This window comes from Pantoea sp. JKS000250, assembly GCF_003201065.1.
Lineage (GTDB): Bacteria > Pseudomonadota > Gammaproteobacteria > Enterobacterales > Enterobacteriaceae > Pantoea > Pantoea vagans.
The window spans coordinates 280338-338008 of the sequence record NZ_QICZ01000001.1; the positions used below are offsets into that span (position 1 = coordinate 280338).

Annotated in this window: 50 protein-coding genes (1 of these 50 only partly in view); 24 read left to right on the forward strand and 26 right to left on the reverse strand. The window is 54.6% G+C overall.

The genetic code is table 11. The features are described 5' to 3' along the window. The 4 genes from BY447_RS01495 to BY447_RS01510 all read right to left on the reverse strand — a co-directional run. A protein-coding gene (locus tag BY447_RS01495; protein ID WP_110330325.1) for a methyl-accepting chemotaxis protein crosses the window boundary here: on the reverse strand, positions 1 to 316 show its beginning. The gene continues 1349 nt to the left of window position 1, outside the view; the window shows 316 of its 1665 coding nt (coding positions 1-316); it begins with the start codon at positions 314 to 316; its stop codon lies off the left edge, out of view. A gap of 217 nt (positions 317 to 533) precedes the next feature. Continuing rightward, positions 534 to 2054: a carboxylesterase/lipase family protein gene (locus tag BY447_RS01500; RefSeq protein WP_110330326.1), complete on the reverse strand. Its 1521-nt coding sequence runs from the start codon at positions 2052 to 2054 to the stop codon at positions 534 to 536. A 429-nt stretch (positions 2055 to 2483) separates the two neighbouring features. After that, complete coding sequence (locus BY447_RS01505; protein ID WP_110330327.1) at positions 2484 to 3827, reverse strand: VOC family protein; 1344 nt, start codon at positions 3825 to 3827, stop codon at positions 2484 to 2486. A gap of 67 nt (positions 3828 to 3894) precedes the next feature. After that, a complete protein-coding gene (locus BY447_RS01510; protein WP_110330328.1) occupies positions 3895 to 5229 on the reverse strand; it encodes an MFS transporter in 1335 nt (444 codons plus the stop codon). A gap of 322 nt (positions 5230 to 5551) precedes the next feature. Between BY447_RS01510 and BY447_RS01515 the strand changes: the two genes are divergently transcribed. Beyond that, complete coding sequence (locus tag BY447_RS01515; protein WP_003853723.1) at positions 5552 to 6472, forward strand: LysR substrate-binding domain-containing protein; 921 nt, start codon at positions 5552 to 5554, stop codon at positions 6470 to 6472. Here BY447_RS01515 and smrA read toward each other — a convergent pair. Then, a complete protein-coding gene (smrA, locus tag BY447_RS01520; protein ID WP_013357945.1) occupies positions 6469 to 7035 on the reverse strand; it encodes a DNA endonuclease SmrA in 567 nt (188 codons plus the stop codon). The two genes, BY447_RS01515 and smrA, sit on opposite strands and share 4 nt — an antisense overlap. Positions 7036 to 7352: 317 nt before the next feature. On the opposite strand from smrA, the gene BY447_RS01525 reads away from it, so the two are divergent. Both BY447_RS01525 and uspE read left to right on the forward strand, forming a co-directional pair. Further along, positions 7353 to 8105 (forward strand): FNR family transcription factor, encoded by a 753-nt coding sequence (locus BY447_RS01525; RefSeq protein WP_010244686.1) that lies wholly within the window; start codon positions 7353 to 7355, stop codon positions 8103 to 8105. Between the two features lie 117 nt (positions 8106 to 8222). Further along, the gene (gene uspE / locus BY447_RS01530; RefSeq protein WP_013357947.1) at positions 8223 to 9179 is read left to right on the forward strand and encodes a universal stress protein UspE; all 957 of its coding nucleotides are present in this window, start codon (positions 8223 to 8225) and stop codon (positions 9177 to 9179) included. Between the two features lie 46 nt (positions 9180 to 9225). Here uspE and pntB read toward each other — a convergent pair whose 3' ends face one another. Then, positions 9226 to 10614: a Re/Si-specific NAD(P)(+) transhydrogenase subunit beta gene (gene pntB, locus BY447_RS01535; RefSeq protein WP_061062530.1), complete on the reverse strand. Its 1389-nt coding sequence runs from the start codon at positions 10612 to 10614 to the stop codon at positions 9226 to 9228. Positions 10615 to 10617: 3 nt separating this feature from the next. Then, positions 10618 to 12150, reverse strand: coding sequence for a Re/Si-specific NAD(P)(+) transhydrogenase subunit alpha (pntA, locus tag BY447_RS01540; protein WP_110330329.1), 1533 nt, complete (start codon positions 12148 to 12150; stop codon positions 10618 to 10620). Between the two features lie 539 nt (positions 12151 to 12689). Between pntA and ydgH the strand changes: the two genes are divergently transcribed. After that, positions 12690 to 13643 (forward strand): DUF1471 family protein YdgH, encoded by a 954-nt coding sequence (gene ydgH, locus BY447_RS01545; protein ID WP_110330330.1) that lies wholly within the window; start codon positions 12690 to 12692, stop codon positions 13641 to 13643. A gap of 205 nt (positions 13644 to 13848) precedes the next feature. Further along, positions 13849 to 15240, forward strand: coding sequence for a basic amino acid/polyamine antiporter (locus BY447_RS01550; RefSeq protein WP_110330331.1), 1392 nt, complete (start codon positions 13849 to 13851; stop codon positions 15238 to 15240). Positions 15241 to 15259: 19 nt separating this feature from the next. Here the strand turns inward: BY447_RS01550 and BY447_RS01555 are convergent, their stop codons facing one another. Further along, positions 15260 to 15673 (reverse strand): hypothetical protein, encoded by a 414-nt coding sequence (locus BY447_RS01555; RefSeq protein ID WP_110330332.1) that lies wholly within the window; start codon positions 15671 to 15673, stop codon positions 15260 to 15262. A gap of 178 nt (positions 15674 to 15851) precedes the next feature. Here BY447_RS01555 and rstA point away from each other — a divergent pair, with 178 nt between their 5' ends. The 5 genes from rstA to BY447_RS01580 all read left to right on the forward strand — a co-directional run bounded on the left by rstA (position 15852) and on the right by BY447_RS01580 (position 21170). Next, on the forward strand, positions 15852 to 16577 hold the full coding sequence (gene rstA / locus BY447_RS01560; RefSeq protein ID WP_013357953.1) for a two-component system response regulator RstA: 726 nt from the start codon (positions 15852 to 15854) through the stop codon (positions 16575 to 16577). After that, positions 16574 to 17875 carry a two-component system sensor histidine kinase RstB gene (gene rstB, locus BY447_RS01565; protein ID WP_107319770.1) on the forward strand — a complete coding sequence of 434 codons (1302 nt, stop codon included), beginning with the start codon at positions 16574 to 16576 and terminating at the stop codon, positions 17873 to 17875. Before rstA ends, rstB begins: the two co-directional genes overlap by 4 nt. Before the next feature lie 19 nt (positions 17876 to 17894). Next, a complete protein-coding gene (locus BY447_RS01570; protein WP_110330333.1) occupies positions 17895 to 19382 on the forward strand; it encodes a carboxypeptidase M32 in 1488 nt (495 codons plus the stop codon). Positions 19383 to 19541: 159 nt separating this feature from the next. Beyond that, positions 19542 to 20066, forward strand: a complete 525-nt coding sequence (gene asr, locus BY447_RS01575) for an acid resistance repetitive basic protein Asr (RefSeq protein ID WP_013357956.1) — start codon at positions 19542 to 19544, stop codon at positions 20064 to 20066. Between the two features lie 294 nt (positions 20067 to 20360). Then, the gene (locus BY447_RS01580; protein ID WP_008925243.1) at positions 20361 to 21170 is read left to right on the forward strand and encodes a trypsin-like serine peptidase; all 810 of its coding nucleotides are present in this window, start codon (positions 20361 to 20363) and stop codon (positions 21168 to 21170) included. 55 nt (positions 21171 to 21225) lie between these two features. Here the strand turns inward: BY447_RS01580 and hrpA are convergent, their stop codons facing one another. Continuing rightward, positions 21226 to 25128, reverse strand: a complete 3903-nt coding sequence (gene hrpA / locus BY447_RS01585; protein WP_110330334.1) for an ATP-dependent RNA helicase HrpA — start codon at positions 25126 to 25128, stop codon at positions 21226 to 21228. A 256-nt stretch (positions 25129 to 25384) separates the two neighbouring features. Here hrpA and BY447_RS01590 point away from each other — a divergent pair, with 256 nt between their 5' ends. Beyond that, entirely contained in the window at positions 25385 to 25984 is a 600-nt protein-coding gene (locus tag BY447_RS01590) for an FMN-dependent NADH-azoreductase (RefSeq protein WP_013357959.1), read from the forward strand. A gap of 60 nt (positions 25985 to 26044) precedes the next feature. Here the strand turns inward: BY447_RS01590 and BY447_RS01595 are convergent, their stop codons facing one another. From BY447_RS01595 to BY447_RS01605, 3 genes are read right to left on the reverse strand one after another with little or no spacing between them, the layout of a single operon-like run. Beyond that, positions 26045 to 26383, reverse strand: coding sequence for a YdbL family protein (locus tag BY447_RS01595; protein WP_110330335.1), 339 nt, complete (start codon positions 26381 to 26383; stop codon positions 26045 to 26047). A gap of 11 nt (positions 26384 to 26394) precedes the next feature. Then, the gene (locus BY447_RS01600) at positions 26395 to 26583 is read right to left on the reverse strand and encodes a YnbE family lipoprotein (RefSeq protein WP_013357961.1); all 189 of its coding nucleotides are present in this window, start codon (positions 26581 to 26583) and stop codon (positions 26395 to 26397) included. After that, positions 26580 to 29207, reverse strand: coding sequence for a YdbH family protein (locus BY447_RS01605; protein WP_110330336.1), 2628 nt, complete (start codon positions 29205 to 29207; stop codon positions 26580 to 26582). Before BY447_RS01605 ends, BY447_RS01600 begins: the two co-directional genes overlap by 4 nt. 145 nt (positions 29208 to 29352) lie before the next feature. Here BY447_RS01605 and BY447_RS01610 point away from each other — a divergent pair, with 145 nt between their 5' ends. After that, positions 29353 to 30345: a 2-hydroxyacid dehydrogenase gene (locus tag BY447_RS01610; protein ID WP_013357963.1), complete on the forward strand. Its 993-nt coding sequence runs from the start codon at positions 29353 to 29355 to the stop codon at positions 30343 to 30345. 46 nt (positions 30346 to 30391) lie between these two features. Here BY447_RS01610 and BY447_RS01615 read toward each other — a convergent pair whose 3' ends face one another. After that, positions 30392 to 30667, reverse strand: a complete 276-nt coding sequence (locus BY447_RS01615) for a DUF333 domain-containing protein (RefSeq protein ID WP_003853763.1) — start codon at positions 30665 to 30667, stop codon at positions 30392 to 30394. A 184-nt stretch (positions 30668 to 30851) separates the two neighbouring features. Between BY447_RS01615 and BY447_RS01620 the strand changes: the two genes are divergently transcribed. The 3 genes from BY447_RS01620 (at position 30852) to ttcA (ending at position 34057) form a co-directional block, all read left to right on the forward strand. Then, complete coding sequence (locus tag BY447_RS01620; RefSeq protein WP_013357964.1) at positions 30852 to 31508, forward strand: MgtC/SapB family protein; 657 nt, start codon at positions 30852 to 30854, stop codon at positions 31506 to 31508. 219 nt (positions 31509 to 31727) lie between these two features. Further along, a complete protein-coding gene (locus BY447_RS01625) occupies positions 31728 to 31994 on the forward strand; it encodes a hypothetical protein (protein WP_110330337.1) in 267 nt (88 codons plus the stop codon). Positions 31995 to 33121: 1127 nt separating this feature from the next. Further along, positions 33122 to 34057 carry a tRNA 2-thiocytidine(32) synthetase TtcA gene (gene ttcA, locus BY447_RS01635; RefSeq protein ID WP_110330339.1) on the forward strand — a complete coding sequence of 312 codons (936 nt, stop codon included), beginning with the start codon at positions 33122 to 33124 and terminating at the stop codon, positions 34055 to 34057. A gap of 491 nt (positions 34058 to 34548) precedes the next feature. Here ttcA and zntB read toward each other — a convergent pair whose 3' ends face one another. Then, complete coding sequence (zntB, locus tag BY447_RS01640) at positions 34549 to 35532, reverse strand: zinc transporter ZntB (RefSeq protein WP_033783199.1); 984 nt, start codon at positions 35530 to 35532, stop codon at positions 34549 to 34551. 118 nt (positions 35533 to 35650) lie between these two features. Then, positions 35651 to 37270, reverse strand: coding sequence for a peptide ABC transporter substrate-binding protein (locus BY447_RS01645; RefSeq protein ID WP_110330340.1), 1620 nt, complete (start codon positions 37268 to 37270; stop codon positions 35651 to 35653). Positions 37271 to 37422: 152 nt separating this feature from the next. Here BY447_RS01645 and mpaA point away from each other — a divergent pair, with 152 nt between their 5' ends. Then, complete coding sequence (gene mpaA / locus BY447_RS01650; RefSeq protein WP_033783201.1) at positions 37423 to 38130, forward strand: murein tripeptide amidase MpaA; 708 nt, start codon at positions 37423 to 37425, stop codon at positions 38128 to 38130. On the opposite strand, the gene ycjG is transcribed toward mpaA, so the two are convergent. Then, positions 38105 to 39088, reverse strand: a complete 984-nt coding sequence (gene ycjG / locus BY447_RS01655) for an L-Ala-D/L-Glu epimerase (protein WP_110330341.1) — start codon at positions 39086 to 39088, stop codon at positions 38105 to 38107. The two genes, mpaA and ycjG, sit on opposite strands and share 26 nt — an antisense overlap. Positions 39089 to 39233: 145 nt before the next feature. Between ycjG and tpx the strand changes: the two genes are divergently transcribed. Beyond that, positions 39234 to 39737 carry a thiol peroxidase gene (gene tpx, locus BY447_RS01660; protein WP_013357974.1) on the forward strand — a complete coding sequence of 168 codons (504 nt, stop codon included), beginning with the start codon at positions 39234 to 39236 and terminating at the stop codon, positions 39735 to 39737. A 49-nt stretch (positions 39738 to 39786) separates the two neighbouring features. Here tpx and tyrR read toward each other — a convergent pair whose 3' ends face one another. After that, on the reverse strand, positions 39787 to 41352 hold the full coding sequence (gene tyrR, locus BY447_RS01665; protein WP_013357975.1) for a transcriptional regulator TyrR: 1566 nt from the start codon (positions 41350 to 41352) through the stop codon (positions 39787 to 39789). A 229-nt stretch (positions 41353 to 41581) separates the two neighbouring features. Between tyrR and BY447_RS01670 the strand changes: the two genes are divergently transcribed. From BY447_RS01670 to BY447_RS01680, 3 genes are read left to right on the forward strand one after another with little or no spacing between them, the layout of a single operon-like run. Continuing rightward, positions 41582 to 41938, forward strand: coding sequence for a GtrA family protein (locus tag BY447_RS01670; RefSeq protein WP_110330342.1), 357 nt, complete (start codon positions 41582 to 41584; stop codon positions 41936 to 41938). Further along, entirely contained in the window at positions 41938 to 42888 is a 951-nt protein-coding gene (locus BY447_RS01675) for a glycosyltransferase family 2 protein (RefSeq protein WP_013357977.1), read from the forward strand. Before BY447_RS01670 ends, BY447_RS01675 begins: the two co-directional genes overlap by 1 nt. Positions 42889 to 42935: 47 nt before the next feature. Continuing rightward, positions 42936 to 44357, forward strand: coding sequence for a hypothetical protein (locus BY447_RS01680; RefSeq protein WP_323859477.1), 1422 nt, complete (start codon positions 42936 to 42938; stop codon positions 44355 to 44357). A 39-nt stretch (positions 44358 to 44396) separates the two neighbouring features. On the opposite strand, the gene BY447_RS01685 is transcribed toward BY447_RS01680, so the two are convergent. Genes BY447_RS01685 through pspA form a run of 6 tightly spaced genes read right to left on the reverse strand, consistent with a single transcriptional unit; the run spans position 44397 to position 48411 of the window. Further along, complete coding sequence (locus tag BY447_RS01685) at positions 44397 to 45458, reverse strand: YcjF family protein (protein WP_110330344.1); 1062 nt, start codon at positions 45456 to 45458, stop codon at positions 44397 to 44399. Beyond that, positions 45455 to 46852 (reverse strand): YcjX family protein, encoded by a 1398-nt coding sequence (locus tag BY447_RS01690; RefSeq protein ID WP_033783208.1) that lies wholly within the window; start codon positions 46850 to 46852, stop codon positions 45455 to 45457. Before BY447_RS01690 ends, BY447_RS01685 begins: the two co-directional genes overlap by 4 nt. Continuing rightward, a complete protein-coding gene (pspD, locus tag BY447_RS01695; protein WP_003853796.1) occupies positions 46833 to 47081 on the reverse strand; it encodes a phage shock protein PspD in 249 nt (82 codons plus the stop codon). Before pspD ends, BY447_RS01690 begins: the two co-directional genes overlap by 20 nt. 54 nt (positions 47082 to 47135) lie before the next feature. Further along, positions 47136 to 47486 (reverse strand): envelope stress response membrane protein PspC, encoded by a 351-nt coding sequence (gene pspC, locus BY447_RS01700; protein WP_013357981.1) that lies wholly within the window; start codon positions 47484 to 47486, stop codon positions 47136 to 47138. Beyond that, on the reverse strand, positions 47483 to 47710 hold the full coding sequence (gene pspB / locus BY447_RS01705) for an envelope stress response membrane protein PspB (RefSeq protein ID WP_013357982.1): 228 nt from the start codon (positions 47708 to 47710) through the stop codon (positions 47483 to 47485). The genes pspC and pspB overlap by 4 nt, the downstream gene beginning before the upstream one ends. A gap of 35 nt (positions 47711 to 47745) precedes the next feature. After that, positions 47746 to 48411: a phage shock protein PspA gene (pspA, locus tag BY447_RS01710; RefSeq protein ID WP_013357983.1), complete on the reverse strand. Its 666-nt coding sequence runs from the start codon at positions 48409 to 48411 to the stop codon at positions 47746 to 47748. 165 nt (positions 48412 to 48576) lie between these two features. On the opposite strand from pspA, the gene pspF reads away from it, so the two are divergent. Then, on the forward strand, positions 48577 to 49578 hold the full coding sequence (pspF, locus tag BY447_RS01715) for a phage shock protein operon transcriptional activator (protein WP_110330345.1): 1002 nt from the start codon (positions 48577 to 48579) through the stop codon (positions 49576 to 49578). A gap of 138 nt (positions 49579 to 49716) precedes the next feature. Here pspF and BY447_RS01720 read toward each other — a convergent pair whose 3' ends face one another. After that, positions 49717 to 50952 (reverse strand): MFS transporter, encoded by a 1236-nt coding sequence (locus tag BY447_RS01720; protein WP_110331897.1) that lies wholly within the window; start codon positions 50950 to 50952, stop codon positions 49717 to 49719. 162 nt (positions 50953 to 51114) lie between these two features. Here BY447_RS01720 and BY447_RS23325 point away from each other — a divergent pair, with 162 nt between their 5' ends. From BY447_RS23325 to sapB, 3 genes are all read left to right on the forward strand, one after another. Continuing rightward, complete coding sequence (locus BY447_RS23325) at positions 51115 to 51306, forward strand: hypothetical protein (RefSeq protein WP_199226914.1); 192 nt, start codon at positions 51115 to 51117, stop codon at positions 51304 to 51306. Positions 51307 to 51458: 152 nt separating this feature from the next. After that, the gene (gene sapA / locus BY447_RS01725; protein ID WP_110330346.1) at positions 51459 to 53081 is read left to right on the forward strand and encodes an ABC transporter substrate-binding protein SapA; all 1623 of its coding nucleotides are present in this window, start codon (positions 51459 to 51461) and stop codon (positions 53079 to 53081) included. Continuing rightward, positions 53082 to 54047: a putrescine export ABC transporter permease SapB gene (gene sapB, locus BY447_RS01730; protein WP_095707136.1), complete on the forward strand. Its 966-nt coding sequence runs from the start codon at positions 53082 to 53084 to the stop codon at positions 54045 to 54047. A 946-nt stretch (positions 54048 to 54993) separates the two neighbouring features. Here sapB and BY447_RS01735 read toward each other — a convergent pair. Both BY447_RS01735 and BY447_RS01740 read right to left on the reverse strand, forming a co-directional pair. Further along, positions 54994 to 56559, reverse strand: a complete 1566-nt coding sequence (locus tag BY447_RS01735; RefSeq protein WP_416376688.1) for a diguanylate cyclase domain-containing protein — start codon at positions 56557 to 56559, stop codon at positions 54994 to 54996. A gap of 616 nt (positions 56560 to 57175) precedes the next feature. Continuing rightward, positions 57176 to 57289: a KGG domain-containing protein gene (locus BY447_RS01740; RefSeq protein WP_110330348.1), complete on the reverse strand. Its 114-nt coding sequence runs from the start codon at positions 57287 to 57289 to the stop codon at positions 57176 to 57178. Positions 57290 to 57671: the final 382 nt, after the last annotated feature.

A 57671-nucleotide genomic window follows, 5' to 3' on the forward strand; every position in this document is an offset into this window, starting at 1 on the left:
GTTTAAAGCGCGCCAGTTGCTGAGTCATGCCATCCAGCGCCTGCTGCACCGGTGCATAGGCCTCATCGGTCAGCATTTTGCCGGCGGCTTTACCTTCCATCACGCGGGACAGGCGCGTAATGACACGAAAATATTGATCGTTGCCTTTACTCAGTACCGTCATTTGCTCAACCAGATGACGGTCAACGTCATTGCCTTCGCTGAGCGCGCCAAGCGAGTGGATGCTGTACAGCCCGACGCCGCTCCACAGTAAACAGAACAGGCCCAGAATCGTGAGCATCACTGCGCGAATGGTAAAATTTTTGAGCATTCCCATACCAAAATCCTATACACGTTGACCCGCAAGCGTCGGGCATAGGAGATTTATCGGCATGAGATAGTGAAAATGTAACTGTTTTGTTACCTGATATTTTACAGCGTCTTAATGCGTGCATTTATCGAAAATATCATAATTTCAATAGATTAGACTTTAAAAAGCAGAAAAATTCCATTCACGCAGTTTAATGGTTAGCAGATTAACTATCACCTCTGACCTATAGCCGGACCATACGCGTCATCAGCAGCCTGAAAAGCCGCATGCGGGCGCGCATAAAGTTTCGTTTCAGAACCAGTCCGTTCTTACGCTCATTTCCAAGTGACATTGTCACGTCATTGCCGGGATGCCAGGCTGGCCAGACAACCTCGCCTTCAAGCTGATGCTTATATTCCGTGGCGTCACGGGCGAAAGTAAACCAGTATTCGCTGACGCGCGCCGCAAAAGCGCGATCGGCTTCACTGAATGGCCGCGCTTCATTGGGATCCGGCATCTGACTCAGCGTGTTCAGGACATAAGGCACTTCATTGCCGTGCCAGGTGCCATGAGGATAAAGGTCACGAGCGTGCTCAGAAACATAATCGAACCAGTAGCGCCAGCCCGGCATACCGGCACTGTGCTGCGCCCGCATCACCAGCCACGGCACCAGGCTGAAGGCCATATCACGCGCCACGGCACGTCCCAGCAACTGATCGTCATGGATGTCATACATCCATTTCAGCGTCCGATAGGTGAGCCGGTTTTTATCGCGCAGCTGAAGCAATACCGCGGTGGCATCCACGCCAAAATATTCCAGCACGCTGGCTTCATCACTATTACTGCCCGCCATCAGCGGGAGACGGTGCTGTTTGCCAGCCATGAAGGTTTTCAGCATAGGCTCGGGCAGAACGGCATCACCAGCAATCGGCACCGGCGGGATCGCCAGTTGCCCCTCCAGCGGCCAGAAGGCATCGGCGGGCAGTGCGCGCAGGTCATCTGCGCTGGCATCGGGCGGCAGGCCGAAATGGCGCGCCACTGCCACGCCCTGCTGACGCGCTTTTTTCAGCGGCGTATCCGGCAGGTTATAGGCACTTTGCACGATCCCTTTGTGGAACAGCCCTTCTGCCAGCGGCGAACAGCAAAGCGAGAGCACGCTGCGCGCGCCAGAGGATTCACCGAAAAGTGTCACATTACGGCGGTCGCCGCCAAAGGCTGGAATGTTGCGCTGCACCCACTGCAGTGCGGCAATCTGATCGAGCAGGCCAAAATTGTTTACCGTACCCGCAGCAGGGTATTCCGCATCCAGCGCAGGATGGGAGAAGAAACCGAGGTGACCCAGCCGGTAGTTCAGCGTGACCACCACCGCACCACGTGAAGCCAGCGGCTTGCCGTTGTACGGAGCCAGCCCGCCAGCACCGATGGTGAAGCCTCCACCGTGCAGCCACACCATTACCGGCAGCGGCTTTGATGACGCAACATCGGGCGTCCAGACATTCAGGTAGAGGCAATCTTCACTAAACTCACCGGGATCGCCACCGCCCACCGCCTGACAGTATGTGCGATTTTGCCAGCCGGCAGCCCCAAATGCGGTGGCATCGCGCATCTGCTGCCAGGGTGTGACCGGCTGTGGCGGACGCCAGCGCAGTGCGCCAACCGGAGCCGCCGCATAAGGTATGCCTTTGAATACGAAAAGGTCATCATCCATGCATCCACGCAACTCCCCCTCGGCCGTCATGATCCTCAGACCTGTTTCGTTTTTCATTCCTGTTTCCCTGTTCAGACGTTCCTCCATTATTTGCAGGCCCGCCACCATTGTCCAGGTACGGAGGGGATTTGCAGAATATGCCGAAGCGTCAGAGATGGGCATGAACATGCTCGTCAACAGGTTCAGAGCACCAGTCTCAGCCAGGGTTAAGTATTGTTTATCTTTTTGCTCAGGATGAATACCGTGCCACTCCGCCTGTAAGCGGTGTCCGGCTTTGATTCTGCGCCGTTTTTTACACAGCTAAGCAGTCAGCTCGCTAACTGATTAAGATACTCACGCTGCGAAACCTGCGCTGACCGATAAAGCGTAATTTTTCTTCAGTAAGATCAGCCTGTTCCCCCTTATGCTCCGCGTCAGGACCAGGACTTTAAAAAACCAGCTTAGTGAAGGTGGTGCGGGCAACAGAGGCGTTGCCCGGCGAAAACATCAGGACGTCTGTATTCCGCACTGTGCCAGCGAGCGCTGCTGGCGCTCTTCGTACAATGCCATCTCATCCAGTACCGCAGAGCCCAGCGCCGCTTCAAACGCCTGCCGGCTCGCCTGTCCCGCCGAACGGACCTGCGCCCGATCGCCGAGGTTGGACTGAAAAATCCCTGCCGCGCTGACGGGCAGAAAATCCTCATAGACGATCGGGTCTGCCAGCACACGCCCCTGCCTGATCAGATCCTCCAGCGCTTCACCCTTATCCGGCGGTGTCGCGACGCCCTTTTCACTCAGGCGATAGTGGAACCAGGCCAGCCCCTGCTGGCGTAGTGTGGTCTCGTCGTCGGGGAAGTCACGGAAAATGGTCGCCAGATGCTGCTGATGCTGCTGATTGTCCTGACCGCTGCCCGCCTCGCTGAGCAGTCGATCATAGAGCGCACGCCCTGCAGGCGTCAGCGCCGCGCCGCGCTGCTCAATTTCACCGAAGCGTGCTGTGTGGGTGCCCTGATGCCCGTCCTTAAAGATGATCGGCTCCTCAAGCGCTTTGAAACTGGTCTGGCGCAGCAGAATCGGCACCTGACGACGCGGCGGCCCCTCGATCAGCGTTTTCGGATCGATGCCGCGCGACGGCATCAGTTGCTGGACGCGGTCGATATCGAGAGTACGCGGGGTGAGATGGTTGATGTGGCAGCCGGGAAAGCAGACGACATCTGCGATCAAGCGATGCTGCTGGTTCAGCGCCTGATAGGTCTGACTGTCCACGCTGCTGTGGGCGTGCCAGCGGAAGGTTTCCAGTGCTTCGGTCACAAATTCGGTAGCCTGAGCGTCAGTTAATCCGCCCTGCTGCTCATGTAACTGCAGCAGCGCCCGACAACGGGAAGTGAAAATGTCGCGTGCGGCCAGGATCTCTGCCGCCTTTTCGCGCAGCGCGGGATCGTCAATCAGTTCAGGACGTAACAGCGAGGTAAAGACCCGGAAAGGATTGCGCCGAAGCGCCGCATCGGTGACTGGCCGGAACGCCGTGGAGTGCACCGGCACACCCGCCTGAGAGAGATCGTAATAGCCTACCGGGGACATTCCCATCACCGCAAACAGCTGCCGCAGCGTAGCTAATTCGTCTGCCGTGCCAACGCGGATTGCGCCGTGACGTTCAAGGCTGAGCCGGCCAATTTCATCCGCGGCGGTGAGACGATCTTTGAGCGCGATATCGGCTTCCAGCGTGCGCTCGTTGACGGTGGCGACCAGCTGCATCAGCGTGCCATATTGCGGCACCTCCTGCTGATACATCGCTGACATCGCCTGAGAGAAACGGGTGCGGATGAGATCCGCACTGAGAAACTTGTCCATCTTATCAACCTGACACCATGAGCGTTGCTGCTAATGTAATGCAATGCGCTGGCCTCGGTGGAAAAAATCACGAATCTGTGATCGGCTTAAAGCCGTAGCGGTTTTTTAACAGCAGCATCAGGGTGGTGATCACAGCCGGTATCGCCAGCAGCAGAAAAATAACGCTGAAAGACCAGCCAAGTGACATCATCTCTGCACCCACAAAGGCGCTCAGAATTGCGCCGATGCGACCCACGCCATGCATCCAGCTGGAGCCCGTGGCGCGTGCGTGAGTAGGATAGTAGCTGGCAGATAAGGCATTCATGCCGGTATTGGCACCGTTAAAACAGAAGCCGCTGCAAAAGGCGATCGCGCTCATCATGCCTACTTCGGCGGGCGAAAAGCCAAGTGCCACAATAAACAGTCCGCCACAGCCGTAGATCGCGGCCAGCGCCAGGTTGGCGTTGAAGCGATCCATCATCCAGCCCGCAAAGAGTGAGCCCAGCGTTCCGCCTGCCTGATACATGGCAGTAATAATCGCCGCTTCGGTAACTGACATGCCCAGGGTATTCACCAGAGATGGCAGCCAGCTGCCAATCAGGTAGACCATGAACAGTCCCATGAAATAGCCGCCCCACAGCATTGTGCTGCCAAACAGATAACGGCGCGACAGCACCGTGCTAATCGCGCCGCCTGCGGGTAATGTCGCTTCAGGCGCGTGAAATGCACAATCGGGCGCGGTTTTGCCCGGCATCATCCGTTCGAGGATAGCGTGAATGCGGGCAGCGGGTGCGCCACGACTGATAAGAAAACGCACTGACTCCGGCAGGCCACGGATCAAAAAGGGCAACACCAGCAGCGGCAGAATGCCGCCCAGCAGCAACACCGAGTGCCAGTTATAGCGTGGTAACAGCCAGGACGCGGCAAATCCGCCGCTGGCGGCACCAAAGGTAAATCCGCAGAACACGACCGTGATAATGAAAGCCCGTCTCCGCTCAGGCGCATATTCCGCCACCAGCGTACCGACGTTGGGCATCGCCGCACCGAGTCCCAGACCGGTCAGGAAGCGAAACAGCATCATCTGTTCGATGTTCTGAGACAGCGCTGTTGCCAGTGTCCAGAGACCAAAAAAGAAAACGCTGAGGATAATCATCATGCGACGGCCATAGCGGTCAGCCAGCGGCCCTGCCACCATGGCACCCAGCGCCAGCCCGATTAATGCTGCGCTGATGACGCCCCCGAGCTGGTGATTGGTTACGCCCCATGCAGCTTTAAGCGTTGGCGCAATAAATCCCATGATCGCAATGTCCATGCCATCGAGTGCCACCACAATAAAACAGAGCGCAATGAGCCGTTTTTGCCAGTGGCTCAGGCTCTGCTGGTTGATAAGCTGGCGGACATCTACCGCCCCGATGCTGGTCAATGGACACTCCCTGGCAATAGCGCAATCTGGCATCAGATTAAGTAAAAAAAACGGCGCTTATGATAGCCCATCGTTAACCTTAAGCGGTCAGATTTTTATATGATAGTGAGAATTATTCAACTTTAGGCCGTTAAGCTCTTGATATCGCGTACTCTCAGGAACCACTGAGTTAGTAATAAACTGAGATGAGCGCTTTTTAATCAGAGAGTTAACGGATAAAGTTGCCATTCTGCCCTGTTTGTTAAAATAAATTTGCAGCAAAGTTAACAGAATTCATTTTTAACAGTTGCCTGAAGGCGGTCATTCTCATTAAGTTTAGGGTATGGAAAAAAATATCCTTTTCAATCAGCGCATTCGCTTGCGCCATCTACATACCTTTGTTGCGGTCGCGCAGCAAGGCACACTGGGCCGTGCGGCAGAGACGCTAAGCCTGAGTCAGCCTGCCCTGTCCAAAACCCTGAATGAGCTGGAAGAGCTGACGGGGGTGCGACTGTTTGAGCGTGGCCGCCTGGGCGCTCAGCTCACCACGATGGGAGAACAGTTTCTGACCCATGCTGTGCGGGTGCTTGACGCACTGAACCATGCCGGGCAGAGCTTTAATGAGCAGCCGGGTGATGCGCCGGTGATTATCCGGCTGGGTGCATTAACCACCGCCGCAATGGGTATGCTGCCCCGTATCCTTGATCGTTTTCATCAGCTGCAGCCTAACACCACCATTCAGGTGGCGACGCTGCATAACAATGTGTTACTGGCGGGATTACGCGGCGGCGAGTTCGACATCGGCATTGGCCGGATGGCAGACAGCGACATGATGACCGGGCTGACCTATGAACTGCTGTTTCTGGAGTCATTGAAGCTGGTAGTAAGACCTGAACACCCGCTTTTAAGTGACAATGTCACGCTGTCGCGGGCGATGCAGTGGCCGGTGGTGATTTCCCCCGAGGGCACCGCACCGCGCCGGATTGCGCAGCAGATGCTGGATGAACAAGGCTGTACGTTGCCACCCCACTGCATTGAAACGTCGTCGACTTCACTGGCGCGTCAGCTGGCACTCCGCTACGACTACATCTGGTTCGTGCCGTCTGGCGCGATTAAAGAGGATCTTAGCCATAACGCGGTCTGTGCGCTGCCGATTAACTCCTCCGGGCCAGGCGAGCCCGTGGGCATCATTACCCGCACCGGCGCAGAGCTGAGCCTGAGTGCCGAGGTGTTAATGTCCACCATCCGCAAGTTTCACAGCTAGCGGCTGCGTTTGGCATGCCGCTCGCGGTTCTCAAGGCGTGCCTTATCGCTTTTCCGCAATCCCACATAGAGCGCCCCGGCTCCGCCATGGCGGGTCTGGGCCACGCAAAAGGTCTGTACGTCATCAAACTGCTGTAACCAGCGCGCCAGATAGCTGCGCACAATATTGGCATGGGATTCATCATCACGGCCCTTACCATGAATAATGAGCAGATTTCGTAAGTCCTGCTTTTGTGCCTGCATCATGAAGCTGAACAGGGCCTGACGGCAGGTCTCCACCGGTTGCCGCAACAGGTTGAGACTGGCATCCAGTTTGTACTCACCCCGACGCAGTTTATCCAGAATACCCTGCTGTATGCCGTCGGCTTTATACTCCAGCGGTGTGTTAAGCGGGACAATCTCCAGATAACCCCGTGTCAGGAAATTCTCCTGCTCTGTCTCTCCTGGCGGTTTGCGTGGTGCTTTTGTCGAGGGCGACTTAAGCCATAAGGTTGTGGTGGTGTCTTTTAACGGCGTGACATCGCCCATGGCATCCCGAAAGAGATCGTTATCATCAAGGTTCATGGTTTTCTCACACCTGATTAAAATTGATGGAGCCGGTAAAACAGGCCTGAACAGTTAGCGTAGCAAAAGCTGTAATCACCGGACTACCCCGCGTTAACCCATGTTGCCGCCGATGAAAATAGGGGTGACAGATCACAAAAGCGGAAACTTTTCGTGACAGTCAACCGTAGCGGCATTCTGAGAAGCCCGTCACATCAGCGTTTGTCGATGTGTGCTTCATCCATAATGTTTGTGGGTGTAAAACTGCTCGGATGAGTTCCCTTCAGCACAAAAAATGTTAAAATTGACCCCAGTCAATAATCGTCGAGCAAACCATTATGATCCCTGAAAAACGCAGCATTCGTCGTATTCAGTCGGGCGGTTGTGCCATTCACTGCCAGGATTGCAGCATCAGTCAGCTCTGCATCCCCTTCACGTTAAATGAACATGAGCTGGATCAGCTCGACAATATCATTGAGCGTAAAAAACCGATCCAGAAAGGGCAAACCCTTTTTAAAGCAGGCGACGAACTGAAATCCCTGTATGCGATTCGTTCCGGCACGATCAAAAGTTACACTATTACCGAACAGGGTGATGAGCAAATCACCGGTTTTCATCTGGCGGGCGATTTAGTCGGCTTTGATGCCATCATGGGTTCCAGCCATCCCAGCTTTGCACAGGCGCTGGAAACGGCAATGGTCTGTGAAATTCCGTTTGAAACCCTGGATGACCTGTCAGGAAAAATGCCTGCCCTGCGTCAGCAGATGATGCGTCTGATGAGCGGTGAAATCAAAGGCGATCAGGATATGATCCTGCTGCTGTCGAAGAAAAATGCTGAAGAGCGCCTGGCGGCGTTTATCTGGAACCTGTCCCGTCGTTTCGGCCAGCGCGGTTTTTCACAGCGTGAATTTCGCCTCACCATGACGCGTGGTGACATTGGTAATTACCTGGGCCTGACGGTTGAAACGATCAGCCGCCTGCTGGGTCGTTTCCAGAAGTCCGGCATGCTGGCGGTGAAAGGCAAATACATCACTATTGAAAACCACGCCCTGCTGGAAGAGTTAGCCGGTCAGAGCCATCAGGCCGCCTGATCCGCAGCCGGATCAATAAATCTTATTTTGTTGATCCGGCAGTAACTTTTTCCCTTCTTCCGCTGTGCAACATAGGCTATCTTTATTCCAGTCGCTCTGGTTTAAGGAGAACGCCTCATGTCCCAGTACCAAAATATTCTGGTCGCCATTGATGCCCAGCAAGACGATCAGCCCGCGCTGCGACGTGCGGTCTATCTGAATCAACGCATTGGCGGAAGGATTAAAGCTTTCCTGCCTATCTATGATTTCTCATATGAGATGACCACCCTGCTTTCGCCAGATGAGCGCGCGTCAATGCGCCAGGGCGTCATCAGCCAGCGCACTGAGTGGATCCGTGAGCAGGCCCGCGCTTATCTGGATGCCGGTGTCGAAATTGACATCAAAGTGATCTGGCACAACCGTCCTTTTGAGGCCATCATCCAGGAAGTGCTTGCCCATCAGCACGATCTGGTGCTGAAGATGGCCCATCAGCATGACCGGCTTGAATCGGTCATCTTCACGCCGACCGACTGGCACCTGCTGCGTAAATGCCCGTGCCCGGTCTGGATGGTCAAAGATCAGCCGTGGCCGGAAGGCGGTAAAGCCATTGTCGCGGTCAATCTTGCCAGTGAAGAGCCACATCATGATGGCCTGAATCAGAAGCTGATTCGTGAAACGGTCAAACTGGCAGAAAAAGTGAATCAGACCGAAGTTCACCTGGTCGGTGCTTACCCGATTACCCCTATCAACATCGCTATCGAGCTGCCGGACTTTGATCCCAGCGTCTATAACGATGCGATTCGTGGTCAGCATCTGGTGGCGATGAAAGCGCTGCGGCAGAAGTTCTCGATTGGTGAAGAGTTCACCCATGTGGCTAAAGGCCTGCCGGAAGAAGTCATCCCGGATCTGGCGGCGCATCTCGGTGCTGGTGTAGTGGTATTAGGTACCATAGGACGCACCGGCCTGTCGGCAGCGTTCCTGGGTAATACGGCGGAACAAGTGATTGATCATCTGCGCTGCGATCTCCTGGCGCTTAAGCCTGACGATTTCAAATCGCCGATTGACCTGGATGATGAAGAGGATGAGGAGGATTGATTATCCTCTGACAGAAAAAGGGCGGCTGATTAGCCGCCCTTTTTTGTTACAGTGCTTTAAGAATGGCTTCTACGCTGGCTTTGGCATCGCCAAACAGCATCTGACTATTCTCTTTGAAGAACAGCGGGTTCTGCACCCCGGCATAGCCGGTATTCATTGAGCGTTTAAACACCACCACGTTGTGCGCTTTCCACACTTCCAGCACCGGCATGCCGGCAATCGGACTGCGGGGATCATCCTGCGCTGCCGGGTTAACCGTGTCGTTGGCACCAATGACCAGCACCGTGTCGGTGTCGCTGAAGTCATCGTTGATTTCGTCCATCTCCAGCACCACGTCGTAAGGCACTTTGGCCTCGGCCAGCAGCACGTTCATGTGACCGGGTAAGCGCCCTGCCACCGGATGAATGCCGAAGCGCACGTTGATGCCGAGCGCACGCAACCGGGCAGTCATTTCCGCGACCGGGTACTGCGCCTGCGCCACTGCCATACCGTAGCCTGGGGTGATGATCACCGAGCTGGATGCCTTGAGCATCTCTGCAGTTTCTTCAGGCGTGATCTCACGATGCTCGCCCGCTTCCTGACTTTCATCGCCGCTGCTGACTTCCGTGCCAAACCCGCCCGCAATCACGCTGATGAACGAACGGTTCATCGCTTTGCACATGATGTAGGAGAGAATTGCACCCGACGAACCCACCAGCGCACCGGTTACAATCAGCAGATCGTTGCTCAGCATGAAACCCGCTGCGGCCGCAGCCCAGCCTGAATAGGAGTTCAGCATCGAGACCACAACAGGCATATCCGCGCCGCCGATAGAGGCAACCAGATGCCAGCCAAACGCCAGCGCAATTACCGTCATCAGGAGCAGTGCAAACACCTGAGCACCGGTGCTGCTGGTGTTAACAAACCACAGCAGCAGCAGGAACGAGACGACCAGCGCCAGCAGATTCAGCTTGTGGCGATGCGGTAACGCCAGGGGTTTTGAAGAGATTTTGCCGCATAGCTTGCCAAACGCTACCAGCGAGCCGGTGAAGGTGACAGCACCGATAAAGATACCGATAAACACTTCGCTCAGATGGATATTCTCCATCACGGCTGGCAGGCCAGGCGCATGGTCGATGTAGCTGTTGATGCCGACCAGCACGGCGGCCAGGCCGACAAAGCTGTGCAGAATCGCGACCAGCTCCGGCATTTCTGTCATTTCGACTTTCTTTGCCAGACGAATCCCGATAGCACCGCCAATGACCATCGCCAGCAGGATCCAGACGACGTTTCCGCTGTCCGGACCAAAGATGGTGGCAACCAGCGCAATCGCCATGCCGCTGATGCCAAAAATATTCCCGCGCTTTGAGGTCTCGTGACGCGAGAGACCCGCAAGGCTACAGATGAACAGAATTGCAGCCACAATATAGGCTGCAGTGACTAATCCGCCAGACATGTGTTACCCCTTACGAAACATTTTCAGCATGCGCTGGGTGACGGTAAAGCCACCAAAGATATTGATGCTGGCAATCAGCACGGCAATAAAGGAGATAAAGGTGACCCAGCCACCGTGGCCCATCTGCAGTACCGCACCGATGACGATAATGCCGGAGATGGCGTTGGTGACGGACATCAGCGGCGTATGCAGCGCATGACTGACGTTCCAGACCACGTAGTAACCCACCACGCAGGCGAGCGCGAACACGGTAAAGTGTGAGAGGAACTCAGCTGGCGCTACGTTGGCCAGGCAGCCAAACAGAACGATAGCCAGTGCGATCAGCAGGGTGTTGCGCCACGGAGACACCGGCTTTGCTTCAGCCTTCTCTGCGGGTTTCTGTGCTGCCGGTTTAGCCTGTGGCGCAGCAGAGACCTGAATCGGCGGTGCCGGCCAGGTGACCTCGCCCTCACGCACGACAGTCACGCCCCGCACCACCACATCGTCGAAATCGACCTGGATTTCGCCATTTTTCTCTTTGCACAGCAGCTTGAGCAGATTGACCAGGTTGGTGCCGTAAAGCTGGGAAGATTGTGTCGCGAGACGGCTGGGAAGATCGGTGTAACCGATGATTTTCACGCCGTTAGCCGTCACGGTCACCTGATCAGCGACGGTCAGCGCACAGTTGCCACCGGTCTGCGCCGCCAGATCAACAATTACGCTGCCAGGCTTCATGCTGGCGATCATCTCTTCGGTGATCAGTTTCGGTGCCGGTTTACCTGGGATCAGCGCCGTGGTGACAATGATGTCGACTTCTCTGGCCTGACTGGCAAACAGCGCCATCTCTGCCTTGATAAAGGCCTCGGACATGACTTTGGCGTAACCATCGCCATTGCCCGCTTCCTCTTCGAAATCGAGTTCAAGGAATTCGGCGCCCATACTCTGCACCTGCTCTTTAACTTCAGGGCGGGTATCAAAGGCCCGGACAATCGCGCCCAGGCTGCCCGCTGCACCAATCGCGGCCAGTCCCGCCACTCCGGCCCCAATCACCATGACTTTGGCCGGTGGCACTTTACCGGCTGCAGTAATCTGACCGGTAAAGAAACGACCAAATTCATGGGCGGCTTCGACGATAGCGCGATAACCGGCAATGTTCGCCATGGAGCTCAGGGCATCCAGCGACTGCGCACGCGAAATACGCGGCACTGAGTCCATCGCCATAACCGTGACCTGACGCGCAGCCAGCTTTGAAAGCAGATCGGGATTCTGTGCAGGCCAGATAAAGCTGACCAGCGTGCTGCCGGCACGGGTGAGCGCAATCTCATCCTCATCCGGTGCATTCACCTTCAGAACGATATCGGACTGCCAGACCTGTTCCTGACTGCTGAGTGTGGCGCCTGCTGCTCTGTAGCTTTCATCATCAAAGCTGGCGCGCTGACCGGCGTCATGCTCAAGGGTGACGCTGAAACCCAGCTTAATGAGTTGTTCCACGGTCTTTGGCGTGGCAGCCACGCGCGACTCGTTTGGCAACCTTTCCTTGGGGATTCCAATTAACATAGTGTTTCCTTTCATCGGTTAAGGATGATGGCCCAAATCTGCACGACGACAGCGCAGCTGAAACAGCGTTTCAGCTACTTATAGTCGGAATGCATGTATTTCAAAGTGTTTATAACCTACTGAAAATGTGACGAGCGATCCAGAGCGGCTACGCAGAGTAGTGACATTCACATGATTATTCAGGGTTCTGCTAAAAAAGCTGCGTTATCCCACTGCGAAACAGTCCTGCAGGCAGATATTCTGCCAGAGAAAATTGTGCCCGGCCGAATTAACCATCAATAAAAACCTTTATTTAACAATGCATTAACTGTTTAAGCGCTAACAGTTACCGCTTTTAGTGGTAACCCGCACGAAAACGCGCCTTAACGGCGTTTGATGACAAACAAATGAAAAAATCATGGTTGAATAACGCGATCTGACACAAAAAATCGCTGCGACAGTCTGTTTATAACATGCAATAATCAGCGGCTAATCTGTTATACATCAAGAGTCCAGCACGTTTTCGTACTCATTTTTGCGTAAGGCGAAGGATTATTTTTATGAAGCTGAAGAACACTATTCTGGCGTCCACTCTGTTGTCTCTGCTGGCAGCCAATGCATTCGCTGCGCAGGAGCTAACGCCAGAAAAAGCGGCCGCGCTGAAGCCATTCGAACGTATTAATATCACTGGCCGTTTCAACGCAATTGGCGACGCAGCCGATGCGGTCTCTAAGCGTGCAGATCAGATGGGCGCTGCCTCTTATTACATCCAGGCGATCAACGACAGCAACGGCAACAGCGGTAACTGGCGCGTTACGGCTGACCTCTATAAAGCCGATGCCCCGGCAGCCACGCAGTCCACGACTTATCGTCGTTTCAACGGTGTCAACGAACTGCCAAAAGCACAAGCCTATAAGCTTGAACCGTTCGATACCGTTTCGGTCAGCGGCTTCTTTGCCAGCCAGCCAGATGTGAACGACGCGATTTCAAAAGCGGCTAAACAGAAAGGCGCGGCCTCCTTCTTTATCGTTCGCCAGATCGATGCCAACAGCGGCGGCAATCAGTATGTCACCGCCTATGTCTATAAAGCGGATGCTAAAGAACGCAAGGTACAGACACCGAATGCGATTCCTGCCGATTCAGAAGCAGGCAAAGCCGCGCTGGCAACCGGTGGTGCTGCAGCCGCTAACGTTGAGATTCCAGGCGTAGCCTCGTCTGAAACACCAAGCAATAAAGTGGGCCGTTTCTTCGAAACCCAAAGCTCAACCGGTAAGCGCTATACGGTGAATCTGCCAAACGGTAAATCCGTGCAGGAAGTGAACGCAATCACTGCCGCGCAGATGCAGCCGTTCGATACCGTTACCTTCACCGGACACTTCGGTACACCCACTGAGATTTCAGAAGAAGTGGCGAAGCGTGCAGCCGATAAAGGTGCGAAGTTCTACCACGTCACCCGCCAGTGGCAGAACCAGAGTGGTGGTAACCTGACCGTTACGGCTGACCTGTTTAAGTAATCCCTTCAGGGCGGCACCCGCCGCCCTGCTGTTTGCATAATTACTGCGCTGTTTTGCATAGTCACGCATTGCCATCCCCTGCCACTCTCCGTAAAATCCTCCGCCTGTTTTACCGGATATTGTCTCTGTATTTTGCCGCTGCGCTGCGATAACTCAGTGATGAAATCCGGTTTACCCAGCCATATATGCTAGCGGGAAGGTTGTTTTGGAGAAAAAATTAGGTCTCGGTGCGCTGACGGCGCTGGTGCTCAGCTCAATGCTGGGTGCAGGCGTGTTCAGTCTGCCGCAAAACATGGCCGCAGTGGCTGGCCCGGCGGCGCTGTTGCTGGGGTGGCTGATTACCGGTGTCGGCATTATCTTTCTGTCGCTGGCGATGCTACTGCTGACCCGCCTTAAGCCCGAGCTGGACGGCGGCATCTTTACCTACGCCCGCGCCGGGTTCGGCGAACTGATGGGGTTCTGTTCCGCCTGGGGCTACTGGCTATGCGCGGTGATCGCCAACGTCTCCTATCTGGTGATTGTCTTTTCTGCCCTGAGCTTCTTCACCGATACGCCTGACCGGACTATCTTTGGTGATGGCAACACCTGGCAGGCGATGCTGGGTGCATCTGTGCTGCTGTGGCTGGTTCACTGGCTGGTGCTGCGGGGCGTGCAGACCGCGGCCAGCATCAATCTGATGGCGACGCTGGGCAAACTGGTGCCGCTGCTGCTGTTTATTGTACTGGCGGTGATGGCGTTCAACTATGATCGTTTCCGCTTCGATTTTTCCGGCGTCACGCTGGGAAAACCGCTCTGGGAGCAGGTTAAGCAGACCATGCTGATCACCCTATGGGTCTTTATCGGGGTCGAAGGTGCGGTGGTCGTCTCTGCCCGTGCTCGCCAGAAAAAGGATGTGGGCCGTGCAACCTTATTTGCCGTGCTGGCTGCGCTGCTGGTCTATCTGCTGGTCACGCTGCTGTCGCTGGGCGTGGTGCCGCGTGCTGAACTGGCTGAGATGCGTAATCCTTCAATGGCCGGATTAATGACCCGACTGATGGGTAACTGGGGTGATGCGGTGATTGCGGTGGGTCTGATTGTCTCCGTGTGCGGGGCCTATCTGAGCTGGACAATTATGGCCGCGGAAGTGCCGCTGATTGCCGCGCAACAGGGTGCCTTTCCCCGTAGCATCGCCCGGCAGAACCGCCATAACGCGCCAGCCGCCTCGCTGTGGCTGACCAACGGCAGTATTCAGCTCTGCCTAATCCTGATTGCCCTGACCGGTGCTGACTACAACAACCTGCTGACCATCGCCTCGGAGATGATTCTGGTACCCTATCTGCTGGTGGGGTTATATCTGATCAAAGTGGTGCGCGGACAGCATAAGCCGCTGGCGATGGCGATCGGTGTGGGTGCCAGCGTGTATGGCATCTGGCTGTTGTACGCCTCGGGACCCATGCACCTGATGATGTCAGTGGTGCTCTACACGCCGGGCCTGCTGCTGTTCCTGTTTGCACGACGCGGCGGCCGCGCCGATATTGCGCTGACCTCGCTGGAGCGGATTGCGATGGGACTGCTGATTGCCGCGACATTGCCCGCCGTATGGGAGCTGACGACGTAAAGCCTGCCCGAAAGGGTTTTCAGTGTGACTGCACTGGAATGGATACGCACAGCAGGTCATCCTGCTGTGTGAGATTCAGCGGCTTCGCATATTCGTAGTGGATGGCGTCCAGCTGCTCCGCAGAAAGTGGATAAGGGAGCTGGATATCAAAGCGACTAATCTGCTGCTGTTCTGCGAGAGTAATCAGGCGCGCGATGTTAATTTCGTCGCTGACCTGAGTAGAAATGATTTGTAATGCTAATTCTTTTAAGGGGTCGTCACTGCCCTGTAAACGGTGTGCCGATTTACGTGTCACCATGCCAAATATCGGCATCACACCATAAATAGCATCGACGAAGCTCCAGCGCTTTTTGCAGGAAGCGGAAAGAAAGTCACTGTAATTGAAGCAGATGCGGTCGGGGTATATGGCTGATGCCAGCTCTTTATCAGACACACTAACGCTCCTCATGGTAATCATCAATATCCCAAACCTGGCGCAAAAAGGCCGCGCTAATGATTGCACATTTTGCCGGATATATACCAGCAAGCCCTGGATATTTCGTGCGATAGCGTAGAGCTCAGGACCAGGAAAAGATATGCTTTCATCCATCCCTGACTCTGCCCTGTGAACTATGAACAAAATTGTTTATGTAGAAGATGAACCCGAAGTGGGTTCACTGATTGCGGCCTATCTTGGCCGTCACGATATTGAAGTCATTGTTGAGACACGTGGCGACCGTGCTGAAGCGGTTATTGCCGAACAGCAACCCGACCTGGTGATGCTGGATATCATGTTGCCGGGCAAAGATGGCATGACCATCTGTCGCGACCTGCGGGCCAACTGGCAGGGACCGATCGTGTTGCTTACCTCACTGGACAGCGACATGAACCATATTCTGGCTCTGGAGATGGGTGCGCAGGATTACATCCTGAAAACCACACCACCCGCTGTGCTGCTGGCCCGCCTGCGCCTGCATCTGCGCCAGTCCCAGCATGGGCAGCCGGAAGATGCGCCTGCTGCGCCTGCCGCGAATCGTATGCTGCGTTTTGGCTCGCTGACCATTGATGCCCTGAACCGTCAGGTGACGCTGTTTGACGAGCAGATCGCCCTCTCCACTGCGGATTTCGATCTGCTGTGGGTTCTTGCCAGCCATGCGGGTCAGACGCTTAACCGGGATGCACTGCTGAAAACATTGCGCGGCGTCAGTTATGACGGCCTGGACCGCAGCATCGACGTGGCCATCTCCCGCCTGCGTAAAAAGCTCCACGACAGCGCTACCGAGCCGTTCCGCATTAAAACCATCCGCAATAAAGGCTATCTGTTCGCCCCCCAGGCCTGGGATACCCGCGAATTATGAGAAAGCTCTTTATTCAGTTCTATCTGCTGCTGTTTGTCTGCTTTCTGGTCATGGCGCTGCTGGTGGGTCTGGTCTATAAGTTCACCGCTGAGCGCGCGGGCCGGCAGTCAATGAATGACCTGATGGCCAGCTCGCTCTACCTGATCCGCAGCGAACTGCGTGAGATCCCGCCGCGTGACTGGAACAAAACCATCAAGAGTCTCGATCTCGGCCTGTCGTTTGACCTGCACATTGAGCCGATGAGCAAATATCAGCTTGATGAGAGTAATATGCGCCGGTTGCACGCCGGAGAGATTGTCGCGCTCGACGATCAATACACCTTTCTGCAGCATATTCCGCGCAGCCACTATGTCTTATCGGTGGGGCCGATTCCCTATCTCTTTTATCTGCACCAGATGCGACTGCTGGATATTGCTCTGCTGGTGTTTATTGGCATGTCGCTGGCGCTGCCGGTATTTATCTGGCTGCGTCCGCACTGGCAGGAGATGCAGCGCCTGGAAAAAGCGGCACAGCGCTTTGGCCGGGGCGAGCTGGATGTGCGCACCCATTTCGACAGCACCTCCAGCCTGTTCCGGCTGGGCATCGCCTTTAATCAGATGGCCGAGAACATCAACACGCTGGTCGCCAGTAAGAAGCAGCTGATTGACGGTATTGCCCATGAGCTGCGAACGCCACTGGTGCGCCTGCGCTACCGGCTGGAGATGAGCGATAACCTTACGGATGGTGAACGGGTGGCGCTGAACCGCGACATCGGCCAGCTTGAAAGCCTGATTGAGGAGCTGCTGACCTATGCACGTCTTGATCGGCCGCGCGTCGATCTGAATCTGAAATCGCTGGATCTGGCCAGCTGGCTGAGTGAGCGGCTGGACGATTTCCGCACCATCAATCCGGACATACGACTTGACCTTGACCTGCCGCAGCGTGAAAACATCGGTGTTTCTGACACCCGACTCATGGAGCGGGTGCTGGATAACCTGGTGAACAACGCGCTGCGCTATGCGCAGCAGCGGCTGCGCGTCAGTTTATGGTTCGACGGTCCGGTCGGGTGTCTGCAGGTGGAAGATGACGGTCCGGGCATTCCGCCCGACGAACGTGAACGGGTTTTCGAACCCTTTGTCCGGCTTGATCCCAGCCGCGATCGCGCCACAGGCGGCTGCGGACTGGGCCTGGCCATTGTTCACTCCATTGCCCAGGCGCTGAGCGGCAACGTAACCATTGAGTCCAGCCCGCTGGGCGGCGCCAGCGTTCGCTTTTGCTGGCCGGTTGATCTAACCTTGCGGGAAATTCCGCTGCGTTAAAATCCACAAGGAGTCTTACGTGACCTCAGCGTATCAACAACTGACCAAAACCTTCCAGCGCCTTTCCCGTTTCAGTCACGTCACGGCTATCGCTGGCTGTGACATGCAAACCACCATGCCGCCAGGCGGCAGTCAGGCGCGTGGTGAAGCACTGGCCGAGATGAGCGTGTTGCAGCACCAGATCCTGACCGCCCCGCAGGTCGGTGAGTGGCTAAAGGCTGCTGAGCAGCAGTCCCTGAACGATGTCGAGCGGGCCAATCTCAACGAGATGCAGCGCGCCTATCAGCAGGCCACCCTGCTTCCTGATGATTTTGTGGAAGCCAAATCGATCGCCGGTTCAGTATGTGAACATGCGTGGCGCACTCAGCGTCCCGCTAACGACTGGCAGGGCTTTGCCGCCAACCTCAAAGAAGTCGTACGGCTGAGCCGCGAAGAGGCACAGCGTCGCGCTGACGCCAGTGGCTGTTCGCGTTACGATGCGCTGCTGGATCTCTATGAGCCGGGTATGACACGCGCCCGACTGGATGAAACCTTTGGCGAGCTGAAAACCTGGCTGACCGCTTTGCTGCAGCAGGTTGTGGAAAAACAGGCACAGCAGTCATTTATCACCCCGCAGGGTCCATTCGCCGTTCCAGCGCAGCGTCAGCTTGGCCTGAGCATCATGGAGACGCTGGGTTTCGACTTCAACCATGGTCGGCTGGATATCAGTGCGCATCCCTTCTGTGGCGGCGTCCCGGAAGATGTGCGCATCACCACCCGTTACAACGAGAATGAGTTTCTCAGCGCCATGATGGGTGTGATTCACGAAACCGGTCATGCCCGCTATGAGCAGAATCTGCCGCAGCAGTGGCGCGGTCAGCCGGTGGCGCTGGCGCGCTCCACGGCTATTCATGAATCACAAAGCCTGTTTATGGAGATGCAGCTGGGTCGCAGCCGCGAATTCCTGCAGCGCATTCTGCCGCAGGTGATCGCGACCTTTGGCGATCAGCCGGCCCTGCAGGCGGATAATTTCGTGCGCCTGACTCAGCAGGTGAAACCAGGCCTGATCCGGGTTGACGCCGATGAGCTGAGCTACCCGGCGCATGTCATTCTGCGCTATGAAATTGAGCAGGCGCTGATTGAAGGCGAGATTGAGGTTGAGGACATCCCGGCGTTATGGGATGAGAAGATGATGCAGTCGCTGGGGCTGGATACCCGCGGTAACTACCGCGATGGCTGTATGCAGGATATCCACTGGACCGACGGTGCATTTGGTTACTTCCCGACCTATACGCTTGGCGCGATGTATGCCGCACAGCTGTTCCGGTCGGTACAGAACGCCATTCCTCAGCTCAGTGAGCTGATTCAGCACGGTGAACTGCAGCCGGTATTTGACTGGCTGCAACAGAACATCTGGCAGCACGGCAGCCGTTTCTCCACCGACCAGCTGCTGATCAATGCCACTGGCGAAGCCCTGAATCCGGCTTTCTTCCGCCAGCATCTTGAACAACGCTACCTGAATAGCTAAGCTTCCGGGCGGTCTGCTGATCGCCCTTTCCCGCCTTTGTACAATCGGTTACACGCCGATACCAAACACCCACGGACACCGTTCATTGATTTCCCTATAGTCTCTTCACCGGCCCCGCAGTGGGCTACACATGAAAAAATAGTCTCCGAGGGATTTGCAATGAAAAAATTATTTGCACTGGTTGTCGCCGCTGCTATGGGTATGTCTTCTGTTGCTTTCGCTGCTGACACCACAGCTGCTCCAGCTGCTGCGCCAGCCGCAACAACTACTACTACCGCTGCAGCACCGGCTAAAACCGTTCACAAAACTGCGCACAAGAAACACCATAAAGCAGCTCAGAAAGCCCAGGCTGCTAAGAAACACCACAAAAAAGCAGTGAAAAAAGATGCCGCGCAGAAAGCGCAGGCTGCTAAAAAAGTGCACCACAAGAAAGCGGTAAAACCTGCTGCACAGAAAGCGCAGGCCGCTAAAAAAGTTCACCACAAAAAAGCAACTAAACCAGCCGCTCAGAAAGCCCAGGCTGCTAAAAAAGTTCACCACAAAAAAGTAACTCAGCCAGCGGCTCAGAAAGCCCAGGCTGCTAAGAAAGTTCATCACAAAAAAGTGGTAAAACCTGCTCAGAAAGCGCAGGCCGCTAAAAAAGTTCACCACAAAAAAGTTGTGAAACCAGCAGCTAAAAACTAAGGTCGCCTTCAGCGCACGGCCACGAGTTGATAATTAAAAACACCCGGTTCTGCCGGGTGTTTCTTTACTGGAGTGGATGAAATGACGAGAGTGGATGAAATAGTGCGTCGCTATCGCTTCGAAATTATTCTGCTTGTTATGATCCTGTGTGGCATTGTTGCAGCCAGTTTTTTTATTTAGCCGCTGTAGCGTACTGATTAACCAATAAAACTCCCTTTTTCAACGCTCACCGACTATAGTTACCGTACTTACGTAATAACAATAACGTTAATTTTTCTCGCCATTGAGATTTCTATGCGCCTGGCTACCCTGTTAATGGTTGGACTCTTCAGCTTTGCCACCACGGTTCACGCCGATGATGACGATGACTCGCCTACTCCTGCTGAAATTAAGATGCTGTTCTTCGGCAAGGATCATCGCCAGGCAATCACCGATATTACCGCTGCCCCCTGGGATGCCATTGGTCAGCTGGAAACCGAAAGCGGCAACCTCTGTACTGCCACGCTCATCTCTCCGCATCTGGCGCTGACGGCCGGACACTGTCTGCTCTCCCCGCCGGGTAATTTCGATAAGCCGGTTGCGCTGCGATTTATGGCCAGTGATAAAGGCTGGCGCTACGAACTTCATGATATTGATGCGCGGGTTGAACCCTCGCTGGCATCAAAATTAAAAGCGGATGGTGAAGGCTGGATCGTGCCGAGCAGTGCTGCGCCCTATGATTATGGCATCGTAATTTTACGCAATCCGCCCTCCGCGATTACGCCCATTCCATTGTTCGATGGCTCACGCAGCGATCTTACTGCGGCACTGAAGCTGACCGGACGCAAAGTGACACAGGCAGGCTATCCGGCCGATCATCTGGATACGCTCTACTCTCACAGTGATTGCCTGATTACCGGCTGGGCGCAGCGCGCCGTGCTGTCGCATCAGTGTGATACCCTGCCGGGTGACAGCGGTTCACCGCTGCTGCTCAAAAGTGATAAAGGCTGGCAGTTAATCGCGGTACAAAGCTCTGCGCCGGCAGCCAAAGATCGCTATCTGGCTGATAACCGCGCGATTTCAGTCACCTCGTTTAAAGATAAGCTGGAATCTCTCGCGCAGTAATCTTCCTTAGCCTTCACCACAGGATGCGCGCCTGTTACGGCGCGCATCCTGGCTTTTACCCTGCTATCTGCTCCATTGTCTGCAGAATTCGCTTCTCTGAGATGGGATACGGCGTACCCAGTTGCTGAGCAAAGTAGCTGATACGCAGCTCCTCAATCATCCAGCGAATGTTCTTCACCTCTTCATCATCCTGACGCTGCGGCGGCAATTTGTTGCGCCACGCCTGATACGCCTGTTCCACTGCCTGCACTTTTAACATGCGCGCGCGATCGCTGTGTGGATCGGCAGGCAGTTTTTCCAGCCGCCGCTCAATGCCATGCAGGTAACGCAGCGTATCCGCCAGTCGCTGCCAGCCGTTGCCGGTGACAAAGCCGCGATAAACCAGACCACTTAATTGCGCCTTGATGTCGGACAACGCCAGCGCCATCGTCATATCGACCCGGCCTTTGAGACGCTTATTGATGTTGAAGACGGCCGTCAGGATCTGCTCAACCTGCTTCGCAATGGTCACGACGGTCTCATTGAGTTCGCCGCGAACTTTGTCACGCAACTGCTCAAACGAGGTCTGATCCCAGGCCGGACCGCCCGCTTCACCCATCAGTTTGTCGATGCCACAGGCGATGCAGTCATCAATCAGCTCCAGCACTTTGCCATAAGGGTTGAAGTAAAGTCCGAGCTTGGCTTTGTTCGGCAACTTCTCGTGCAGATATTTAACCGGTGACGGCACATTCAGTAGCAGCAGACGACGCTGACCGCGCCACATCATTTTCTGCTGCTCCTGCTCGCTGTCAAACAGGCGAATGGCGACGCTCTCTTTCTCATCGACCAGCGCAGGCCAGGCTTTGACCTGATAGCTACCGCGCTTCTGTTCGTAGCTGCGCGGCAGTTCACCAAAGCTCCAGATATGCAGACCGCTCTGCTCCAGCCCGTCATCTGCCACTTTTGACAGCGTCTCCTGCACCTTGCCTTTCAGCTGTGCCTTGAGCACGGTGAGATCTTTACCTTCCAGCAGTTTACGGTTGTGTTCATCCACCACCCGGAAGGTCATTTTCAGATGATCGGGCACCTGTTCCCACTGCCAGTTTTCCCGCTCCAGCGTGACGCCGGTCATGCGGCGAAACTCACGGGACAGCGCATCGAGAAGCGGCATCTCCATTGCCTTGACGCGTCCCAGGAACGCCTCGGCGTAGTTGGGTGCCGGCACCAGGTTGCGGCGCAGCGGCTTGGGCAGTGACTTAATCAGCGCGATGATCAGCTCACGGCGTACCCCGGGGATCTGCCATTCAAAACCGCTATCTTCAATCTGATTCAGCAGCGGCAGCGGAATATGTACCGTCACGCCATCCGCATCGGCACCCGGCTCAAACTGGTAACTCAGCTTCAGTCTAAGGTTGCCCTGATGCCAGAAGTTAGGGTAATCAAGCTGGCTGACCTTATCCGCGCCCTCTTTGATCAGCATTTGTTTGTCGAAGTTCAGCAGCTCCGCGTTTTCACGGCTGGCCTTTTTCCACCAGCTGTCGAAATGCTTCGCTGAGACAACCTCTTTGCCAATGCGCTGGTCATAAAAAGCAAACAGCGTTTCGTCATCCACCAGAATATCGCGACGGCGGGATTTGTGTTCCAGATCTTCGACTTCACTGCGCAGCTTCTGGTTAGCACGGAAGAAGGCGTGACGCGTCTGCCAGTCGCCCTCCACCAGCGCGTGACGGATAAACAGCTCACGACTCAGAGTGGGATCAATGCTGCCATAGTTCACCTTGCGGGCGGCCACAATCGGCAGGCCATAGAGCGTAACCTTCTCGGCAGCCATTACCGCGCCCTGCGATTTCTCCCAGTGCGGTTCGCTGTAGCTGCGCTTGATCAGGTGCTGCGCCAGCGGCTCAATCCACTCCGGCTCAATCCGTCCCGCCGTGCGGCCCCACAGGCGGCTGGTTTCAACCAGTTCTGCCACCATGGCCCACTTCGGCGGCTTCTTAAACAGCCCGGAACCCGGGAAAATCGAGAAGCGGGTATTGCGTGCGCCGGTGTACTCCTGCTTGTCGGTGTCCTTCTGACCGATATGCGACAGCAGACCGCTGAGCAGCGCGCAGTGAACGGGCTGCAGCTCAGCCGGTTCACTGTTAACCGGAATGCCCAGTTCACGCACCACCTGCCGCAGCTGGGTATAAATATCCTGCCATTCCCGTACGCGCAGATAGTTCAGGAAGTCGCTTTTGCACTGGCGGCGGAAAAGGTTGCCCGACAGCGCTTTCTGCTGCTCCGCCAGGTAGTTCCAGAGATTCACATAGGCGAGGAAGTCGGAGTCTTTGTCGGCAAAGCGCCGGTGCTTCTCATCGGACGCCTGCTTTTTCTCTGCCGGGCGCTCGCGCGGGTCCTGAATCGACAGACCGGCGGTGATGATCATCACTTCACGCACGCAACCAAATTTCTGCGCTTCCAGCACCATTCGCGCCAGACGCGGATCGACCGGCAACTGTGCCAGCTGACGACCGGAGCCGGTGAGTTTGTAGTGTCCGCTCTCCTCATTCAGGGTCAGCGCACCCAGCTCTTCCAGCAGGCGGACGCCATCCTGAATGTTGCGCTTATCGGGCGCTTCCACAAACGGGAAAGCAGCGATATCGCCGAGTCCCAGCGAGGTCATCTGCAGGATCACCGACGCCAGGTTGGTACGCAGGATTTCCGGATCGGTAAAGGCCGGACGGCTCAGGAAGTCATCTTCCGAGTAGAGACGAATACAGATACCGTCTGAAACACGGCCGCAACGCCCTTTACGCTGGTTGGCGGAGGCCTGCGATATCGGCTCAATCGGCAGGCGCTGCACCTTGGTGCGGAAACTGTAGCGGCTGATACGCGCCGTACCGGGATCGATGACATATTTGATCCCGGGCACCGTCAGCGAGGTTTCCGCCACGTTGGTCGCCAGCACGATGCGACGGCCACTGTGCGACTGAAATACCCGGTTCTGTTCGGCATTCGACAGTCGCGCATAGAGCGGCAGCACTTCGGTGTGCGGCAGGTCGCGCTTGTTCAGCGCATCGGCGGTGTCGCGGATTTCGCGCTCACCGCTCATGAAAATCAGAATATCGCCGCGACTCTCTCGTCCCAGCTCATCCACCGCATCAAATATCGCCTGCAGCTGATCGCGATCGCCATCATCCGCTTCTTCTACCACCGGCCGGTAGCGCACTTCGACCGGGTAAGTCCGGCCGGAAACTTCAATCACCGGCGCGTTGTTGAAGTGCCGCGAGAAGCGCTGCGGATCGATGGTCGCCGAGGTAATAATCACTTTCAGATCGGGGCGGCGCGGCAGCAGCTCACGCAGATAACCGAGCAGGAAATCGATATTCAGGCTGCGCTCGTGCGCCTCATCAATGATGATGGTGTCATATTGCATCAGCAGGCGATCCTGCTGGATCTCCGCCAGCAGGATACCGTCGGTCATCAGTTTAATCTGCGTCAGGTCGCTGACCTGGTCGTTAAACCGCACCTTATAGCCGACACAGCCGCCCAGTGAGGTACTGAGCTCATCAGCAATGCGATTCGCCACAGTGCGCGCAGCCAGACGACGCGGCTGGGTATGTCCAATCAGACCCGTGATTCCGCGTCCCAGCGCCAGACAGATTTTCGGCAGCTGCGTGGTTTTACCTGAACCGGTTTCACCCGCAACAATCACCACCTGATTGTCGCGAATCGCCGCCGCAATATCCTGCTGCTTCTGACTGACCGGCAGATTGTCCGGGAAGGTTATGGCTGGCGTTGCCGCGCGGCGCTGGGCCACGCGCTGTTCAGCAGCAATAAATTCCTGCTCCAGCTCGCGGGCAATGCCCTGCTGTGCCTCGGGATTTTTAGCTTTTCTGGCACCCTGCAAGCGGCGCTGCAGACGCTGGCGATCGCGCAGCATGACACCGTCGAGCCGTGGCCAGAGCGCTGCCAGTGGGGAAGTATCGGGAGATGACATAATAGTGACAACCTTACTCAGACGGTGTCGCTGCCTGAAGCAGCGCCCTGCAAGCCGGGATAACCAGCTGATTCAATAAAAATAATTGTGCGCATCATAGCACATTCTGAACCGTTCCGGCGGCTCGCCCCGGTTACGCTTATTCAATAAATTCGAACATGGGTCTCGAAATATTGCGCTTTCACCGCGCCATCGATAACCGTAGAGTGTAAACCATTGAGCGGAAAGTCTTCCGCGTAACAGACAGGAAACCACCATGAGCAAAGTTTTAGTTCTGAAATCAAGCATCCTTGCAGGCTACTCACAGTCAAGCCAGCTCGCTGACTTCTACATCGAACAGGCAAAGGCACAGGGTAAAGACGTCACTGTACGTGATCTGGCCGCTAACCCGATTCCGGTTCTGGATGGTGAGTTAGTCGGTGCAATGCGCCCATCTGAAACGCCGCTGTCACCCCGTCAGCAGGAAGCACTGGATCTGTCCGATGAACTGATTGCAGAACTGCAGGCTCATGATGAAGTGGTGATTGCCGCGCCAATGTACAACTTCAACATTCCAACCCAGCTGAAAAACTACTTCGACCTGATTGCCCGTGCTGGCGTGACGTTCCGCTACACCGAAGCAGGCCCGGAAGGTCTGGTTAAAGGCAAAAAGGCTGTGGTGATCTCCAGCCGTGGCGGCATTCACAAAGATACCCCAACTGACCTGCTGACCCCTTACGTTAAGCTGTTCCTGGGCTTCATCGGCATCACTGACGTTGAGTTCGTGTTTGCTGAAGGCATCGCGTACGGTCCGGAAGTGGCCAGCAAAGCGACCGCTGAAGCAAAAGACACAATTAAGCAGATCGTGACCGCATAAGTCTCAGTCATCTCAGGATGACACTGGAAACCGGGCCATGCGCCCGGTTTTTTTCGCCTGTCACTGGCCGCTGCCTGCTTCCTTTCTCAGCCACTGACCGTTAATGCCGCGCACATATTCCCCCGTGGCCGCTCGGCCCACCAGCTTCTGTCCGGCAATACTGGCGATATCAGCCGTGGAGAGATTATTCTGCTCTGCCAGTCGCTGATACTCCTGTTTACGTCCGGCGTTGATACGCTGCACCAGCGCCAGCGTTTCACTGTCCTGTGACCGTGCCGCCAGATAACCTGAGAGCGTTTCGCCTGCCAGACCCGCTTGCCGCGCTTCATTGAGCGTCAGTGCCCAGGCAGGCTGCGCCATCGCCAGAGCGAGTAACAGCGCCGCACTTATGCGTTTCATCGTTGCTCTCCTCAGAACAGACCGCTCTGGTTTTTCAGTAACGCTTCCACATCCTTGTCGACTTTGATGTGAATCTCATGCTCGATTCTTACGTTCATATTAATGGTGATGGGATCTTTGGGTGCCGTGACTTCGATGCGCGGCACGCAGCCAATGCTCAGCAGTCCGGCTGCCAGAACCAGTAATGGCCTCAGGCTCATGGTGAATTGTCCTTGTTCGATGGCAAAGTCGCATGTTGCTCTAACCAGGATTGCAAATTATCGCCGAAGCGCAGGCTGCGCCAGAGCTGAAACAGGTTTTCCTGATGATGATAGTTAAGATTGACCGTCTGCCGACGGTTACTGAACTGGCTGACGCCCTGCACCTGTGCTTCCATAGTAAGGTCGCCGAGGTTATCCAGATTGATCGTGGCCCAGCTGCGGGAGACCTCCATATAGCGTAACCAGTCCAGCGCCGCGCCGGTCGCTACGTTGTTGCGGGTAATGGCATCCGCCATATCTTTATCCAGCCGGAAAGTCAGCGGGCCGCTGTTGGCAATCCATCCCTTCTCCACCAGCCAGCGTGGATTATTGAGCCACAGCGGCAGCTCGCCGTTAACCTTGCCCGACATGGCGAACTGTTTCGGCTTCAGTGCCGTCACCAGCTCGCTGAGGCTGATTTGACGCAGCGACACCCGCGCGGGTTCATGCTGCGGCATACGCAGGGAGGGCAGCGAGATTTGTCCGCCCAGCAGATCGAGGCTGACATCCTGCAGCGTCAGCGGCGCCTGTTCAGACCATGGCCAGTTACCCTGCAGGTCGGCGCGAATATTCTGCATCGCAAACTGGTTCTTCACCTCGGCAATGCGCAGTGAAACCGGGCCATGCTGCCCAAACTGCCACTGCTGCTCGTGGAATCTGAACGGCAGCGAGAAGTCGATACCGTTTACCTGGCTGTCCGGCGTCCAGACGCTGCCCTGCTTAACCGTCCAGTGGCCCCCGGCCTGGAAGCCCTGATCGCTGGCGGCGGAAAAAGCGATCTGTGCCTGCAGACTGCCGCCCTGAATCTGCATTTTCATGTCGGGGCTGATCAGCGGCTGAAATACCGTCAGCGACTGAGCTGGCCACCAGGCCTGGCCGCGTAATCGTTCGCCATCCCAGCGACCATTCACTCGCAGCGGGCCAACCTTGCCCGCTTTTAACTCGCCCCGCCAGAGGAAATAGCCGGGATCCCGGCCTTTAGCTTCAAAGTCGAGCACTGAGTCAGCCAGACGGCCGCCATAAGTGAAGCGGGTCGGTCCCGCCTGCAGTCTGAAATGGCCATTAAAAGAAGGATGTGCCGCATCACGCTGCCAGTTTACCGGCTCAGTCAGCGTCAGACGCGGTTTTGCTATGTTGACGCTGCCGTAGGCCAGCTGATTAAAGCCGGCAGACAGAGTATTAAGCTGGATCAGCGTGTCATGCCAGCCGCCGGTTCCTTTAACATCCCAGCGAGCCTGCAGCGGCAGCATCTCGCCTCCGCCCCAGTAGCGCCAGTTCCATTCACCCTTATCGGGCCAGAAATCTGTGGCGCGGCCATCGAGATGCAGCCGGAAGCGGCCAAAACTGGCATCGTGTGCGTTGAGAATCGCCTGCAGGCGACCATCTATGCCCTGTGAGGAGAGACGCACACCCGCCAGCGGCCAGCGCGCCTCATCCACTTCCAGCGTTGACAGCAGCCGGCCACGCAGACGCAGCAGCGATTTAGGTTGCAGCACCAGTGTAGGATCGAGCAGCGAACCACTAAGCACACCCGGAATCGAGCCGTAAAGTTGCAGATCGGCCAGTTTGCTTTCACCGGTCAGCTGAAACGGCAGGTTGCTGTTGATCAGGCTGAGGTGACCAGGACCGATGCCCAGCACTACGTTGCCCTTGCCGCCGCGTCCCTGCGTCAGCAGGTTAACGCGACCCGTAATCTGGCTGCCTTCAAGGCCCGACTGCCAGTTATCCAGCGTCAGGTTAACAAACCCAGACAAGGGCTGGTCCGCCAGTGGCCAGAAATATTCGCCCTTTTCAATCCGAATCTGATCGCGGCTGACCTGCCACGGTAACCGGAGAAGCGGCCTGCTCTCTTCCGCCATTGCTACCCGCAGCTCGCCCTGCTGCTGCTGCCAGTTGAGCGTCAGCTGCAGGGGATGTGGCAGCGCGTCCAGCGCCAGCTGCCCGGCCACCTCACCGTTTACCGGCAGATCTGTAGCAAAAGTGGGTAACGTCAGATGACCACTCAGCGTAACGGGTTCAGGCAGTGCAGGATGGGTGAGCGACAGGCCACGGATAGCGAGCTGCTGACCGGTCAGCGTGGCCGCCAGCTGCAGATTATCGCCGTGGTAATTGAGTTGCTGGCGATCTTTTTCCAGCGTGAGATCCAGCGCGCCCGCATAGGTCTGCCAGGGCGCGACAATCAGTTTGCCCAGATGAACGTCGGCGCCAGGCAGCATTGCCTGCCATTCGGCCAGCGTTTTAGGCGCAACCGTACTGTTACTGGCCGGTAGTTTTTGCAGGCAGTCACTATCCAGCGTCAGCGCTTCCGCATTGAGTTTCCAGCGCGACTGATGCCAGCCCAGTGACACCGCCTTTACGGTGGTCAGCGAGCAATCACCGGCGAGATAACGAATCTGAGGCAACCACAGTCCACCGTTCCGCCAGCGCGGCGCGCCTGACAGCGCAATGCGCGTCCCGTCAGGCAGCCAGATGCCGGCCAGCCGTGGCAGCCATTGCGTCACAGTCAACATCAGGCCCAGCAGCAGCAGAATCAGCGCCAGAATAGCCGCCAGCCGTCGCCGGAAAATCCGTGGCATAAAAGCCATAATCCTTTTCCTTACAGTATCCTGACAGGAATGATGGCATGTAATCTGCCAGAGGTGAAGGCCTGCGCCAGGCGCAAATCAGCTGTTTCAGCAAAGTCAGTCAGAAAACGTTATCCTTGGTTTATCACTCTGCAGGAGCATAACGATGAAGATCGCGGTTTACAGCACCAAACATTACGATCAGAAATACCTTGAGCAGGTTAATCAGCAGTTCGGTTTTGAACTGGTGTTTTTTGACTTTTTACTCTCTGAAAGCACGGCGAAAACGGCTGTGGACTGCGATGCCGTCTGCATCTTCGTAAACGATGACGGGAGTCGCCCGGTGCTGGAAGAGCTGGCTGGGCTGGGTGTGAAATACATCGCGCTGCGCTGTGCCGGTTTCAATAATGTCGATCTGGCTGCCGCGAAAGAGCTGGGTCTGGAAGTCGTCCGGGTTCCGGCCTACTCACCGGAAGCGGTGGCTGAACACGCGATCGGCCTGATGATGACCCTGAACCGCCGTATTCATCGTGCATATCAGCGTACCCGTGATGCAAACTTTTCGCTCGATGGCCTGACCGGTTTTAACATGCACAACAAAACTGCGGGCGTTATCGGCACCGGTAAAATCGGGATTGCGACGATGCGCATTCTGAAAGGATTTGGTATGCGGCTGCTGGCATTTGACCCTTACCCCAGCGAGCAGGCACTGGAGCTGGGCGCGGAGTATGTCGATCTGAAAACGCTGTTTGCTGAATCCCACGTCATTACGCTGCACTGCCCGCTGACGCCAGAGAATCATCATCTGCTTAACGCTGACGCGTTTAAACAGATGCGCGATGGCGTGATGATTATCAACACCAGTCGCGGTGGTCTGATTGATTCACAGGCGGCGATTGACGCGCTGAAACAGCAGAAGATCGGCGCGCTCGGCATGGATGTTTACGAGAATGAACGCGACCTGTTCTTTGAAGATAAGTCGAATGATGTGATTCAGGACGATGTATTCCGCCGTCTGTCGGCGTGCCATAACGTGTTGTTCACCGGCCATCAGGCGTTTTTAACCGCCGAAGCGCTGACCGCCATTTCTGAAACGACGCTGAGTAATCTCAGCCAGCTCGACCGTGGTGAGGAGTGTCCGAACCGACTCTCTGCCTGATTATTCTCTGTATAGCTATGCGGGCCGGAGCAATCCGGCCTGTTCATCAGCGCGCGCAATTTCCGCCAATTAACGCCTGCTCATCACAGCGACGGCCATTCACTAACTGACACATTCCCACACGCGATCCATCCAGCTGATGCGAGAAGGCCAGCGTTCCACCCGCATTCGAACAGGTGCTTTCTGCCAGGGAAGACATCACCACCCGTGGCTGGATATGGGCGGCGGTGGCTTGTTGTGGTGGCTCGTTATCATCACTGTTGCTGCTGCAGGCAGAGAGTAATAGCGCGGCACCGGCCAGCAAAAAGGTGGCTGCTTTCATCAGTCGGACTCCGGGAATGGGTGTAATAGGCTGGCTCAGCATATGTCAGGCGGCACAAGGGGTCGAGAGGTGAAACAGCTTTTTACAAAATTCTCCGGCGTCATTTGCAAGCAGAATTATCTTGTTTACCTGCTATCGCTGAACTGTCACCCTTTTGCGGCCCCTTTTATTTCGGAGTAAAGCCATGTTAATGGATATGTTAATTCGCATCGCCCTTGCCGGCATTCTCGGCGGCCTGATTGGTCTGGAGCGGCAGATGCGGGCTAAAGAAGCGGGATTGCGTACTCATATTCTGGTCGGAATCGGCAGTGCCATGTTTATGCTGGTGTCGAAATATGGCTTCGCCGACATGCTCAGCAGCGACCATGTGGCCCTTGATCCCAGCCGTATTGCAGCCCAGGTGGTCAGCGGCATGGGCTTTCTTGGCGCGGGCACTATCATGATTCAGAAGCAGGTGGTGAAAGGCTTAACCACGGCGGCAGGATTATGGGTTACGGCGGCGATTGGTCTGGTAATCGGCAGCGGCATGTATGAGATCGGCATTTATGGCACGGTGCTGGCGCTGGTGGTGCTGGAGGTGTTCCGCCGCCTGAGCCATGTTTTAATCGGCAAACACCATACGCTGCTGGTTTTCCTTAAGCCTAAAAGCGTGCCGCTGGTGCTGCTGGTGATGCAGCGCGAAGGCATTCGCTACGGCAATGTGACGGTCATTAATCGTGATGAAGAGAGCGGTCTGTGCGAACTGAGTGTTCAGGTGACGCTTTCACGCAAATCAAATGATGCGCACCTTTATGACAAGGTTATGGAGATCAAGGGTGTTCAGTCGCTGGAAATGATGTAATCCCGCCGGAAATAGGCCTCAGACCAGATATCTTCCTGCAGGCATCCGGACATCGCAGAAGGCAGTTAGTAGCAGCCAGCGCCTTCTGCCCTCACCCATCCGAATCCATCTGCCCGCAAATCAACGAAGCCACAGCCTGACCTGAGACATAGAGCGAGCCGGTAATTAATGGCATAATCCGTTATTGTTTATCATTGTAATAATTTTCCCCGGGGACCAATGCGCCAAAACTCTGACCATTCTCAAGATACCCTGCCTGCTGCTGCGCGAAAAAATTACCAGCCTGCATTAATGGTGCTGATTTTTACGCTGATTGCGGGCGCGGGTGTTGTGACAATCATGATGATCCTGGATCATCGGAACTTGGTTAATAATGCGCTGGAGACCGGACAATGTCTTGCTGGAGAAGGTGCGGAAGATATTCTGGAAGTACTCAGGCAATTTTTACATCATGCTTATCGCTGGATTTTTCAGGCCTGCGGCTGAATTCAGTGCAGCAAAAAATGGAGTAAACCATGCCGGTTGACCAGCAGCAGAACGCCACAATACATAACCGCAACATAGCAAAGTAAGAAGAGTATCAATGTCATAATAAATCTGATGCCGTACTTTTTTATTTTGCGATTTTTATCGGGATGCCTCATAGACATTAAATATTGATTCATTTTTTTTCACATAGATAGCCCGACATTAAACGGCTTCACAGGCAGTCTGTATTGACGAAAGGTGCGAACCGACAGGTCAATGTAAGAGAGTCTGTGTAAACGCATATAAGCATAAATGTAAACGACCGCGCTCACGCAGTCTGCATATCGGATGTCATGAACATCCCTGATTTTACTGGAAAGTCATTTTTTATTGCGCGCCACAGGAATTATAAAACTATCGTTTTTAATGAGATACACAACACGTCAGTGCGTCTGAATTTATTATTATAGACCCAACGGGTCAACGCACATTCAACAGAGCCTGTTTTTAAGATTATCACCTGAAAAATGAAAGCAGCGATTAATATCCGACTCACTGCGAATTTAACGGAAACATTTCTTTTGATGTGCATCAAATCAGAGCGATAAAACCCGCAATGCATTTAGGCCTGATTGAGTTAAAGCATCGCATGCTGTGTTTTTTATTAATCCGGTAGTGCTGATGAAAATTTTTTTAATTATCTCTGTCATTTTTATGGCCACAGCTTGTGCGGTAAAAAGAGAGCATGCGCGGACTGATGCTTACCCGTCATCACTGCCGTCCTGTTCAACGCACAGTGATGAAATTGATTGTCAGTGGAAAGATGTGCCCGTCAGCTGACATCGCGCAGCTGAAACCTTTTCGAGTCGTCTCAGCCCGCCGGTTTGCTTACGACGAAGCAAAACCCGCCCTCTTTGCTCGCGCTCTTTCGCAGTACCGCATTCCGGCAATCATCGCCCTGACGGGAAAGCGGCCTGTGACTCTGACAGCGATTATCCGCTGATTACTTCACTCCAGTACTGGCATTCGCGGCAACAATCCGTACCATACGCTGCATATTCGTGACATCACAGTGAAGTGACCGGCTGGGCGCGCGCATCAATACGCCCTTTAGCTACGCTTTCTGGTTTTTGAGATAGGTAAAAATGCAAGAAAATCAAACGGTTGGCAAGAAAGAACAGTACAACCTGAACAAACTGCAAAAGCGTTTGCGTCGTAATGTCGGCGAAGCCATTGCAGATTTTAATATGATTGAAGAAGGCGACCGCATCATGGTCTGCCTGTCGGGCGGAAAAGACAGCTACACCATGCTGGAAATTTTGCGCAGCCTGCAAAAAAGCGCACCGGTAAACTTCAGCCTGATTGCCGTCAACCTTGACCAGAAACAGCCGGGCTTCCCTGAGCATATCCTGCCGCAATATCTTGAGTCGCAGGGTGTTGAGTACCGGATTGTCGAAGAAGATACCTATTCTATCGTCAAAGATAAGGTTCCGGAAGGCAAAACGACCTGTTCACTCTGCTCGCGCCTGCGCCGTGGCATTCTCTATCGTGTCGCGACAGAACTCGGTTGCACAAAAATTGCGCTGGGCCACCATCGCGATGACATCCTGCAGACGCTGTTCCTGAACATGTTCTACGGTGGAAAACTGAAAGGCATGCCGCCAAAACTGATGAGCGACGATGGCAAGCAGATTGTGATCCGTCCACTGGCCTACTGCCGTGAGAAAGATATCATTCGTTTCTCCGAAGCACGTCAGTTCCCGATTATTCCGTGCAACCTTTGCGGTTCGCAGCCGAACCTGCAGCGTCAGGTGGTAGCCGATATGCTGCGTGACTGGGATAAGCGCTATCCTGGCCGTATCGAAACCATGTTCAGCGCGATGCAAAACGTGGTGCCGTCGCACCTGGCAGATATCAATCTGTTCGATTTTAAAGGCATCAAACATGGCGATGCCGTCGTTGATGGCGGCGATCTCGCCTTTGACCGGGAAACGCTGCCAGCTCAGCCTGTGGGCTGGCGGGTCGATGAAGACGATGTACCCGATATCAGCGCGCGTCTGGATGTACTACAGATTAAATAAGTGCGGGAAAGTTTAAGGGCGTGCTGCAGGCAGCACGCCCTTTTTTATATGTTTCGATGAGGCGGAGGATCCATTATCGGCGGAAATTCCGGATCGGTTGGTGGATCAGGCTGCGGTTGCGGCTGGGGAATGGGTTCAGGAATCGGGATTGGATCCGTGGGGATCGGCTCGCTGTTAAGAATCGCGCTCATGCCGTACTCCTTTTCTTACGAATGGAGTTTAAGCTTAGATAAGGAACGGCGTTACAGCCAGGCAGACAAAAAAAAGCCGGCACACTGGCCGGCATGTTTCGAATTAAATGTGCTATGCAATAATTCTAAATATGGAAGTAAGACAATATGGAGCGCAACGCCCATCGCTTGACGTTGCATTCACCTGCGGGAGAGAGTTTGCGTCAGCAGCGGCAACGGGTTCTTGATGTCGATCAGCTTTTGCTCGCTTAACGGGATTTTCAGCCCACATATCGTAATTGCCGCATTCCCTTTGGCGCATCAGAGCCAGCGCCGTTTACGCAGATAGCCCGCGACCCCTACTGCCAGCGCCACCAGCAGCAGACAGAAGATTGAAAACCCATATTTCCATTCACCGCCCGGAATGCCGCCCAGGTTGACGCCAAACAGGCCGGTCAGGAACGTGGCGGGCAGAAAGATCATCGCCATCAGTGACATGGTATAGGTGCGGCGGTTCATCGATTCCGCCATCGCAGAGGCGACCTCATCAGCCAGAATCGCGGTGCGCGCCACGCCTGCATCCAGATCGTCCAGCCCGCGTCCCAGACGGTCAGCAATTTCCTGCATCCGGCGGCGTTCGCTATCATCCATCCAGGCCAGTTTTTCACTGGCCAGCCTGGCATAGACATCGCGCTGAGGTGCCATATAACGTCGCATCACAATCAGTTGCTTGCGCAGCAGGCCCAGCTCGCCGCGTGCGGGCATCCGCTGATCTAGCAGCGCATCTTCCAGCTCGATAATTTTGTCATGTAACTCTTCGATAAATTCGCTGGTGTGATCGGTCAGCGCATCACAGACATCCACCAGCCAGCTGCCGCAGTCAATCGGACCATTGCCGTTTTGCAAATCGATTAGCACTTCATCGACGGCAGAGACTTTGCGCCGCCGGGTCGAGACGATGAGCTTATCGTTGATAAAGACCCGCATGACCACCAGCTGGTCGCGACGTGCATCGCTATTGTGGTTGACGCTGCGCAGTACGATCATAAACCCGTCGCCCAGTCGGCTGACGCGAGGACGCATGCTGTCGCCTGCTAAGGCGTCACGCACCGTATCGGGGATCTGTGGCGTTGACTGCAGCCATTCGGCGCTCTTGCGATGGGTATAGTTGAGATGCAGCCAGCAGGGCTGCTCACACTGGATGACTTCATCTTCAGCAATCGGGATCATCCCACCCTTGCCATCCAGCTGGCAGGAAATGATGGCATCTGAAACCTGTAATGCTTTTCCTTCAATAACGTCCACACCGTCCCCTCTCTACTGAAATCAATACGATACAGTCTAGCGTGACGGTGTTGAGTTGCAATCTCCGGGCTGTGTAGAAAGATGTCAGCCGATGGCCGGAAAACCGGCCATGACAGGCTTAGTGCTTTTCAATCCAGAGTTCACGGCTGTAGGCGACGTCTTCAGGATTTGTGATGGGATAGCCTTTGACCCAGGGTTTAATGAGGCGGCCATTGGTGTACTGATAGATAGGGGCAATGGGTGTCTGTTCAGCCAGGATCTGCTCCGCCCGGTTGTAGTCGCTGTTGCGCGCCTGGTCATTGGTCTCTTTGCTGGCTTTGGCGATGACCGCATCATAATCCGCGTTGCTGAAACGCGAAATATTGCTGCTGTTGCCTGAGGTCAGCAGATTCAGGAAGGTAGAGGGCTCATTGTAGTCACCCACCCACGAAGCACGGATCACATCAAAGTTCCCGCTATTACGGCTGTCGATATAGGTTTTCCACTCCTGATTCTCCAGCGTGACATCCACCCCGAGGTTCTTTTTCCACATTGAGGCCACAGCAATCGCAATCTTCTGATGGCTTTCAGAGGTGTTATAGAGCAACTTGAGTTTCAAAGGCTTGCCAGGACCATATCCGGCTGATGTCAGAAGTGCTTTCGCCTGCGCGTTCAGAGTGTTCTGATCGTGCTGCTGCATGAAAGTGGGCAAGGGCTTAAAGCCTGCTGTCACATCTGGCGTAAAGTGCCACGCCGGCTTCTCACCGGTGCCCAGCACTTTTTCAGCAATGACTTTACGGTCAATAGACCATGACAGCGCTTTACGAACCCGCACATCGGCAGTCGGTCCCTTCTGCGTATTAAAGGCATAATAATAGGTACCTAACTGGTCAGGTGTGTAGACCTCTCCCGGCAACGTTTTTTTCAGCATCGCATACATATTCTTAGGGAAGGATTCGGTGATATCGACATCATTCGCGCGATAGCGCTTGGTGGCGCTCGACTCTTCATTGATCGGGACAAAGGTCACTTTTGTCAGCACCGAATGTGCATCATCCCAGTAGTCCGGATTACGGATCAGGACGATTTTTTCATTTACCACCCGCTCGCTGAGCTGATAGGCCCCGTTGCCCACCAGTTTGCCGGGTGACGTCCAGCTGTCGCCCTCCTGCGCAATCGTCTTCTGAGGAACCGGGAAGAGCGCCACGTTAGCCACCAGCGCCGGGAACCACGGCACCGGACGATCCAGCGTCACTTTCAGCTGCGTTTTACCCTGAGCGATCACACCCAGCTTATCGGGCGTCATTTCGCCTTTGGTAATCGCTGCCGCATTTTCAATGCCGCTTAAGCCCGCGAACCAGGCAAAGGGTGAACTGTTTTTTGGATCGACCAGGCGCTGCCAGCTGTAGACAAAATCCTGCGCAGTCACCGGATCGCCGTTTGACCAGCGCGCGTTATTGCGCAGGGTGAAGACCCAGGTTTTATTGTCGTTACTGCTCCAGCTCTGTGCCACGCCCGGCACAATCTTGCCCTGTGCATCCTGATTGGTCAGGCCTTCAAACAGATCGCGAATCACCTGAATTTCCGGCAGTCCGACTGCTTTAAGCGGATCAAGTGAAGCGGGTTCATCTTTAATGTGGCGAACGATCTGCTGCTGTTCAGCCAGCTGTGCGCCAGCGGGTGGATTCGCCGCGATAGCGGGTGTGATAACACTGCTCAGACTGATTGCTGCCAGCGTCATACGAAAGGTCTTAACCATCATCACTCCTTTACCCCAAAGAAGTGCTGCATCAGTCTGTTGCTGATACAGCTTGTGCAGGGCACTTTAGCGCAAATGGCTGACAGATAAATAGCTATTTTCCGCGCACGGCTTTTCCGCTACTTTGAGTAAAACCCTTTGAGGAAATGAGTATGTCACCACTCCATCCGCGACCCCTGCGGGGCAAACTTGACGTTCCCTATCAGCAGTATGGCCGCTCTGTGCTGGGCGCACCGCTGCTGTGGTTTCCGGCTCCGCTCGGCGATCCCGACAGCGGACTGATCCTGGCCGGCACCCATGGTGATGAGAATGCGGCCATCGCGACGCTCTCCGCCGCATTACGCACGCTGCCCGACGGCATGCGTCGGCACCATGTGGTATTAGCGGTGAATCCGGATGGCTGTCAGCTTGGGCTGCGCGCTAACGCAAATGGCGTCGATCTCAACCGTAACTTCCCGGCAGCAAACTGGCAGTCAGGCGAGACGGTGTATCGCTGGAACAGCGCGGCCGATGCGCGTGATGTGGCGCTCTCAACCGGCACGCATCCGGGCTCTGAACCGGAAACCCAGGCGCTCTGTGCCCTGATTCATCAGCTTAAGCCGCGCTGGATCGTCTCATGGCATGAACCGCTGGGCTGCATTGACGATCCGCATCAGGTGGAGATTGGCGGCTGGCTGGCCAGCCACACCGGCCTTCCCCGCGTCAGCAGCGTCGGCTATGACACGCCAGGCTCATTCGGCAGCTGGTGTCACGATCTCAGTCTGCCCTGCGTCACCGCTGAAATGCCGGTGATTTCTGTGGATGAAGCCACAGAGACTTACCTTGAGATGATGGTCAACCTGCTGCGCTGGCAGCAATAATCAGCTGACCGTTGCGCACGTTGATCGCCGGTTCTGCATCGACCGCCAGCCAGGTTGGCCCGTCGAGATCGGCGAAGCGGGTCTGCGGCACCAGCGGCAGCGCAGCGCGTATCGCCCGCGAGGTACAAAGCATGCAGCCCAGCATCACCGTAAAACCCTGCTGCTGAGCCGCATCGGCCAGCGCCAGCGCCTCGGTCAGTCCACCCGTTTTATCCAGCTTAATGTTGACCATCTCATAGCGGCCTCGTAGTGCCACCAGGCTTTCGCGGGTATGACAGCTCTCATCCGCGCAGATCGGTAACGGATGGATAAAGTTCTCCAGTGCCGCATCCTCATCCGCGGGCAGAGGTTGCTCCAGCATCGCGACATTGATATCGGCCAGCAGCTGACAGCGCGCCGCCAGCCCCTCAGCATGCCAGGACTCATTCGCATCCACAATCAGCGTCGCGTCCGGCACAGCTGCGCGGATCGCCATCAGCCGTTCGGTGATGAAATTATCGTCCAGCTTAACCTTCAGCAGCGTTGCACCATGCTGCCACAGCGCCAGCGCGCTGCTGGCCATCGCTTCCGGGGTATCGATACTGACGGTCTGTGCGGTGACCACATCCTCAGGCGCACTAATACCGCTAAGCTGCCAGAGGCTGCTCTGCTGCTGATGTGCGGCCAAATCCCACAGTGCGCTGTCAATCGCGTTGCGCGCAGCACCAGCAGGCAGTGCCTGTTGCAGCGCTTCGCGCGTCATGCCCTGTTGCAGCGCGGGCAGCAGCGTGGCGATTTGCGCCAGCACCGAGGCTTCGCTTTCACCGTAGCGCGCATAAGGCGTCGCTTCTCCGACGCCTTTGACGCCGTCTTCCTCAATTTCAACCACCACCACTTTGACTTCGGTTCGCGTTCCACGGGCAATGACAAACGGCGTATGCAATGGCCAGGCTTCGGGATAACTTTTTACCGTTCTCATTTCCACTCCACAGTGTGTGAGGCAGTGACAGACCGCCACGTAAATTCAACAATTGAACTCGTAAACCCTTAACATTTATGTCATAAACAACGGCTATCTTTAGCCGTTTTGTATTGGATATTTTTTCTCATCAAAAGGAATCACTATGTCTCAGACTGTTCATTTTCAGGGTAACGCCGTACCGGTTGCTGGTCAGTTTCCTCAGGCTGGCGATAAAGCCAAAGCTTTCACGCTGGTCGCTAAAAACCTGGTCAACGTTGCGCTCTCTGAGTATGCAGGAAAACGCAAAATTCTGAACATTTTCCCGAGTGTTGATACCGGCGTCTGTGCTTCATCAGTGCGCAAATTCAATCAGGCCGCGAGCGAACTGAATAATACGGTGGTGCTGTGTATTTCTGCGGATTTGCCGTTTGCCCAGTCACGTTTCTGTGGCGCAGAAAACCTGAGCAACGTAGTCACCCTGTCGACGCTGCGCGGCTCAGAGTTTAAATATGATTATGGCGTGGAAATTGCCGATGGTGCGCTGGAAGGTCTGACTGCTCGTGCGGTGATCGTGCTGGATGAGAACGATAAAGTGATCTACAGCCAGCTGGTGGATGAAATCACCACTGAGCCTGACTACGACGCTGCACTGGCCGCGCTGAAGTAATAAAAAAAGCGGATAACCCGGTTATCCGCTTTCACCTTTTGTTTGCCGCTTATTCGCTTTCGTTGCGCTTCTGCCCCAGACCATATTCCCGCAGCTTATTGGCAATCGCGGTGTGCGACACCCCCAGCCGTTTTGCCAGCTTTCGGGTGCTGGGATAAGAGAGATAGAGCCGCGTCAGAATCGAGCGTTCGAAACGGCTGGTGATCTGATCCAGTGTGCCTTCCAGGGCTTCATCGCCGAGTGACACATCCAGCGCCTGTTCAGGCAACACGATATCCTGCGGACGCAGTTCGTATCCTTCCAGCTGAGTTAACGCCCTGTACAGCGCGTTTTTCAACTGACGCACGTTGCCAGGCCAGGCATAGCGGGTCAGAAACGCATTGAGCTGTGGCGAGAGACGCGGACGCGCCATGCCCTGCTCATCCGCAAATCTGGCTACAAACATTTCAGTCAGCGGCAGAATGTCCTGTGGACGATCGCGCAACGGTGGCAGTTGCAGCGTCAGCACATTGAGACGGTAGAAGAGATCCTCGCGGAACTCCCCGCGCTGCACCAGTTCAATCAGGTTCTTCTGCGTGGCGCAAATCACCCGCACATTGACATGCACTTCATGCTCTTCACCGACGCGACGGAAAGTACCGTCATTCAGAAAACGCAGCAGCTTGGTCTGCATTCTTGGCGACATCTCGCCAATCTCATCCAGCAGAACCGATCCGCCATTGGCCTGCTCGAAAAAGCCTTTCTTGCCTTCCAGCGCATTCGGATAAGCACCGGCAGCATGACCAAACAGCTCGCTTTCCGCCACGTCGTCGGGCAAAGAGGCACAGTTCAGCGCCAGGAAAGGATTTTTCCCACGGGCACTGCGCAGATGGCAGGCGCGTGCCAGCATATCTTTCCCGGTGCCGGTGTCGCCAACAATCAGTAGCGGCGCATCAAGCATCGCCAGTTTGCGCGCCTGATCAACGACCTGACGCATCTTCGGCGTGACGGCAATGATATGGTCAAATTCCGATTCGTCGGTGACCACCAGATTCTGCAACTGGCGGCCCATGCGGGCTGTCGACTTCAGCATTACCATCGCCCCAACCGGCCTGTCACTCTGGCCCTCTTCACCCGGCAGATAGATAGGACGCGCTTCCATCAGAAAATCACGCCCCTCAATAACGACATGCTGGGCCTGCGCCTCAACCCGATCGCTCTCCAGCCAGCGCTGGAAATTAAAGCCATTAATCAGATGACCGGCGCTAAAGTTGCGCATCTTCTCTTCATCGAGATTAAACAGGTTCTGAGCGGCCGGATTGGCCAGCTCAACCTTGCTTTTCAGGTCGATGGAGAAAACCGGATCCGGCATCGCCACCAGCAGCGCACTCAGCGCACGATGCTCCCGTTCAGAGGGCATGTACGTCACCGTGCGCACATCTGTTACGCCGGGTGTACGGCGAATTTCTGCCATCAGATTACTGAAGGCGTCAAATTCCAGTGCTGAAAAGTTCAGGTAGATGCGGCCCAGCGCCGTAATTTCGATACCGCGTAAATCAATGTTGCGTGCCACCAGCAGGTCAAGCAGTTCACGCGTCAGACCGATACGGTCCTGACAGAACACTTCCAGACGCATTGCGTTCGCCTTAATCAGGTTCAGATAAAACAATAATACGCTATGTGGCGCACCTGCAGAAAGGTATCTGTCAGGAAATGTTGACAGTTACAGCGCGTATGGTGGACTTTTGTACGGACCTGCTGTCGACTGTCATTGCCGGTTGAATGTCAGTCTTTGTCAGCACCGGACTGTTGATTGCGGGCTGACTAAGGTATATTTTTCACAACTGATTTGAATTGATGATAAAATGCTGACTTTCTTCGCAAAATATCTGACTGTGGGTATGGTTAATACCCTGATTCACTGGGTGACCTTTTTCATCGCCCTGAGCCTGGGTCTCATGCAGTCGACCGCTAACCTGATTGCATTTTGCATGGCCGTCACCTTCTCTTTCTTTGTGAATGCGCGCTGGACCTTTAAACAGCAGGCGACCGCGTGGCGTTATATTCTTTACGTCGTTTTTATGGGTGCGATGGCATTCAGCGTGGGTTGTCTGGCCGATCGGTTGGGCCTCTATCCGATTATTACCCTTGTCATCTCATCAGCTATCAGCCTGGTGTGTGGCTTTCTTTTTTCCCGCTTTATCGTCTTCAAGGGAGAATAATGAAAATCTCTTTGGTGGTGCCGGTATTTAATGAAGAGGAGGTTATCCCTCTTTTTTATGATGCGGTCAGAAAATATGAAGCGCTGGCAGAGTGGCAGGTTGAGATTGTTTTTATCGATGATGGCAGCACAGACGCAACCTATAAACTGATATCCCAGCTAAGCCAGCGCGATCCGCTGGTGCGCAGTCTGTCGTTTATTCGTAATTTCGGCAAGGAACCGGCGCTGTTTGCCGGCCTGGAAGCCGCCACCGGCGATGCCGTGATCCCGATTGATGTGGATTTGCAGGATCCGATCACGATTATTCCCGACATGATCCGTAAATGGCAGGCAGGCGCTGATGTCGTGTTAGCCAGGCGGATTGACAGGCGTGCCGATGGCCACCTCAAACGTAAAACAGCGCACTGGTTTTATAAACTGCACAACAGCATCAGCGATCCGCAGATAGAGGAGAACGTCGGTGATTTTCGGCTGATGTCGCGTGAAGTGGTTGAGAACATTAAGCTGCTGCCCGAGAAGAATCTCTTTATGAAAGGCATTCTGAGCTGGGTCGGCGGACAGACGGACATCGTGGAATATGTGCGCACTGAGCGGATCGCAGGCCGCAGTAAATTCGGCGGCTGGAAGCTATGGAATCTTGCGCTGGAGGGACTGACCTCATTCTCTACCGTTCCGCTACGCATCTGGTCATATCTGGGCTTTCTGGTGGCCTCGCTGGCCTTCCTGTATGGACTCTGGATGATCGTGGATAAACTGCTGTTTGGTAATCCGGTGCCGGGTTACCCCTCTATTCTGGTTTCGGTGCTGTTTCTCGGTGGGGTGCAGCTTATTGGCATTGGCGTGTTGGGTGAATATATTGGCCGCATCTATATAGAAACCAAAAACCGGCCTCGCTATATTTTGCGAAAATCCGTGACGACCAGACTAAACCCGCCTCAGAACACGGATTAAACTGCCCGTTCAGGCGCAGAGAAGATGGCCAGATTAAAAAAGGATGAATGATGTTCGCCACTGATACCGGACTGACACGTCGTAAGGTTTTTTTACTTATTGCGGTAGTTTTTCTGATTGCTTACAGCCCCGCTTATTTAACCCATTACGCCTATACCGATGACTGGACGAATCTCTACTGGGCTAATTTTGACAGGCTGAGTATTTTAAACTGGGACACGTTATCCGGCAGGCCGGTTTATGGGATTATTCAGTACAGCGCCTCTTTTTTGGTGGAGAGCGTAGAAAAGCTGGCACTGCTGCGTTCAGTTGCGATTGTTCTGCTCATTTTAAGCGGTTATTACATCTACAGCCTGTGTCAGAAAGATGGGCTGCTGGAGAATCAGGCTCAGCGAATTACTTTTGCATTATTGCTTTGTCTGCTCCCTTCATTTCAGGTTTATGTTGCATGGGCATCCTGTTTCCCCTATATCGCTGCGATTTTACTGGCGGGTGCCAGCTATCGTTTGTCGATTAAACCGGGCATCCCAGCCCGCCTGTCAGCATTCTGCCTGCTGACCATCGCATTCTGTCTTTATCAACCGGCTGCGATGAGTTTTACCTTCTATGCTGCGCTGCACCTCTGCTTTTCCGCGCGGAAAATTGATAAGAAACAGGCGCTCATCTCACTGATGGTGCTGGGCGCAGGCATGTTTGCTGCGCTAATCGCCTCGAAGGTGCTGCCTGTCCAGCTTTATGGTCATATGCTGCCACGCTCAGCATTCAGCTACGACATCCTGGTTAAGCTGAAATGGTTTTTTACCGAATACCTGAAGAACGTGATCTGCAATTTTGACCTTGGCGCAAAAACGGTATCGGTGATCATCTCTTCGATCATTATTGGTTTTGGCCTGAAGAAAATTAAAGCCGCGGGCAACGACAAATTTTATCTGATGTTTGTCTTACTGCTGATTGCCGCATTGCCTAATCTGATTGTCAGCGAAAGCATGGCCGCTTACCGGACATTGATTGCCGGTGCGCTGATAACCACCAGCGCATTTATTCTCGGCCTGTTTGAAATCAGCAAAAAGTTAAAATGGAAAAAGCCATTCTATGCGCTGCTGGTGATAGTGGCTGGCTCGCTGACGATAAGCCATCTGATCAACGGTTATTCAGTTCCGGCTCGCAAAGAGTTTGCCCTGCTCGATCAGGCGATCATTCAGCAGGTTCCGAAGGAATTTAAAGGGGCGCTCTATTATCGTCTGACCGGCGAGTACCTGCCGAAGGTTGCGACGTTACGAAAATATGATGATTTCGGTGGGCTTGGGCTAAGCATGTCATGGACATTCGCCGGAATGGCGCATTTTATCCGGGAGAAAAACGGAATGGCCTTTACGCTGCCAGCGAATCCGGTGATCACCGATGAAGCGGCGTGTCCGGGTGAATGCCTGACTATCGATTCGAGGCAGGTCCTGCGCCAGCCACACTAAAAAAAGGCGGCCAGGCCGCCTTTATCATCCAACAGAGATTCAGGCTGACTTATTGCCGCCCTTCTGCAGCGCCTCTTTCATCTGCCCCAGCAGTTCACGACGAAAGTCGCCGAGCCTTGGCTTATCCTGCTCCAGCCAGGGCAACGGACGGCAAAGCTCCATCGCTTTAATACCCAGTCTGGCGGTTAATAAACCTGCACCAATACCCTGCGCGGCCCGCGTGGAAAGCCGGGCGGCGATATCCTGCGACATCCAGTCCATACCCACTTCCCGCACCAGTTCAGACGCCCCGGCAAAGGCCATATTAAGCAGCACCAGACGGAATAGCCGGATGCGGCTGAAGTAGCCCAGCTCGATGCCATAGATTGCCGCGATACGGTTGACCAGCCGCAGATTACGCCAGGCGATAAACGCCATATCCACCAGCGCCAGCGGGCTGACCGCAATCATCAATGTGGCTTCCGCTGCATGACGGCTGATCTCGCGTCGCGCCTGCCGATCCAGCACTGGCTGCACCAGTTGGGCATATAAGCGAACGATTTCACTGTCATTGTGGGTTTCATGCAGCGAGGCATGCCAGCGCTGCAGGGCCGGATGCGCCTGATCCAGCTCCGCCTGCTGCGCCAGCTTTTCGCAGAATGCGCGGCCTTTGCCGATGCCATGACTGTGCAGCAGCTCACGGCCCACATCCCGCTCTTCCGCGCGCTGACGCAACTGATAGAGGCGACGCCACTCGGTGGTCAGCGCGCCCACGCCCGCCAGCACAATCAGGCCACCTGCCACGCCGCTGCCCAGCGAAAACCAGTCGCGGGCCAGCCAGGCATCGTGCGTCCACTGTACACCCTGTGCAATCACGCTGACGCCAAACAGCAGCGCGCCTGCCGTCACCATTTTGCGCCACAGACTGCGCTTTGGCTTCAGCGCGGCTTCCACCGCCCGTTCACCTGCGCCCTCCTCTTCGACGGCGGCATCCTCCTCATGCACCGCCAGAAATGCAGCCTGCGCTTCGGCTTCAAAGGTCTGCGCCGGGCGCAGCGGCGTCGTGTTGCTCTCATCCAGCGGACGGGCAAAATCGATACGCGGCTTCAGCGGATCGCTCATCGCAATTTATCTCCCAATAAAAATTCCAGCGCGGCATCCATGCGGATATGCGGCAGCGGACGATCGACGTCGAGCTGCTGCGGCCGGAACTGTTCAAACTGAAAGCCCTGCTGCTGCCAGAAGGCATTACCGGGCAGGCGCGGCGGCACTTCACCGGGATAGACGGTGAGCGGCTCGCCATCGGTCAGACGATGACCGCGCAGGGCCGGGATTTTTTCGCCACGGTGATCGACCAGCCCGCTCTGCGTCGCCTGCACCGACGCCAGCCCGATGCAGTCCATACTGATGCCTTCAAACGCCGCGTTTTGCCAGGCATCCTGCACCAGTTGCTGCAGCAGGGAGACCATGTTGCCATGCTGATCGCTGGTAATGTGGTCCGCCTTGGTAGCGGCAAACAGTAATTTGTCGATCACCGGTGAGAACAGCCTGCGGAACAGAGTGCGCTGACCGTAATGAAAACTCTGCATCAGTTGCGTAAGTGCCAGCCGCATATCGTTAAACGCCTGGGGACCGCTATTCAGCGGCTGCAGGCAGTCAACCAGCACAATCTGGCGATCAAACCGCAGGAAGTGATTCTTATAGAAGCCTTTCACCACATGCTGGCAATAGTAGTTAAAACGCTGCTGCAGCATGCTGAAGTTACTGCCCTTGTCCGCCTGCGCCAGCTTAGTCAGTTGCGCCTCATCAGACGTCGGCCAGGGGAAGAACTGCAGTGCGGGCGCGCCTGCCATATCACCGGGCAGCACGAAGCGGCCGGGCTGAATAAAGTGTAAGCCTTCCGTTTTACAGCGATGCAGGTAGTCGGTCCAGGCGGCAGCAATTTCCGCCAGCTGGGTTTCATCGGCGGGGGCAAGCGGGTCGAGTTTTTCGCAGAGTGCGCGCCACGGCTTAGCCCACTCAGCGCGATCGCCCTGCAGCAGACCGTTCATCTGTCGGGACCAGGCGAGGTAGTCCTGCGCCAGCATCGGCAGATCAAGCAGCCATTCGCCAGGATAGTCGACAATCTCAAGATAGAGCGTCGCCGTCTCTTTCAGGTGGCGCAACAGGGAATCATTGGGCCGGTAGCGCAGCGCCAGACGCATTTCGCTGACGCCGCGGGTTGGCGTGGGCCAGGCAGGCGGCGTGCTGTAGAGCTGAGCCAGGCCTTCGTCGTAGGTAAAACGCGCCGTGCCCATGTCACGCTGTGGCACCCGTTTTACGCCCAACAGGCGTTCATCCCGCACAACGGAAAACAGCGGCAAACGTGCGCCGCTGTGAACCGTTAAAAGCTGATTAACCAGTGAGGTTATAAAGGCGGTTTTACCGCTACGGCTTAAGCCGGTTACCGCCAGCCGCAGGTGGCGATCGACACCACGGTTCATCAACGCCACTAATTCAGTTTGCAGTCTTTTCATCGTTCTCCCTGATGAAGCGCGAAGCCACCCGGTTCATTACGCGTTTCAGCAGTGGCTCCAGTGCCACAGCCAGCAACAGACGTAACGGGCGTCGCGCTACCGATTTCACCGCCCAGCCAGTGACACCAGCGGGACCGTAGGTAACAGCATTGATAATGATGAATTTAGCCGCCGACTTCAATGCAGGTGCCGCGCGGTGACGAAAAGCAGTGGATCGCGAAAAAGACATTAAACCTCCATTGAGCCGGCGTTCGGGCCTGAAACAGGCCCGGCAATAGCAGAATTAAATCTGACGGAAGCGGCTGCGCACGCTGAAGGTTTCAGACGTGACATAGCGCTCCAGGTCGCGCACGTTGCGCTCATCCCGTTGCAGGGTGCTCTCCAGCTGATCCAGCAACTCGCTGGCGGTTGGCTGGCGTTCGCCGTCACTGGCGTTGGCAGGCTTCTCATCCAGCACAAAACCCAGCACGAAATAGGCGATCACCGTAAAGACAAACAGTCCAAAGAACAGCGATAACACCACAATAACCCGCAGCAGGCGAACCGGGATGTCGAGATACTCCGCCAGACCCGCGCAGACGCCCATCAGCTTGCCTTCGTCAGGCTTGCGCCATAACTTACGACCTTTCATCATGGCTGCCTCCAGTTAGGATGCTCAGCGTCCAGAATCGCTTCCAGCGCATCAATACGTTCACGCATCCGCTGCGCATCCTGCGTGACGCGCTGCAGCCGCTGGATTTCGCTTTGCGACAGTTCCGAACCGCCGTTGCGTTTGTTGCTGTAATGCAGCCATAACCAGATCGGTGCGACAAACAGCACAAAGATCGTTAGCGGTATGGCGAGAAAAAGTGCGCTCATTGACTCTCCTTAATCACTTATCGCAACGTCGATGATTACTCACTGCGGTTCATTTTGGCTTTCAGCGCATTAAGCTGCTGGCTGATTTCATCATCCGCTTTCAGGTCAGTAAACTGCTGGTCCAGGGTTTTCGGTTTACCAAAACCGTGGCTTTCAGCTTCCGCTTCCATATGGTCAATGCGACGTTCAAAAGATTCAAACCGGGCCATCGCTTCGTCGATTTTGCCGCTGTCGAGCTGACGACGCACATCGCGTGATGAAGAAGCCGCCTGATGACGCAGGGTTAACGCCTGCTGACGGGCACGTGTTTCGGTCAGTTTTTTCTCCAGCTCGCTGATTTCGCCTTTCATGCGTTCCAGCGTCTCTTCAACCTGGCCCACTTCCTGTTTCAGGGAGGCGATCAGGTCGGTGAGTTTCTGTTTTTCAATCAGCGCCGAACGCGCCAGATCATCTTTGTCTTTGCGCAGCGCCAGCTCCGCTTTTTCCTGCCAGTCAGCCTGCTGCAGCTCGGCCTGCTCAATACGGCGTGACAGCTGTTTCTTTTCAGCCAGCGACCGCGCGGAGGTAGAGCGTACTTCAACTAAGGTGTCTTCCATTTCCTGAATCATCAGGCGGACCAGTTTTTGTGGATCTTCTGCGCGCTCCAGCAGGGAATTAATGTTGGCATTTACGATGTCAGCGAAACGAGAAAAAATACCCATGATGATGTTCCTCTTTTTAATGTCTTAAAACGTGATGTCCTGCCTGATTAATACAATATGCGTGCCAACTTTATATCTTTTTGATTTAAATCACATTTTAAATTTTACAGGCTTTTCGTCATGTTTTAAGATAGTCAAAATGATTAAGGGGTGGCGAAATTCATCATGACAGGCACGAATGATAATCTGCTGGGTGAGTCTAATAATTTTCTGGAGGTACTGGAGCAGGTTTCAAAACTGGCTCCCCTTGAGAAACCGGTGATGGTGATTGGCGAGCGCGGCACGGGTAAAGAGCTGATCGCCAACCGGCTGCACTATCTCTCTGACCGCTGGCAGGGACCGTTTATCTCGCTGAACTGCGCCGCACTGAATGAGAATCTGCTCGACTCTGAGCTGTTTGGTCATGAAGCTGGCGCCTTTACCGGCGCACAAAAGCGCCATCTGGGACGTTTTGAACGTGCTGACGGCGGCACGCTGTTTCTGGATGAGCTGGCAACCGCACCGATGCTGGTGCAGGAAAAACTGCTCAGGGTAATTGAGTACGGGCAGCTCGAGCGCGTGGGCGGCAATCATGCCTTGCAGGTTAACGTACGGCTGGTCTGCGCCACCAACGAAGATTTGCCCGCCCTGGCAGCGGCAGGCAAATTCCGCGCCGATTTGCTGGATCGTCTTGCCTTTGATGTGGTGCAGTTGCCGCCACTGCGCGAACGCCGCAGTGATATTCTGGTGATGGCCGAGCATTTTGCGATTCAGATGTGCCGCGAGCTTGGCCTGTTGCTGTTTCCCGGCTTTACCGCTAAAGCGCAACAAGCCCTGCTTGATTATCACTGGCCCGGCAATGTTCGCGAGCTAAAAAACGTGGTTGAGCGCTCCGTCTATCGTCACAACAGCAGCGAGCTGCCGCTGGATAATGTCATTATTAATCCGTTCGCTTCACGCTCTGAACCGGTTATGCTCCCGCGTTCCAGTCAGGAGACAGAGAGTAGCGGCCTGCCTGCCCTCCCGCTGGATCTGCGTCAATGGCAGAATCAGAAGGAGCGGGATCTGGTCGATGCCAGCCTGCACCAGGCTCGTTACAACCAGCGCCGCGCCGCCGGATTATTAGGCGTTACTTACCATCAACTGCGCGCGATGATGAAGAAGCACGATATAAAAGCGGAAATTTGATTCGCCCCCGCCGATGAATGCTCACCCTGCCTCATGAAGAATTATCTCAACGAGGCAGGCGATTGTTGGCAAGGTTTCATACTTTCCAGAGAAATGAAAAGCTGATTCCCTGCTGCTTTGTCATGAATAAAATTGCTATCACGTGTTGTACGGCTTAGTTCCCATTCGTTCAGGTTGCCTGAGGGCGGGAACCCATCCGACGGCAGCGGTAACAATGACAATCGCCAGTGCTGACATCAGTAAGACGCGCTCTATGCCATATTGTGCCGCCAGCGGCCCCGCTACCAGCTGTCCAAAGGGAATGGCAACAAAAGAACCCATTGCATCATAGGCGTACACGCGGGCGAGCTTATCCGGTAGGATATGAGTTTGTAAGGAGTGCGCCCATATTACGCCGAACAGACCTAATGTAGTGCCGGCAATAAAGAACCCGGCTATCAGCCATATTGCTGTTGCATTCTGGCTCAGCATAAATATCGGGAGTGCGTAAAGTCCTGCCAGCATAGCGCCAGTAAAGAGATCGCGACGTGGATGCCATTTCATGGCCAGTAAAGAACCCGCAATTAACCCTGCGCTGTGGGCGGCTACAATTATCCCCCACTGCGTGCGCCCGAATGAGGCGTCAGCAATCATTGGGCCCAGTACCACGACAATGCCATTGAAAGCGACATTGATAACAGCGAACTGGACGACTATCGACCAAATCCAGCTTCGGCCAGCAAATTCCGCCCAGCCTTCTTTTAAATCCTGCAGGATATTGCCCGGCAAGGTTCCTGCCTTCTCTGCGCTCGCACGAATGAAGAAATAAAGCGGCGCGGAAGCCGCAAAGCCCAGCGCATCAATCGCCAGTCCCCAGCCCGGCCCGACAGCGCTGGTGATCACGCCTCCCATCGACGCCCCCATCACCGTGCCACCATAAACACCGAGCTGAATTAATGCATTAGCCTGACGCAGGTGCTTTGCAGGCACGACCTGCGGAACCAACGCAGACGAAGCAGGCAAAGCAATCCCCGCTGCCGCGCCATTCAGAGCACCCAGCAAGGTGAGGCTCAGTACCGTGGCTGAACCATCAAGCACAGACCACGCAACGATAGTCTGAGAAACAGCGGCAACCAGCGCCGATACAACTAACACCCGACTGCGTGAATAGCGGTCAGCAACGACACCCCCCACCAGCAGAAACAGCACGTTGAACAGGGAGCGGGAGGCTACTACCACGCCTAAATCAGAGGCAGATCCCCCTATATCGAGTACCGCAAAAGCCAACGCAATGGGTGCGATTCCATTGCCCAGTACGGTGAACAGACGTCCTAAAAAGAGATAACGAAAGGATGCATAATGGAAAACCTGAGCATTTTTCTGGAATTTATTCATTGTCAGGAGTTGGGTGAGCTGAAGTTGTGCATATAGTAACTGCGTTTCTGTAATAGTTAAGTCCGGTTTTATGCAGGTCTCCCGCACGTTATTGCGAGGCTTTACAGATAGCACCGTCTTTTACTCTCTTTTCCAGAGACGTGCATTCCACGCAAAATCGCAATGAATTCAGCTGCTCACTCAAAGGCGATCCTGCCCTTCAGACCTGACCGTTCAACTGCAAAAGCCAAAAAAAAGCCCGCCATTAAGGCGGGCAACAATACTGGAAGCAATGTGAGCAATGTCGTGCTCTTCAACGGCAGAGCCACCGTCGAAGTGCAGGTGAATAATAATCATTCTTATTATCATCTGTAAAGCAGTTATTGAGAACTTTTCTCATCACCACATCATTTGTGCGCTCATTTTAAGTTGCGATGACGAAAATCAGGCTGGCAGGGGTTGCAGGTTTTGGGACTATGCCTGCTTTGCGATACACTCTGGTTAATGCCTCAAAATCGTTGAGTTCTATGTCAAAACTACTATGTTCGCTGTTGCTCAGTCTCAGCGCGTTGAGTTCGCCTGCGTGGTCAGCGCCTGCGGGTGATATCCGCCAGACCGGCTTTGTCTATTGCGTCAGCGGCACGCTGAACACGTTTAATCCGCAGATGGCCAGCAGCGGGCTGACTGTCGATACGCTGGCGGCACAGTTGTATGACCGCTTGCTGGATGTCGATCCCTATACCTATCGTCTCAAGCCCGATCTGGCGTCGAGCTGGGAAGTACGCGATAACGGCGCGACGTATCGCTTTCATCTGCGCAGCGGCGTCCAGTTCCAGCAGACTAACCAGTTTCGCCCTACCCGCGCACTAAACGCCGACGATGTGGTATTCAGCTTCGCAAGGATGTTTGACCGTCATCATCCCTGGCATAACGTCAACGGCGGTAACTACCCCTACTTTGATAGTCTGCAATTTGCCGATTCCGTCCAGAGCGTGAAGAAGATCGACAACAGGACGGTTGAGTTCAGGCTGAACAGCCCGGATGCCTCGTTCCTGTGGCATATGGCGACCCACTATGCGCCGGTGCTCTCGAAAGAGTATGCCGACCAGCTCACCGCTCAGGGCCGTCAGGAAGAGATGGATCGTCAGCCGGTGGGCACAGGTCCTTATCAGCTCAGCGAATATCGCACCGGTCAGTACATCCGTCTGGCGCGCAATCCACACTACTGGCGTGGGGTGCCGCGTCTGCAGCAGGCGGTAATCGATCTTGGCTCCGGCGGGACAGGTCGCCTTTCCAAACTGTTAACCGGTGAATGCGACGTACTGGCCTACCCCGCGGCAAGCCAGCTCAGCATACTGCGTGATGACCCGCGCCTGCGGATGACACTGCGTCCCGGTATGAACATCGCCTATCTGGCTTTTAATACCCGTAAGCCTCCACTCGACCGGCCTGAAGTCCGGCATGCCCTGGCGCTGGCCATCAACAATGAGCGGTTGATGGAGTCGATCTACTACGGCACTGCCGAAACGGCCGCTTCGATATTACCGCGCGCGTCCTGGGCTTATGACAATGATGCGCGCATTACCGGCTATGATCCTGAGAAGTCACGCGCCGCGCTTGCCGCACTCGGCATCAGCGATCTGCATCTGCGGCTGGTTGTGCCTGCCGCTTCGCAGTCGTGGAATCCCAGCCCACTGAAAACTGCCGAACTGTTACAGGCGGATCTGGCGCAGGTTGGTGTCCGGCTGACCATTGTGCCGGTCGAGGGCCGTTTTCAGGAGGCGCAGCTGATGGCGATGAATCATGATCTGACGTTGTCAGGCTGGGCCACCGACAGTAACGATCCGGACAGCTTCTTCCGCCCGCTGCTCAGCTGTGCGGCGATTCGCTCGCAGACCAATTACGCGCACTGGTGCTCTCCGACTTTTGACGAAACGCTGCAGAATGCTCTGCTATCACAACAGCTTTCTGGCCGCATCGACAGTTATGACAAAGCGCAGCAGATTCTGGCGCAGGAGTTACCGGTGCTGCCGCTGGCTTCCTCTCTGCGACTGCAGGCATTTCGTCATGACATCAAAGGGCTGGTACTGAGTCCGTTTGGCAACGCCTCGTTTGCCGGGGTTTATCGTGAAGCTGATGAGGGTAAGTAAGTGATTATCTATATTTTGCGCCGTCTGCTGCTGCTGCTCATTACTTTGTTTCTGCTGTCGCTGGTCAGCTTCAGCCTGAGCTACTTTACCCCTAATGCCCCGCTGGAAGGCGCTGCGCTCTCCGATGCCTGGTGGTTCTGGTTCAAAGGGATGCTGCAGTTTGATTTCGGTGTCTCCAGCACTAACGGTCAGGAGATTGGGCTACAGCTGCGTGAGGTTTTCCCGGCTACCATGGAGCTCTGTATCCTGGCGTTTCTGTTTGCGCTGCTGGTAGGTATTCCGCTGGGGATCTGCGCCGGTGTGATGCGCAATAAATGGCAGGATAAAACCATCAGTGCGCTGGCACTGGTCGGCTTCTCTGCGCCCATCTTCTGGCTGGCGCTACTGCTGACGCTGTTCTTTTCGCTGACGCTGGGCTGGTTGCCGGTATCGGGACGTCATGACCTGCTCTATCCGGTGCAGAATATCTCCGGCTTTGCGCTGATTGACGCCTGGCTGAGTCCTTCGCCATGGCGGCATGAGATGATTATCAGCGCCCTGTCCCACCTTATTCTGCCGGTGCTGGTGCTGGCGATGGCCCCGACCACAGAAGTGATCCGCCTGCTGCGCAACAGCACCAGCGACGTGATGGATAAAAACTATGTCAAAGCGGCGGCCACACGCGGTCTTTCGCGCTTCACGGTGATCCGTCGCCACGTATTGCACAACGCGCTGCCGCCGGTCATCCCGCGTCTGGGCCTGCAGTTCTCCACCATGCTGACGCTGGCCATGATCACCGAAATGGTCTTTAACTGGCCGGGTCTGGGCCGCTGGCTGATTAACGCGATTCGTCAGCAGGATTATGCCGCGATCTCAGCCGGTGTGATGGTAATTGGCGGGCTGGTGATTCTGGTGAATGTGATTTCTGATGTGATTGGTGCGGCAATGAATCCGCTGAAACACAAGGAATGGTATGCCCTCCGGTAGGGCTTTTTACGCCGCGGGAACGTTTTTTAATACATGCAGGTATGAATTAGGGCCGTTTAAATGACTTTCAACCTGGATGAGGCTATGAAATTATGGATGATGCTGACCTCGCACAGGAACGCGAAAAAGCACATCCTGCCGCCTTTCTGGCAATTCCTTAAAGCTTCAATGGCTTATGCGTCTGGTGCAATGATGAAGCCGTGGTGACCGGGACGGCTTTCTGTTTTATTTCAAGGGACACCGCAGGATTCTGACTATCGCGACCAGACTTTACAAATTCTGGTATAAAGACCACAGGTTATTCATCAGGGAAAAGATTATGAGTCTCAGCAGAGTGTTACTTGTACTGGTTTTTGCAGCATGTATTGCCCTGTTACTCAAGGCGGGCTCATTCAGGGTTACGCATTATCTTGATGACAAAATCGATAATCAGATTACCCGATGGGCTGATGGCAAGTAAGCAATCAGGTTCATTCAGCTAACCTGGTCCGGGCGGGCCTTTTTCAAGTCCTGCCAACATAACGTGCTTACGCTTCGCTATTAAATCTTTTGTCACTATCAATCGCACAGCAACACTGTATGGTGTGCGAATCAGCCTTTGCTGATGCTACGATTTTCCTTTTTTGATGCAATTCATGCCTGCGTAACGCGGGCTTTTTTGTACCCAAAATCAGCCAGCGCTTACCAACATCTCTTCACAGGAACAAGGGAATCTTCGGGTTAAATCGGTAAAGCTGAAGGGTGACTCAGAGGGTAAGTGTTTTTCGATAGCGTTAACGGAGGGTGAAACAACGTCAGCCTCTGCCACAAACCTGCGTCAGGCCGCCTTCGTCGCCAAAACCCTGGAATGGTCAGCCGATTGATTTATTACCCCAGCCGGGTCATGCGCGGCGCCAGACTCCCAAACAGTCAGAACAGGACGAACTAATCACATCCTGAATTTCATTTAACTCAGCCCATGGACACGGTTGCGGCCATTGTGTTTTGCCTCATAGAGCGCCTTATCAGCCTGTTGCTTAAGTCTTTTAGCCTCATCTGGCTGTCCGTTTGAAATCAGGCTACTGTATCCGGCGCTAAGGGTCACAATACCTTCAGGAATACCGGAGGTGTCGTGCGGTATTCCGGCAGACATAACTGCGTTTACTGCTCGCTCCGCCACCTTTTTCCCCATGCTTTCTCCACCCGAAGGGAGGATAATGGCAAACTCTTCTCCGCCGTAACGTGCAACCACGGCATCCTGCCGCTGCGTAATTTCTTTCAGAATGGCGCTGACACGCTGCAGACAGGTATCGCCGGCGACATGCCCGTAGGTATCGTTGTAACGCTTGAAAAAGTCGATATCAAACATGATCAGTGACACGAGTTCACCCGATTTTTGAGAGCGCTTCAGGACCTGATCTAACATCGCATCAAACTGGCGGCGATTAGCCAGTCCGGTTAGTCCGTCCATCAATGCCAGTGACTGCAGCGTATGGTTGATCGTGGTCAGCTCATCCCTGATCTGTGTTAATTCCAGCTGATTTTTGACGTTCTTTTTAACCTGTCTGAGAACAAACATCCCCATCCCGGAAATCATTACAAGCAGAACCACGTTCAGTATGACGTCGATGATATTGGCGGAGAACCAGTCGCTCCGGATCCTATCGAGGTCATATCCCGCCGTGACAATAAGCGGATACTGCTCAAGGCGGGCGTAGCCATACACCCGCTCTACCCCATCCAGTGCAGAACGCCACGTTGCGCTGCCACTGGCAGAGGTTTTCAGGACGGTTGTAAATAATGGACTCATGGACAGGCTGCGGTTGATGGCAGAATCCGGGAAGGGCCGGATATACAGGACAGAGGTATCAGCAAGAATCAGCCCCAGAACATCGCGCTCACCCAGCGTATAGTAGCTGTAGAACTGCCGGAAATAGTCTACTTTGACCGTTGCCAGCGCGACGCCGGCAAAGTTGCCTTTTGAATCGTTCAGTCGCAACGATACCGGAATAACAAGGTCACCTGTAGATCTGCTGCGGATAACACGGCCAATCCTTACGCGGGTATCCTCATGGGTACGGTGCCAGATAAAATAGTCCCGATCGGCGTTGCTTCCGTTTGTCGGCACATAGTTGCCCGACGTGGCAATCCATTTACCCTGTGCGTCATAAATAAACAGTCCATGAAGCTGACGCAGTTTCCCCTGCTGCTCTTTAAGCTGACGAGCAAAGACGGGCGTTGCCGCGTAATCCAGCCCGTTCAGGCTGAGCAGTCTGACGGCATCCGCCAGCGTAATGTCCACCTGCAGAAAGGCATCTTCTGCCTGTTTGGCGAGAGAAACAGAGAGGTTACGGGCATCATCTTCACGGACATTCTGATTGTGCTGCCACGATCCCCAGAGCGTAAATATGTTAATCACAACGACAGCAAGCACGGTTGCCAAAAGGAAAAACGCCATCGTGCGGCCAAGAGAGTTACGGATACCTGAAGGTACAACACCGCCACTGTTTTTATTCAACACAATGATTTCCATTAAATCCTGATACTTAAACATAATTTACGCATGCGATAACCGCAAGCAGACCGGGAAGACTAATGATGTTGTTGTGATTTCTGTGAGCGTCCAGCCTGCCGCTGCCAGACAGCATGTTTCCTGATTAAATTGAATCCTTTGATCACCACAGTCTTCACGCTGCGGATGCCACGCCGGAAAAATATCTCAACCGTTGTCAGCTTTATTCTGTTTATGAGTTAAGTATTTTATTTTAATAGATTGAATCAGGTCTGGCAGGGAGTGAATGACAAAGTCCATACAGCATTATTTTTGCATAGACGACTGCCGGGCAGAGGTTGCAATATTTGAATGATCTCGCGCGGTGAATGGCTGATTAATTTAACACGCTCTCTTTTCAGACCTGCTTCGTTTACTCTGTTATGACAATCCAGCAAGCGAAGGAGAAACATTTTATACTCACTGGGATAGTTAACGCAGGCAAACACATAACTCCCCGCTAATAAACCGTACATTTTCGGCAGGGATTTATTCAGAGCAGATACTTCCATTTTAAAAACCACGTTATTTAATAACTATTTGAACGTGAAAGCCTCGACTGGTTTGCCGGGGCCTGCGTCCTGATCAGAATATCAGATTATTCAGACTTACGTCCGCCGCTGTGGCTATTCTGGCCACCTTTCTTACCCGCTTCAGATGCTTTCTCAGGGCTTTCTGCCAAATTACCTGAACCACCACGATGTTCGGCCATGATATCCTCCTGGATAACTCTATTTATAGATGGCAACCAGTATAAATAAGCTATACCGGTCATAGTCATGTTGCAATATCTATTCCAGAAGCACCCCTGATGTTTGCAAGCGCACCCGGAAAGACCCCGCGATAAAAACCCGTTAAGCGAAACGCACCGATAAAAAATAAGCCAGACGACAAAGGTGAACTTTTAAAAAGAAAACATAATTTTAAGGTGGCGACATAAAAACATAAACTATCAATGCTGTTAATAAAATATTACGTTTATATAAAAATTATAAAACATACGCTTTGAATATTACCCACCGTTTTATTGTCACTCACATCAAAAACCGCTTAAAAATCGCGGTTTTTTATTTCATCAGGCGATCGCTACCGTC

Excerpts from the sequence above, each read along its gene's own strand:
- smrA (WP_013357945.1), bottom strand. The coding sequence starts at position 7,035 with ATGAACCTTGATGATAACGATCTCTTTCGGGATGCCATGGGCGATGTC.
- pspD (WP_003853796.1), bottom strand. The coding sequence starts at position 47,081 with ATGTCTTTTTCGCGATCCACTGCTTTTCGTCACCGCGCGGCACCTGCA.
- BY447_RS01595 (WP_110330335.1), bottom strand. The coding sequence starts at position 26,383 with ATGAAACGCATAAGTGCGGCGCTGTTACTCGCTCTGGCGATGGCGCAG.
- BY447_RS01500 (WP_110330326.1), bottom strand. The coding sequence starts at position 2,054 with ATGAAAAACGAAACAGGTCTGAGGATCATGACGGCCGAGGGGGAGTTG.
- BY447_RS01610 (WP_013357963.1), top strand. The coding sequence starts at position 29,353 with ATGAAGATCGCGGTTTACAGCACCAAACATTACGATCAGAAATACCTT.
- BY447_RS01740 (WP_110330348.1), bottom strand. The coding sequence starts at position 57,289 with ATGGCCGAACATCGTGGTGGTTCAGGTAATTTGGCAGAAAGCCCTGAG.
- pspF (WP_110330345.1), top strand. The coding sequence starts at position 48,577 with ATGACAGGCACGAATGATAATCTGCTGGGTGAGTCTAATAATTTTCTG.
- sapA (WP_110330346.1), top strand. The coding sequence starts at position 51,459 with ATGTCAAAACTACTATGTTCGCTGTTGCTCAGTCTCAGCGCGTTGAGT.
- ycjG (WP_110330341.1), bottom strand. The coding sequence starts at position 39,088 with ATGAGAACGGTAAAAAGTTATCCCGAAGCCTGGCCATTGCATACGCCG.
- pspB (WP_013357982.1), bottom strand. The coding sequence starts at position 47,710 with ATGAGCGCACTTTTTCTCGCCATACCGCTAACGATCTTTGTGCTGTTT.
- BY447_RS01645 (WP_110330340.1), bottom strand. The coding sequence starts at position 37,270 with ATGGTTAAGACCTTTCGTATGACGCTGGCAGCAATCAGTCTGAGCAGT.
- BY447_RS01590 (WP_013357959.1), top strand. The coding sequence starts at position 25,385 with ATGAGCAAAGTTTTAGTTCTGAAATCAAGCATCCTTGCAGGCTACTCA.
- BY447_RS01615 (WP_003853763.1), bottom strand. The coding sequence starts at position 30,667 with ATGAAAGCAGCCACCTTTTTGCTGGCCGGTGCCGCGCTATTACTCTCT.
- ttcA (WP_110330339.1), top strand. The coding sequence starts at position 33,122 with ATGCAAGAAAATCAAACGGTTGGCAAGAAAGAACAGTACAACCTGAAC.
- BY447_RS01735 (WP_416376688.1), bottom strand. The coding sequence starts at position 56,559 with ATGGAAATCATTGTGTTGAATAAAAACAGTGGCGGTGTTGTACCTTCA.
- BY447_RS01580 (WP_008925243.1), top strand. The coding sequence starts at position 20,361 with ATGCGCCTGGCTACCCTGTTAATGGTTGGACTCTTCAGCTTTGCCACC.
- pspC (WP_013357981.1), bottom strand. The coding sequence starts at position 47,486 with ATGATGAAAGGTCGTAAGTTATGGCGCAAGCCTGACGAAGGCAAGCTG.
- BY447_RS01515 (WP_003853723.1), top strand. The coding sequence starts at position 5,552 with ATGGAAAAAAATATCCTTTTCAATCAGCGCATTCGCTTGCGCCATCTA.
- BY447_RS23325 (WP_199226914.1), top strand. The coding sequence starts at position 51,115 with ATGAATTCAGCTGCTCACTCAAAGGCGATCCTGCCCTTCAGACCTGAC.
- uspE (WP_013357947.1), top strand. The coding sequence starts at position 8,223 with ATGTCCCAGTACCAAAATATTCTGGTCGCCATTGATGCCCAGCAAGAC.
- ydgH (WP_110330330.1), top strand. The coding sequence starts at position 12,690 with ATGAAGCTGAAGAACACTATTCTGGCGTCCACTCTGTTGTCTCTGCTG.
- BY447_RS01685 (WP_110330344.1), bottom strand. The coding sequence starts at position 45,458 with ATGAGCGATCCGCTGAAGCCGCGTATCGATTTTGCCCGTCCGCTGGAT.
- BY447_RS01675 (WP_013357977.1), top strand. The coding sequence starts at position 41,938 with ATGAAAATCTCTTTGGTGGTGCCGGTATTTAATGAAGAGGAGGTTATC.
- BY447_RS01505 (WP_110330327.1), bottom strand. The coding sequence starts at position 3,827 with ATGGACAAGTTTCTCAGTGCGGATCTCATCCGCACCCGTTTCTCTCAG.
- pspA (WP_013357983.1), bottom strand. The coding sequence starts at position 48,411 with ATGGGTATTTTTTCTCGTTTCGCTGACATCGTAAATGCCAACATTAAT.
- BY447_RS01690 (WP_033783208.1), bottom strand. The coding sequence starts at position 46,852 with ATGAAAAGACTGCAAACTGAATTAGTGGCGTTGATGAACCGTGGTGTC.
- rstB (WP_107319770.1), top strand. The coding sequence starts at position 16,574 with ATGAGAAAGCTCTTTATTCAGTTCTATCTGCTGCTGTTTGTCTGCTTT.
- pntA (WP_110330329.1), bottom strand. The coding sequence starts at position 12,150 with ATGTTAATTGGAATCCCCAAGGAAAGGTTGCCAAACGAGTCGCGCGTG.
- rstA (WP_013357953.1), top strand. The coding sequence starts at position 15,852 with ATGAACAAAATTGTTTATGTAGAAGATGAACCCGAAGTGGGTTCACTG.
- hrpA (WP_110330334.1), bottom strand. The coding sequence starts at position 25,128 with ATGTCATCTCCCGATACTTCCCCACTGGCAGCGCTCTGGCCACGGCTC.
- BY447_RS01605 (WP_110330336.1), bottom strand. The coding sequence starts at position 29,207 with ATGGCTTTTATGCCACGGATTTTCCGGCGACGGCTGGCGGCTATTCTG.
- mpaA (WP_033783201.1), top strand. The coding sequence starts at position 37,423 with ATGTCACCACTCCATCCGCGACCCCTGCGGGGCAAACTTGACGTTCCC.
- tpx (WP_013357974.1), top strand. The coding sequence starts at position 39,234 with ATGTCTCAGACTGTTCATTTTCAGGGTAACGCCGTACCGGTTGCTGGT.
- BY447_RS01720 (WP_110331897.1), bottom strand. The coding sequence starts at position 50,952 with ATGAATAAATTCCAGAAAAATGCTCAGGTTTTCCATTATGCATCCTTT.
- BY447_RS01680 (WP_323859477.1), top strand. The coding sequence starts at position 42,936 with ATGATGTTCGCCACTGATACCGGACTGACACGTCGTAAGGTTTTTTTA.
- BY447_RS01670 (WP_110330342.1), top strand. The coding sequence starts at position 41,582 with ATGCTGACTTTCTTCGCAAAATATCTGACTGTGGGTATGGTTAATACC.
- asr (WP_013357956.1), top strand. The coding sequence starts at position 19,542 with ATGAAAAAATTATTTGCACTGGTTGTCGCCGCTGCTATGGGTATGTCT.
- BY447_RS01620 (WP_013357964.1), top strand. The coding sequence starts at position 30,852 with ATGTTAATGGATATGTTAATTCGCATCGCCCTTGCCGGCATTCTCGGC.
- BY447_RS01625 (WP_110330337.1), top strand. The coding sequence starts at position 31,728 with ATGCGCCAAAACTCTGACCATTCTCAAGATACCCTGCCTGCTGCTGCG.
- BY447_RS01600 (WP_013357961.1), bottom strand. The coding sequence starts at position 26,583 with ATGAGCCTGAGGCCATTACTGGTTCTGGCAGCCGGACTGCTGAGCATT.
- pntB (WP_061062530.1), bottom strand. The coding sequence starts at position 10,614 with ATGTCTGGCGGATTAGTCACTGCAGCCTATATTGTGGCTGCAATTCTG.
- tyrR (WP_013357975.1), bottom strand. The coding sequence starts at position 41,352 with ATGCGTCTGGAAGTGTTCTGTCAGGACCGTATCGGTCTGACGCGTGAA.
- BY447_RS01525 (WP_010244686.1), top strand. The coding sequence starts at position 7,353 with ATGATCCCTGAAAAACGCAGCATTCGTCGTATTCAGTCGGGCGGTTGT.